Here is a 57,671-nt window from a genome sequence, read left to right as displayed (position 1 = left end):
CCCCTACCAGACACTCATCGTTCCTCAATGTAAGCTAATGCCTGTGGGAACTTTTAAGCATATTATCCGCCTGGCTCGGGAAGGAGCAACGGTGATCTTCCAGGAATTGCCCGAAGATGTGCCGGGCCTCAGCAGTCTTGAAGCGGCACGAAAAGAACTGAGCTCGCTTAAAGCTTCCCTGGAGTTTAGCGCCTGGAACGGTTTAAAACGCTGCCTCGTTGGAAAAGGAGCAATATTGGTGTCGGCCGATGTTAAAAAAGCCTTGCTAAGTAAGGACATCCGGGGAGAAGCGATGACCGAGAAAGGGCTGAATTTTATCCGCCGCAAAGCCGGGAATGATACCTGGTATTTTGTTGCAAACCTTTCCGCCAAATCGGTAACCGGAAGCGTTTCATTTAACCGGGTGGGGAGGCAGGTGCTGATCATGGATCCTATGGATGGAAGTTACGGTGCCGTTGATCCGCAGAAAACCGAAACCACGTCTACTGTAGATCTGCGGCTTCAGCCTGGTGAAACAAGAATTATCCGGATCGGCGCGCCGGCACCTGGTTTTTCGAAATGGCAATACCCCGAAGCAGCAACGAAATCTATGTTGATAACCAATAGCTGGAAATTGAGTTTTACACAAGGTGGCCCGGAACTTCCTGCAGACCAGGTAGTAAAGAACCTCGTTTCGTGGACTGAGTTAAATGATCCGAGGACGATCAACTACTCGGGAAGCGCTGTTTACACCACCACTTTCAATCTCGCGGCCAGGCCCCCGGGGCCGTCTTTACTCGATTTGGGAAAGGTGGCGGAAAGTGCGCACGTATGGATAAACGGAAAGGATGCGGGCTTTGCCTGGAGTATTCCCTTCCGCCTTCGCGTGGAGAAATTCCTTAAGCCGGGCCTAAATACCCTCAGGATCGAGGTAGCTAACCTGATGGCCAATCGCATGCGTTATATGGACCAGCAGGGAATTTCCTGGCGTAACTACAACGAGATCAATTTTGTGAACATCGATTACAAGCCTTTCGACGCTTCCAAATGGAAACCCATGGCGTCGGGCTTGCTTGGACCGGTCAGGTTGGTGTATTAGTTGGTCGCCAGTTTGTCATGATCCTGCCATCAATACGTATATTAGTGCCTAACTTGATAAACCCATGAAGCCTCCCCGTTTTTTCGATTTTATTCACATCGACGAATATTCGGCTACGCCCAAATACCTGCAGCTTACCAACTCGGTGCTCACCGCGATCGAAGCGGGGAAGATCAGCAAGAATGATATGCTTCCTTCTATCAACGAGCTAAGCTATGAACTGGAGATCTCGCGGGATACCGCCGAGAAGGGTTATAAATACCTGAAAAAGATCGGGGTACTGGGTTCGATCCCGGGTAAAGGTTATTACATTATCAGCACCGATTTCAGGCAAACGCTTAGGATCTGCATGTTTTTTAATAAACTGAGCGCACATAAAAAAATCATCTACGATGCCTTCGTATCAGCGCTCGGCGAACATGTTGCCGTGGATTTTTACGTGTATAATAATGACAGTAAGCTATTTAAGAAGATCCTAAATAATAAAATGGAAGGATATTCTCACTATGTGGTGGTACCGCACTTCTACGAAGGAGGAGAAAATGCCTACGAGATCATTAATACCATCCCGCGTGAGAAGCTGGTACTGCTCGATAAAAAAGTAGCCGGCGTAGAGGGGGAACACGCAGCGGTATACGAGAATTTCGAGAAAGATATCTACAGCGCGCTGGAACAGGCGCGCGAACCGCTGAGCAAGTATCATACGATTAAGCTGATCTTCCCCGAGAAAAGTTATTACCCGAAAGAGATTAAAAAAGGGCTGCTGCGTTTCTGCCAGCAATATGCGTTTAACCACAAATTTGTGAACGACGTAGCTACCGAGCCGATCCAGGAAGGCGAGGTCTACATCAATTTAATGGAAGATGACCTGGTGATCCTCATCGAGCGGCTGATCTCCCTGCAGCTCGAACCGGGCAAACAAGTTGGCGTAATTTCTTATAACGAAACTCCGCTGAAGAAGATCATTTTAAACGGCATCACTACCGTATCAACCGATTTTCAGCAAATGGGAACCATTGCGGCTCAGTTGATCCTCGAAAATTCCAGGCGGCAGGTAGAAGTGCCTTTCTACCTTACGCTTCGTTCTTCTTTGTAGCCAGTCGGTTAGTTTCATGTTATGCCATGAAGAAGACGGATCAAGCTGAATTTCTGGGGAGTAGATTTGGCTGTCAGCTATCAGCATTCAGCCCGTAAGTATACCTGATAAGATAAGTAATTGACGTTGAGCTCTTCCTGAGTAGTATTCCAGGTTTGACAGTGTAATCAAGGCTGATTGCTGATAGCTGAAAGCTAATAGCTCCCAAACTTTTAAGCCTGATCCGGATTCCCCATGTGTATTTCTAAAAAGAAACGAGCCCGGATTCCGGGCTCGTTTCGACGTCGTTTTTGACAGGTAGATAGATGTATCTTGTAATCAGGCAACTTGCAATTCGTCGTTATCGGTACGTAACCTTGCAATAAAGTCGTTTTTGCGGCTGTCTATTGTTTTAAGTTCGGCGGTAAGCATATCACGTAATTGCTTATCGAACTTTTCGATCATTTTAATGGCTTTGGGTTTGTAAGATGCTTTCATAGTCTAATGTATTAAGGTTGGTTTTATTCGGTATCTTCAGCATCGCTCAGGTTCGACTTACGTAATTCAGCTTCTTTCTTCTGGCGCTCCAACTGCTCGATGTCTCTCGAATCCGATGCGTTCTCCGGGTTTACAGGGTTATCCCATTGCTGTTCCGGCTGGCTGCTGTCCTGGTCTTTGAGCGGATCGTTGGTAGGGTCGGTCATTCTTATTGCGATTTGTAAATACCAGTCCCAATTTCATACCAATTTTTGCAATACCGTAAACAGAGTTGTTAACAGTGTCATACGGGCTGCAAATGATGTTATTACAGGGTTTATACGCCGCATCCCGGCAAATACCTGTATGCATTGCGCTACAGGTATTGTACCGGCGCCGCTACAGCGTCTTAAAACTGTCGGGTTTCCACAATTTTCAACAGCGTTGAATTTTGTGGATAACCTTGTTTTAGGCCATTTTCACGATGTGGAAATCTTAAAAATACAAACCGGCACATATTCGCTAAATTTGTATCTACAGCTGGCGGCACTACCTGGCCTGTCTGTTCACACTAACGTTTACCAATCATTGAAACTGATCCCTTAACACCTCATGGCCGAAAATACCAACTATAGTGAAGACAGCATCCGGTCCCTCGACTGGAAAGAACACATCCGGCTTCGCCCGGGGATGTACATCGGCAAACTCGGCGACGGCTCGGCATATGATGACGGCATCTACGTGTTATTAAAGGAGATCATCGATAACTCGATCGACGAGTTCGTGATGGGTGCAGGCAGGTCTATAGAGATCAATATGAACGACCTTAAAGTGTCGGTACGTGATTATGGCCGCGGGATCCCGCTCGGCAAAGTGATCGATTGCGTTTCCAAGATCAATACCGGCGGCAAGTATGACAGCAAAGCCTTCCAGAAATCGGTCGGGTTAAACGGGGTAGGTACGAAGGCGGTTAACGCATTATCGTCAAACTTCGTGGTGCAATCCTACCGGGACGGCAGGACGAAGATCGCGGAGTTTGAGAAAGGCGAGATCATTCGCGATGAAAAGGAAAAAGATACGACCCAGCGCAACGGAACGGCGATCAACTTTATTCCTGATGAAACGATTTTCAGGCACTACCGGTTCATTCCCGAATTCGTGGAGAACATGATCTGGAACTATGTGTACCTGAATTCGGGGCTTATCATTCACTTTAATAACCAGAAATATTTCTCCGAGCGGGGGCTGCACGACTTGCTGTTAAAGAAAACCGATCCTGAAACTGTCCGCTACCAGATCATTCATCTTAAGGGAGACGATATCGAGATCGCCATGACGCACGGGCAGCAGTATGGCGAGGAATATTACTCGTTCGTGAATGGTCAGCATACCACCCAGGGCGGCACGCACCAGGCGGCTTTCCGCGAAGCGTTGGTAAAGGTGGTGCGCGAGTTTTATAAGAAAGAGTTTGACGCCTCTGATATCCGCTCTGCCGTGGTGGCCGCCATCGCCATTAAGGTGCAGGAGCCGGTGTTCGAATCTCAGACCAAAACCAAGCTCGGCTCGCAGAATGTGGGGCCGGAAGGCCCGTCTGTACGGACGTTTGTACACGATTTCGTAAAAAAGGCGCTCGACGATCACCTGCATAAAAACCCTGCCACCGCGGAAGCGCTGCTCAAAAGGATCCAGCAATCCGAAAAGGAGCGCAAGGACATTGCCGGGATCAAAAAACTGGCGAACGAAAGGGCTAAGAAAGCGTCGATGCACAACCGCAAGCTGCGTGACTGCAAGATCCATTTCGAAGATACGCATGACCGGCGGCAGGAAACTACTCTCTTCATCACCGAAGGGGACTCCGCCAGCGGATCGATCACCAAATCACGCGATGTGCAAACACAGGCAGTGTTCAGCTTAAAAGGGAAACCCCTCAATTGTTTTGGACTCACTAAAAAGGTCGTGTATGAGAACGAAGAATTTAACCTGCTGCAGCACGCACTTAATATCGAGGACGGGATCGACACGTTGCGGTACAATAATATCGTGATCGCCACCGACGCCGACGTAGACGGTATGCATATCCGCTTACTGCTGATGACGTTTTTCCTGCAGTTTTTCCCCGACCTGGTGAAAGCAGGACACGTTTCTATTCTCCAGACGCCATTGTTTAGGGTAAGGAATAAGAAAGAAACCATTTACTGCTACAGCGAAGAAGAGAAGAGGAACGCCATCAGTAAACTGGGCAGCAAACCGGAGATCACACGTTTCAAAGGACTCGGCGAAATCTCCCCGGAGGAATTCGGCCTGTTTATCGGCAAGGATATACGGCTCGATCCGGTATTCCTGAAGGAATCGAATATCAAAAGCCTGCTTGAATACTATATGGGGAAGAATACACCCGACCGCCAGCAGCATATTATTGGAAACCTGCGGGTGGAGCTGGACGTGATCGAAGGAGAGGAACTGCCACTGGCCGAAGCGGTATAGTACCGTTCACGAAGGCAAGGGACCTGTAGCATACTCAACCTGTCGCTTTTTTCCTTATCTTGTATGCTACAATAAAATAGATGCAGGAAAAAACGATTACCATTGCCTTCTCAGAGTACGCTGATGAAGAAGAGTTAACCGATTCGGACAGGAGCCTTTGTGCGGAAGCGGTGAAGGCACTGGGCACCTCGCACTCGCCTTATTCGAAGTTTCGCGTGGGAACAGCACTGCGCCTCAGGAGCGGAAAGATCATATACGGCAGCAACCAGGAGAACGTGGCATACCCCTCCGGTTTATGTGCAGAACGTGTGGCATTGTTTAGTGCGGGAGTTAATCACCCGGGCGACCCTATAGTCGCCATGGCGATCACCGCGCAGACAGGTAACTTTGAGCTGACACAGCCGGTCACTTCCTGCGGAGCATGCCTGCAGGTAATGGCCGAATATGAAAAGAAACAGGAGGTGCCGATCGAAATTATGTTCTATTGCCTGGAAGGTCCCGTGTGGAAAACAAAGGGCGTAAGGAGCCTGATGCCCTTTATGTTTTACGAAAACCGGTTAGAAAAATAAGCGGATTTATAGTGAAGATAAACTTAGCTAACTCCCTGGAAAACGGTAGAAATGTTAGTGATCTTCCATCCTTTTACCGTTTGAGCCATGGTTACATAATTCACTTTGGTGAATGCATTGTATTTCATGTTCACCTTAACCACTACCTGGTTGGGCAATGATTCGATCACTGAATAGCTTGTTTTGCAATTTTGCTCTACATCGCGGGTAGGTTTTAGCATGTAGATGATGTCTGACTTGCTGTAAGTGCGGATGTCTGTTCCACTTGAGGTGGTCAGTTTTACGTTTTCGTCCAGTATTTCGGCCAGCCCCGTTAATTTCCCCTGGCTAAAAGCATCGATGTAAATCGTAACAGCATATTTCATGCTCATCTTGTCGGTAGCGGTACGGGTTCCATCGGCTTTGGCGCCGAAGGCTGTAGCGGCCATCAGGCAAGCGGCAAATGCGATCGTTAAAGTTTTCATGATATTAATCCCAGGTTAATAGGTCAAAGTTCATTTAAATAGACGCAGGAAAAAAAAATGTGTTACACGATTTAACAAATTGGCTCAAATTTTAACAAAAATTTAACAATTCACACAAGAGGAGGAGGAGTGTTAAAAACTTAAACTAGGGCGTTGCCGCCTTAACCAGTATATTTACCGGTTGCAAAGTTACTAAAAGCCATTCTTTTTAACCAGGTCATTTGTACCTGATTATCAATATCAACGTGCTGAAATGAGCGAAGAACACACAGATATGAACGTGGACGGCCAGCCGGGCGAGCTCCATAATATTATTCCTGTTACCGGACTTTACGAAAATTGGTTCCTCGACTATGCGTCGTATGTAATACTTGACCGTGCGGTGCCCCATATCAACGACGGGTTAAAGCCTGTGCAGCGGCGCATCCTTCATTCATTAAAGGAAATGGACGACGGTCGCTTTAATAAGGCTGCCAACGTGATCGGGAATACGATGAAGTATCACCCGCATGGTGATGCGTCCATCGGCGACGCCATGGTACAGCTCGGACAGAAAGACCTCCTGATCGATAAACAGGGGAACTGGGGCTATCCCGTTACCGGTGATTCCGCCGCTGCGCCACGTTATATCGAAGCCAGGTTATCCAAGTTCGCCAACGAAGTGGTGTTTAACCCTGACACCACCGAATGGCAGCTCAGCTACGATGGCCGTAACAAGGAACCGGTAACGCTTCCGGTAAAGTTTCCGCTGTTGCTGGCGCAGGGGGCCGAAGGCATTGCGGTTGGCCTGGCGACAAAAGTGCTTCCGCATAACTTTAATGAGCTCCTCGATGCCTCGGTAGAGGTGCTGAAAGGAAACCGGCCGAATCTGATGCCGGATTTCCCGACAGGCGGCATTGCCGATTGTTCGGCCTACAATGAGGGCCAGCGCGGCGGGAAGGTCCGCGTACGTGCCAAGATCGTAGAACGGGATAAAAAGACGTTGGTTATCACCGAGATCCCGTTCTCTACTACTACAGGAGGCCTCATCGATAGCGTAATATCGGCCAACGACAAAGGCAAGATCCGTATCCGTAAAATTGAGGATAATACCGCGAAGGATGTTGAGATCATTATTCACCTGACACCCGGTATTTCGCCAGACGTTACTATCGATGCCCTGTACGCGTTTACGGATTGCGAGGTGTCGGTATCCCCGAACACCTGCGTGATCCGCGATAACAAGCCGCGGTTCATGAGCGTGAACGATATCCTGGCGGACAGCACTCATTATACCCGGGACCTGCTGAAGTTAGAGCTGGAAATCAGGCTTAGGGACCTTAAAGAGAAGATCTTTTTTAGTTCCCTGTTGAAAATTTTCATCGGGGAAGGAATGTATAAACATGCTGACTATGAAAGCGCCGGCAATTTCGAAACCGTAGTGGAAGTATTGGGCCGCTTGTTCCAACCCTTTCTCAGCCACTTTTATCGCGAGATACTCCCGGAAGATTATAAAAAACTGATCGATAAGCCCATGAGCAGCATCACCCGCTTCGACGTAAAAAAAGCGGATGAACAAATGAAAGCACTGGAGAACGAGATCAGGGAGATTAACCGCCACCTGAAACACCTTACCGACTATGCGATCGCCTGGTTCCAGCGCCTTCGCGATAAATACGGTAAGGATCGCGACCGGAAAACTGAGCTCCGGGCTTTCGACAAGGTAGAAGCGGCCCAGGTGGCGCTTGCCAATGTGAAATTATATGTAAACAGGATCGACGGGTTTGTGGGTACCGGACTGAAGAAAGACGACTTTGTATGCGATTGTTCCGATCTCGACGAAATCATCGTGTTCCGGGAAGACGGACGCTGCATCGTTACGCGTGTGCAGGATAAGGTCTTCGTTGGAAAAGACATTATCCACGTACAGGTATTTAAAAAGAACGATGAGCGGACGGTTTATAACATGGTTTACCGGGACGGCCAGAGCGGCACCTCTTACATTAAACGGTTTTCGGTGATCGGTGTTACGCGCGACAAAGAATATGACCTGACCAAGGGCACCAGGGGCTCGAAAGCGGTTTATTTCACAGCGAACCCAAATGGCGAGGCGGAAGTGGTGACCATCGCACTTAAGCCGCATTCCAAGCTCAGGAAGCTCACCTTCGATATGGATTTCGCCGAAGTGGCAATCAAGGGACGTAACTCGCAGGGAAACATCGTTACCAAATACCCGGTTAAAAAGATCACGCTAAAGACCAAAGGAATATCCACGCTATCAGGACGTAAGATCTGGTACGACGAGATCCTGCGACGACTGAACGCCGATGGAAGGGGTAAATACCTCGGCGAGTTTGATGGGGATGACAAAATCCTAACGTTTTCCGGCTCCGGTACATATGAGCTTACCACCTTCGATCTCACCAATCACTTCGATGAAAAGATGGTACTCATCGAAAAGTATAACCCGGAAAAAGTGTTCACCGTAATCCACTTTGACGGCAAATCAAAAAACTATTATGTAAAGCGGTTTAAGTTCGAAACCACGGCGCTACGCAAACAAACACGCATTATCAGCGAAGAGCCGGGTTCAAAGCTGGTGGTTATCTCTGGAGAGAAACGCCCGGTAGTGAGCGTTGAACTGGTGCCAGGCAAAAACAAAGTGATGGAAACGACCGAGATCAGTCTCACAGACCTGATCGACGTGAAAGGGATGAAAGCCCAGGGCAACAAGCTTTCGCAACTGGAGGTTAAAAAAGTGGAACTGCTGCCTTCACCGGAAGAACCGGATGACGCGCCCGGATCACCGGAAGAACCGGAGGGACCAGGAGACCCTGGGGAGCCGGATAGCGACGGCCCGGATTCACCTGACGATGATGCGCCGGTTACCCCAACGCCCGCACCGGCAGAAACGCGTGAAACAACGAAACCGCCCAAAAAGGTGGATTTTGAGATCACGAACCCTGACGATATCGAGATTGACGACAAGGGACAGATCAACCTGTTCTGATACCAGGAGAGAGCCGGAATAATAAGAACGTAACGCGCGTCGCTGGTTATTCCGGGTTTGCCTGCCCGAGCAGGTCCAGTACTTGTTGTGACGCGGTTTTCGACGTTACCTTATCGATCACCAGTTTAATGACGCCGTCTTTCCCGATTACGAAGGTTTTACGGGCCGTTCCCATATAAGTACGACCAAACGTGGTTTTCTCTACCCAAAGGCCGTACCGTTCTACGATCTTTCTATCCTTGTCGGCGATCAGCGTAAACGGCAGCTGGTGTTTGGTGATAAAGCGGGTATGTGATTTTTCGTTGTCAGGGCTGATACCGATCACTTCGAAACCTTTTCGCTGCAGCGACTGGTAATTATCGCGGAAATTACAGGCCTCTACCGTGCATGTTGGCGTGTTATCCTGCGGGTAGAAATACAGGATCACTTCCTTTCCGCGGTAATCACTAAGCGAAACCTTATTCCCGTGTTGGTCAGTCGCAGTAAAATCGGGTGCTGGATCACCTTGCTGAGGAGTTGGCATCTTAAATTACCTGTTAAAGTTGGCAGTGAATGTTTTCTCGTTTCCCTTCGCGTCTGTTACCACCAGTTTAAAGATGTGGTTACCCGTGACAGATTCACCAAAAGTATGCCATAAAGTGGCGGTTTTAAGGTCGTATTCCATTAACACCCATTGCCCGTCAATACTTCCATAGAAAGTTTTAATCCCGGATAAGTTATCGGAGATCTTAAAAAAGATCTTTTTAACGCCAGCCAGTGATTTGCCTTCCGTTAACGTCAGCGACCTGATCACCGGCGCCAGCGTATCGATCTTCACATAAAAGCTGCCGAGGTAGCGTGGAGAGGCCTTTATAAACCCGTCCTCAACAACTCCGCCCTGGGAGATTCCCCGGCTGTCTACGATAACCGCCTTATTCTGCCATTCGGCACGAAGGGCAGAATCGGGCTTGATCCAAAGCGTATAGGCATCGTGTACCGGGATTAACCGGGTATGTACCTGGTAGGATTTCGAAAATGCACCAGCCGGTTTTGCGTTTTCGCTGTAATTAAGCTCAACATTGCTATAGAAAATCCCCTTTGGAAATGAGACCCGCATGCCCGGGGCCGCAAAGTCATTGTCCTGGTTATAAACCAATGTTTTCACGCCTTTAAAAGGAGGCGCGGCAAGCGCGGCTTTGGGGTTATTTTTTACTTTGAAGGTCAGTGTACTTGTATTGCCGTATACGTCTTTTATAGTGTAAACCATGTTGTGAATACTGTCGCCGGTTAAGGTGAAACGGCCGCCGTTTACCAGCTTTTTATAAATAGTGAGCGGGTTGCCTGGTTCTACGAAACTTTTCTGGATACTTCGTCCGCTGCTCAGGAGCGCCGGGTAGTCGATATGCGAATTTACCGCCCGGCTATTGCTGAAGGAGAAACGCTCGAGCTCTGAAAAATAGATCACGGTACCATCAAGTGTAAGCTGGATGGAGTAAACGCCATTCTTGTTGCCCCCGGGCACACTTTGGTCGTAGGTCATAATACCGACACCTGCCTCGCCGCCGATATTGATCACAGGCGATTGGTTCAACCGGTAGCTGCCTGCGCCGCCGCTTACCTGGAAATATTGTTTAGGCGTACGCTCGCTAAAAGGCAGGTCATTTAAGCGATACAGGTAAAGACCGGAAATGACAGGCTTTGTGCGGTCATTTGGCCCAATGCCAAATAATGGCGCGTTAATCGTTTCTTCAGTTTTGCTGTCGCGGATCTCGAAATGAAGATGGGGCCCCGCACTTCCGCCCGTATTCCCCGACAGCGCGATCACTTCTCCCTTTTTAACAAAGATCTCGGCAGGGAATAGCGGGAAATCGATATCGAAACTATGGCTCATGAACTGGTTAAAGCGCACACGCGAAGCGATCTTTTCGCTAAACCGTTGTAGGTGCATATAAACGGTGGTGTACCCGTTGCCATGGTTGATGTACACGATGTTGCCGCCGCCGCCTATCTGTACCCGCAGCCTTGAAATGTATCCATCGGCAGCGGCATGTACGGGAAGCCCTTCCTGCTGGTTGGTCCGAAGGTCCAGCCCAGAGTGAAAATGATTACTCCTGATCTCGCCAAACGATCCGGCCAGCGAAATAGGGATGTCCAATGGGGAGCGAAAATCCGTTTGCGGATACGGCCTTTTTGAAGGTGTTTCCTGCGAAAAAGAGGAATAGCAACAGGAAAGTAAAAGAGCAGCGAGGTAGTATTTCTGCATTAGCGAACGTGAAGACTATTTTACGTGGAAATCTAACAGTTTCACATCTTCCAAATAGCCTGCCAAATGGTCCCCGATGGCTACTTTTCCTACGCCGGGAGGAGTTCCGGTAAAAATGAGATCGCCTTTTTTTAGGGTGATATATTGGGAAACGAATGCGATGAGTTGCTCGAAACCAAATAACAGATCGCGGGTATTACCGGTTTGCACGGTGTTGCCGTTAATATCGAGGCGGATCGTTAAGTTATACAGGTCTTCAAAGCCGGTTTTAGGGAGGAACCGGCTTACAGGCGCCGAGTTATCGAAAGATTTGGCCAGCTCCCAGGGAAGGCCTTTTTCTTTGTGCCGGGCCTGGATATCGCGGGCGGTAAAGTCTATGCCCAGCCCGATCTCGTCATAATAGTTACCCGCAAATTTCTCGCTGATGTGTTTTCCTTCTTTACACACTTTTAAGACCAGCTCAATTTCATGATGAACGTCTTTCGAAAACTCAGGGTGATAGAACGGTTGATTATCTTTTAGCACAGCAGTGTCCGGTTTCATGAAAATAACTGGCACGGTTGGCACGGGATTATTTAACTCTTTGGCATGATCAGCATAGTTGCGACCGATGGCGATGATTTTCATAGGCGTAAAAATAGATATTTATGGCTAATAGCCGTTGGCCGATAGCTATTAGCTTGTCAGGCGGCAACGAAAAGATTGTGATGACGCGAAATTTGAAGAATCCCAGGGCTATAGCCGGCAGCTCACCTACAATACCGAGATCCGTTTGATCACGGGTTCGTTACCTACTACAAAGCGGATAAAATAAATACCCGTAGTGAGTTTTGACGAAATGTTAAACGTATTAAGCTGTTCCCCCGCCGACATTTTCTGCGACAGGAGCGTAGCGATCTCATTCCCGAGAAGGTCCATGACCTTGATGGTGACGTTCGCGTCTTTAGCAATGTGGTAAGAAAAATTGATCTGGTCGTCAACCGGGATCGGGAACACCTTCAGGTTGGTAAGGACTTTGTTATCTTTGCTGTCTTTTTCCGGCTGGCCGGCTGCGGTTTTGGGAGTACCCTGGCTACCCGCGATCGGTTTAAGCTCCGCCGGTTTAAAAGGTACAAAGTTGATCTTAACCCCGGTGTTTGAAGGACGGTCTTTCCGGGTATCCGTGATCTTAACCGTGGATTTAGACGCGCGGCGGGTGGTGTCGGGTAAAGTGGTGCTGTTAAAAGCAGACGCGCTGAGGCTTCCTGCGACTATAAATGTCGCCAGGACGAAAACTTTACGGAAAGATGTGAAGTAAAATTTTACCATTCAGCTAGTGTTGAAACAAAATTATAAAATAAAAAACAATAATATTCTTCGTTGAACGTATTATTTAGATTTTAACAGTTTTTAACAATCCCGCTCATTTTAACAATCTCGTCTTGCTCCTGTTTTGAGATCCGGGCAAATTAGATGCCGGAATCTTTTTACCTTCATACGTGAACAAACAATAAATGGTTCCCGTAGTTTCTAAATAATGCCCTGGTGATCAAGGAAAAAACAACATTGTTTAATTGTTTTTCAAGATGTACTTTTGGGCCACATTTTTTCATAGATAAGTGGCAAATCATAAGGATCTTCACAAGTTATCTGCCGGAGGCTTGCTGATCAGTTTAGGCATCATCTACGGTGACATCGGAACCTCCCCGTTATACGTTTTTAAAGCAATTGTTGGAGAAAGGATTATCGATAGTGAGCTGATACTCGGGGGATTGTCCTGTATTTTCTGGACACTGACGCTGCAAACGACCATTAAATATGTTATTATCACCCTAAGGGCTGATAACAAAGGGGAAGGAGGGATCTTTTCCCTTTTTTCGTTAGTAAGGAAGAAAGCAAAGTGGCTGGTGTTCCCGGCGATGATCGGCGGATGTACGCTGCTCGCCGACGGAATGATCACCCCCCCGATCACCGTTTCCGCCGCCATAGAGGGGCTGAGTGCGAAATACGAAGGGCTGCCCACTGTTTATATCGTGGTTGCCATTATTACGGCGCTGTTTATTATTCAGCAGTTTGGTACGTCGCTGGTGGGGAAAGCGTTTGGCCCGCTGATGTTTATCTGGTTCGGCATGATGGCCGTGCTTGGATTCGGCTTTGTGGTACAGTTTCCTGGGATACTGAAGGCAGTAAACCCGTGGTACGCTTACCAGTTGCTGGCGCACACGCCGAGCGCCCTTTTTATACTCGGTGCCGTATTCCTGTGCACCACGGGTGCAGAAGCGCTGTATTCCGACCTGGGCCATTGCGGCCGCTCCAATATCCGCATCAGCTGGATCTTTGTAAAAAGCTGCCTCCTGCTTAATTATTTCGGACAGGGAGTATGGTTGTGGCAGCATATCGGACAAAAGCTCCCGGTCACAGAAAATCCGTTCTACATGATGATGCCGGATTGGTTCCTCATCTTCGGGATCGGGATCGCTACCATCGCCGCCATTATCGCCAGCCAGGCGATGGTGACGGGCTCGTTTACACTGATCTCCGAGGCAGTACGTCTCAACCTCTGGCCTAAGGTGAAGATCAATTATCCTTCCAACCAGAAAGGGCAGCTGTATGTTCCCTCTATTAACTGGATCTTATGGGTAGGGTGCCTTATCGTAGTCGCCTATTTCCAGAAATCTACGAATATGGAAGGTGCTTACGGGTTGGCCATCAACATGACATTCCTTGCAACGACCATCCTGGTATCGGTATATCTCAAACGGAAGAAATTCCCCAACTACCTCATCCTGCTCTTTGTAACTCTTTATGGGCTCATCGAATGCAGTTTCCTGGTAGGTAATATGGCCAAGTTCTTTCATGGAGGCTGGTTCACGCTGGTGCTGGCGGTTGTACTGTTTACGGTAATGTGGGCATGGTCTACCGCAAGGCGGATTAAGAACCGCTATGTTAAGTTTGTCGAAATAGAGGATTATTACCCTATCCTGAATGAGCTGAGTGAAGATACTTCCGTGCCTAAATATTCTTCGCAGCTGGTGTATCTTACCAGCGCCAATTTTAATTCGGAGATAGAATCGAAGATCATGTATTCTATCCTGCAGAAACACCCCAAACGGGCGGATGTATACTGGCTGGTGCACGTTGATGTGATGGACGAACCTTATACCCGCGAGTATAAGGTCGATTCACTGATCCCGGGCAAACTGATCCGTATCGATTTCAGGCTCGGGTTCCGGGTGGAGCAGCGGATCAACCTGCTGTTCAGGATGGTGGTAGAAGAGTTGGTAAAGAACGGGGAAGTGGACATCACAAGCCGGTACACCTCGCTTAATAAGCATAAGATTGTGGGCGATTTTCGTTTCGTAGTGCTTGAAAAAGTGCTGTCGAGGGCAAATAACCTCCGCTTTATCGAGCGCTTTATCATGGATTACTACTTTATCCTCAAAAAGTTCAGTTTATCTGAGGAGCGGAGCTTTGGCCTCGACCTGAGCTTCGTAACCGTAGAACAGGTGCCGCTGATAGTCACCAATACGAGCAATGTAGATATGAAACGGATCACGTAACGTGCATCGCTAATACTATGCTATGCGGGAAACCTTCGTTAAGTAAGCGGGAACCTACCTAACCGCATTTTCGGGCTGATTCAGCTTGCTGTTTTTATAACTGAACAGGAAGTAGATCACCAGCCCGATAATCAGCCAGACAAGGAACCGCAACCAGTTCGAGGCGCTTTCCTGCGCCATCAGGTACAGGCAGCTTAACAGTCCCAGCACCGGGATAAGCGAGAAATTGCGAAGGAAGGTATATACCGCTACTACCAGCGCCACTACGAAGAAGAGGATCATCGGGATCCCGTCTGCATGTAGCAACCCGGTAAAATAGCCGGGGATTTTTACCTGGAGCAGGATGATCGCGCCGGCGAACAGGAGGGGCACGACGTATTTCCCGTTCACGTGGGGGACCTTAAATTTCGATTCGGGTTTGTTTTCCTGGCTGTCCAGCACGAGGATGCCGCCGCAAACGAGCACGAAGGCGAACAAGGTACCGATACTCGTCAGTGCCAGCACTACATTCAGGTTCAGGAATAAAGCCGGTATGGCTACTACCAGGCCGGTAAGGATCGTGGAGAACCACGGTGTCTGGTATTTTGGATGAATGGCAGAAAAGATCTTAGGAAGTAACCCGTCGCGGCTCATGCTCATCCAGATCCGTGGCTGGCCGAGCTGGAAAACGAGCAATACACTGGCCGTTGCAATAATTGCGCTTACCGCGATGATGCCGGCAATCCACGCCATGCCGCGTTCATCGAAAACCGCAGCCAGCGGATCGCCCACGTTCAGCCTGGAAAACGGGATCATTCCCGTGAGCACCAACGCGAGCAATACGTATAATATCGTGCAAATGATCAGCGAATAGATCATCCCCCGGGGCAGGTCGCGCTGTGGGTTCTTACATTCTTCGGCGGTGGTGGAAATGGCATCAAAGCCGATATAAGCGAAGAATACGGCCGAAACCCCTTTCATCACCCCGGTAAATCCATTTGGGTTGAACGGCGACCAGTTCTCCGGCTGCACATAATAACCACCCACTACGATCACCAGGAAGATCACCACCAGCTTAATGATCACCATGATGTTGCTGGCCGACCTCGACTCATTGATCCCGACGAAAACGATGGCGGTGATAATCAATACAATAAGTAATGCCGGCAAGTCCATGATCACATGCAGCCCCATCAGCATAGGCGCATCTGTCCACGCACTAAACTGCGACATCAGCGTGGAACCGACCTCCGACGTTGCCGTGCCGGCGGCTATCAGCTTGCTGGCTTCGGTAAATCCGGCATGTGCCGTGGCATAATCCATGGTAAGCCAATGCGGGATGTGGATATTAGCTTTCTCCATCAGCCCGGTAAAGTAATCGCTCCAGGAAATGGCTACGGCGATGTTTCCAATGGCATATTCCATTAACAGGTCCCAGCCGATGATCCACGCAAAGATTTCGCCGAAAGTTACATAGGAGTAGGTATAAGCGCTGCCGGATACGGGAACGGTAGAGGCAAACTGCGCATAACACAAAGCGGCGAATCCGCAGGCCACCGCCGTAAAGATATAGAGAAAAATAACTGCAGGGCCCCCATCATAGCAGGCTTTCCCGATACTGCTGAAGATCCCTGCACCTATTACCGCCGCTATCCCCATAAAAGTCAGGTCGCGTACGCCGAGCACCCGCTTTAACCCGGAGCCCTCATGTTCGCCCCTGGCTGCTTCTTCCAGTATTTTTGGGATCGATTTCTTCCTGAAAATGTTATTTGCCATCTATTTTATGCGGTAAGAGTTAAGTATTACCAAACATAAAAAATTATTTGTAGTTATCGGTAGCCGGTTCGTTATGGTCTTACCGCTTCCTCTTTCTCATCGCCAACCATATCACCACCGCTAGCAGCACGGCGCCGCCGATGCTGCAGATGATCAGTTTGTTATTGGGTCGCACATCCGCAGGCGTAGCGGGGGCGGAGGTGAACTGGCTTGAAGCCGCCGGGTCGTTGGCGACTTTAATGGCATTAAAGAATTTGTTGCTTTCACCTTCCGATACCTCCTTTTGCAGTGCATTGTAAAAGAACTGGAATGTATAGGTGGCGCAATTCTCATGGAGGATCCTGAATTTCCGGATCTCTTCGCCGGCGCTTCCCTGTAAGGTAAGGGTAAAATCCTTTACATGCAGGTCGCCAAGCAGCGTATCACGTTCCTTGCTTACGGTGCCTTTGGCAGATTTCTGCACCTTGTTAAGGTAGTTGTCGTAGTATTTCAGCAGGTGCTTCTTTTTCTCGATATCTGGCATCTGCCGCGGATTATCGGGCGTTATCACCACCTGGATGTTTCCAAAAAGCGTTTGCGCCGAATAGACCTTCTGGCCAAGCGTATCGTTGCTGGTATGTCCTTTTGGGAGGATCACGCTAACCACGCTGTCTATTTTAACGGTTTCCCAGGTTTGCGCAAGGGCAGGAACCGAAAACCACAAGAATAATACGGGGAGTAATCTTTTTATGTCTCGTTTCATGCATTTACAACTGCGAAGGGGAGGAAAGGTTTCACACAAAGCTCTTTGCGTGGTTTCCAAATCACTCCAGCTTTTCCAATTCTTCCTTTATAAACGCCGCGAGTGCGTGTACATAATCGGCGCTGAAATTAAATTCGATCCCGGCCGTTTCGTAGATCTCCTTAATGGTTTTCGTGTAACCTAGCTTGAGCGCTGCGAGGTACTTTTCTAATCCTTCCTTTGCGTTTTCATGGTAGTTTTTCCATACGGCAATGGCGCCCAACTGGGCGATGCCATATTCGATATAGTAAAACGGAACCTCGAAAATATGAAGCTGTTTCTGCCATAGATTTTCCAGCGGCTCTTCCAGCCCGTCCCAATTGGTAAAGTTGTGGCCAAACGGTTCAAAGATCTGTTTCCAGGCTTCGGTGCGTTGTTCGGTGGTGTGACCGGGGTTGGTATAGATCCAGTGCTGGAACTGGTCGACCACAGCTACCCACGGAAGCGTTTTTAACACGTCGCGCAACTGGTCGCGTTTTGCCCGTTTCAGGTCTTCGGGGTTGGCGAAGAAAACGTTCCATTTATCCATCGAGATCAGCTCCATGCTCATCGAAGCTAATTCAGCCACCTCAGAAGGAAGGTGTTTAAAATCATTCAACTGCAGGTCGGCGGAGATGAACGTATGCACAGCATGCCCACCCTCATGTACCATGGTAGTGAGATCGCGGAAGGTGTTGGCCGAGTTCATAAAAATGAAGGGAGCGCCGGTTTCCGCAAGCGGGTAGTTGTATCCCCCGGGCGCTTTTCCTTTGCGGCTTTCCACGTCGAACAATCCGTTGGCCTGCATGATACGGAGCCTGTCGCCGATGTAAGGATGCAGGCCGCTGAAACATGCGATGGACTTTTCGATGAGCTCCGCGCCGCCGTTAAACGGCTTTAAAGCGGGTTTCCCGGAAGTGTCTGCGTCCATGTCCCAGGGTTTTAGCACGTCCAGTCCCAGGGAACCCCGCCGATGTTCGGCCTGCTCGCGCAGGATCGGTACGATCTCCAGTTCAATGGCCTCATGAAATTTATAGCAATCGTGCGGGGTGTAATCAAAGCGGCCCAATGCCTGGAACATGTAGTCGCGGAAGTTCTCGAAACCGGCGTTCCTCGCCACCTGGTGCCTTAATTTTAGTAAGGTGTTAAAGAGATCGTTTAACTGGTCCTTATCCTTCAGCCGGCGTGCGGTGATGGCCTCCCAGGCTTGCTGACGAACACTCCTGTCGGGGTCTTTAAGGAATACAGACGCCTGCTCGAGCGTATACTCTTTGCCATTGATCTCTACAGACATAGCGCCGGAGATGGCCTGGTATTTTTGCTGCTCCACCTGGATCTCGGTCATCAGCGGAATGTTCTCTTCGCGGAAGAGCTCCAGCGCCTTTTTTATAGAACGGGTATACACGAAATACTTCTCTTTATCCAATTCACCGGTATAAGGGCAGGCGATGAACTTCTTGTTCAGGTCGTTGGTGTAAGGGGCTACCTTCGGCTCAATTTCCGTTGCGAAATAGCGGAAGCTGGTAACCAGCGCCTCATTCGTGGTATCGCAGGTCATGCGGATGTATCTCCATGCGAAATCTTCTTCCAATGCCGCTTCCAGTTCACTGCGGTCTTCCAGCCATTGCTCCAGGCCGGGTAACAAGCGGATCTCGCGGTGTTTTAGCTCTTCGAACAAGGGTTCGAGGCTTTCCCAGGTAATTTCAAGGTCTTCAGGAATATAGTTCCTGGTCTTTTTAACGATCTTCAGCGATTCCATTAGCTAAAATTTGTTCTTAGTGAATACATCCAGCAAAAAGCAGGCAGCGAATATCACCGACGCGATGCCGTTGGTGGTACCGAAAGCCAGCCCCACCCTGCTCAGGTCGTCGGGCTTTACGAGCCGGTGCTGGTAGATCAGCAACCCGATAAAGAATGCGACCCCTATCATGTAAAAAATGCCAAGATTGGTGAAAAATAAAGGCAGCATTACAAATACCACGCATAGCACGTGGAGCAAGGAAGAAACCATCAGCGCTTTTTTGCGGCCCAGCAATACCGGTATGGAATAGAGCTGGTGGGTTTTGTCGAATTCATCATCCTGCAGCGCATAAATGATATCGAACCCGCTTACCCAGCAAATTACCGCCAGCGAAAAAAATACGGGCAGCCGGTTAAATTCCCCGGTCACGGAGAGATAGGCGCCCAGCGGCGCTATGCCCAGCCCTGCACCCAATATAAGGTGGCAAAGCGGGGTAAAACGTTTCGTGTAACTATACCCCAGGACCACCGCCAGCGCTACGGGGGAGAGATAAAAACAAAGCGGGTTAATGAGCCATGTAGTGAGTATGAACAGCACACAATTCACGATGGTGAAAAGCCGCGCGTTGCGGGCGCTTATTCTCCCGGCAGGGATATCGCGTTGTACCGTCCGGGGGTTGCGCGCGTCGATATCCCGGTCAAGGTAGCGGTTAAAGGCCATTGCCGCGTTCCGGGCGAAAACCATGCACAGGATCACGCAAGCCAGGAGACTCCATTTAAACGGGTGACCGGTGGTGGTAACGGCAAGAAAAAAACCGATGATGGCAAACGGCATCGCAAAAATGGTGTGCGCAAAAAGTACGAGGGATAAATATTTCTTCATTAATTCTGGAATCCTTTATTGGTTTCATCGATAAACGCCAGGAGCGTATCGCGCCCCTCTCTGGCTTCGGATGACGTGATAAATTGTTGCGGCATCTCTTCAAAATACTGCAGCATCGCTTTGCGGAAAGCGGCCGCACGCTGGTCGGTTTTTACACGAGACTGTTTATCGGTCTTGGTATACACCACCACGAACGGGATCGAGTTCTCTCCCAGCCAGCAACAAAAGTCGAGATCGGCTTTCTGTGGTTCTAATCGGCTGTCTACCAATACCATTACACATTGCAGGCTCTCCCGGTGACGAAGGTAGTACCGGATAAATTTCTCCCACTCTTCCCGTTTGCTTTTGGAGATCTTGGCGTAGCCGTATCCCGGCAGGTCGACAAGGTACCAGTTTTCATTGATCAGGAAATGGTTGATCAGCTGGGTTTTACCGGGCGTTTGCGATGTCTTTGCCAGGCCCTTACGGTCGGTAAGCATGTTGATCAGCGAAGATTTTCCCACATTCGAGCGACCTATAAACGCATATTCCGGAATGACCGGTGGCGGTAATTTGTCGGAGCGGGTATTACTGGCGATGAAGGTGGCTGACTTGATGATCATTTTTTTTGCAAAAGTAGTGAATACGTTTGACGTAATACGTATTGCAAGGTCCGTGTCGATAATTCATAGCCCGTTGCCCCCTGCACGTACAACGTCTAACCTAAAACCCCTATCTTCGCCCCCATGTCCCAGCAAGTTACTCCTTATAATAAGACGGCCGCAAAAAAAGAACAGGTGGCTGATATGTTTAACAATATTTCCAGGACCTATGATTTTCTGAATCATTTCTTATCACTTGGCATCGATGTGCTCTGGCGGAAAAAGGCGATAAGCGAGCTCAAAAAAGAACAGCCCGCGCTTATCCTGGACGTGGCCACGGGCACCGGTGATTTTGCATTCGAGGCGCTGTCGGCATTAAAGCCGGAAAAGATCACGGGTGTGGATATCTCGCAGGGAATGCTGGACATCGCAGCCGAAAAGATCCGTAAACGAAAGCTCGGCGACAAGTTCGAAGTCAGGCTCGGCGACTCGGAGAAGCTCCTGTTTGACGATAATACCTTTGATGCCGTAACCGTTGCCTATGGCGTACGTAATTTTGAAAACCTTGAAAAGGGGATCGCCGATATGCTGCGTGTGCTGAAGCCAGGTGGAAAAGCGGTGATCCTGGAGTTCTCAAAGCCCCGGGTTTTCCCGGTTAAGCAGCTGTACCACTTCTATTTCCATTTTGTGACCCCCGCAGTTGGCAAACTGTTCTCGAAAGACGCGCGTGCCTACTCCTATCTCCCCGAATCGGTAAAGGCTTTTCCTTCAGGGAAGGACTTTACCGCCGTAATGGATAAAGTTGGTTACCGCAATACCAAAGCGCGTCCGCTGGCGTTTGGTATTTGTTCCATTTATACCGGTATTAAATGATCAGATCCGCATATGTATGCCTGGCCGTCATTGTCCTGCCCTTTGCGGCAGCGGCCCAGAATTGGGACAACGAACAGGATAACCAGTTCGTGCATTTTGGGTTCATGTTCCAATACATCTCTTCAGAATTCAAGATCCAGAAGAAAACATCCTGGCGGGACCCTTACTTCGACGCCGATCTCGGCATGAATGTCACCGATTCCCTTTACAGCATCAGCTCAAAAAGTAAACCGGGCTTTGGCTTAGGCTTTGTAAGCGATTTCAGGCTGGGCGGCAATGCCGACCTTCGTTTTACACCCGGGCTCGCCTTTACAGACCGCATCGTGAATTACGAGTACGCGCCCCGGCTTTCCAACAATACTTTAACGGTCCCGGTCACCGGGAGAGTGGTGCAGGCCACTATGATAGACCTCCCGGTAGGGATCAAGATCAAATCAGACATTCGTCACAACTTCAGGGGATACCTGCTGCTGGGTGCCAAGTATTCCACCAATATCGTTTCCAAGAAAAAGACCGATGATGCGGGTTTCGCCACGGTCGATAAGCTTCTTAAGAACAAGAAGAACTATTTTTCGTACGAAGCGGGCATTGGTTTCGATCTCTACTTCGAGTTCTTCAAAATGTCGCCGGAGCTTAAGTTCTCCCAATCCATGCACAATGTGCTGAAGCCCGACATGCAGCCGTACGCATACCCCCTGAACAGGCTGTTTTTACGGAACCTGCAGTTCAGCCTGTTTTTTGAGTAGGACCCCGCAAGTGGAATTGTGCCCCTGCGTAACCTTCTCCTGTCCGCAGAGATTATTACCTTTGCCCCATGTCAAAACTCGCGCTTATTACAGGGGCCACTTCCGGTATCGGGGAAGCCGCTGCCATTTGGTTCGCAAAAAGCGGCTATGATCTTATCATCACCGGCAGGAGAGCGGACCGCCTTGCCGCACTTTCGGCATCGCTGAAGGCAGCTTACCCCGTGAAAATAAAAACGCTTGTTTTCGATGTGCGCGAACGCGACGCCGTAGAAACCTCTCTGAACAGCCTCGATGCCGGTTGGCAGAAGGTAGACGTGCTGGTGAACAATGCAGGCCTCAGCCAGGGGCTCGAGCCCATTAATGAGGGCAACACAACCGACTGGGAAACCATGATCGATACCAATATTAAGGGACTGCTGTATGTGAGCCGCATCGTATCAAACTGGATGATCGAACATAAAAAGGGCCATATTGTAAACCTCGGCTCGATTGCCGGCAAGCAAACTTACGCTAACGGGAACGTGTACTGCGCCACTAAGCATGCGGTTGATTCCCTGAGCCAGGCAATGCGTATCGACCTGTTGCCGCACCTCATCCGCGTAACGGCCATCCATCCCGGGGCGGTGGAAACAGAATTCTCGGAAGTGCGTTTTAAAGGCGACAAAGAGCGTGCGAAGAAAGTTTACGAGGGCTTTCAGCCATTGGCGGCTGCAGACATCGCGGACGTGATCGGGTACGTGGTGTCCTGTCCGCCGCATGTAAACATCAACGACCTGCTTATTATGCCCACGGCGCAAGCGAACGCGGTGCACACTTTCAGGCAATAATCGCTTATAACAATGATCCGATGACAGGGAATCTCTGTCATTGGCTAAACTAACATAACCAGAATTCAACCATGTCACTACAACAAAAGATCGACCAGGATATCAAGACCGCTATGCTATCCAAAGACGCCGTGAAGCTGCGCGGGCTGCGGGCGATAAAAGCGGCGCTGTTACTCGCGAAAACCGAAAAGGGCGCGGCGGAAGGGCTCACGGAAGACGCGGAAATAAAGGTCTTGCAGCGGCTTGCGAAGCAGCGCAAAGAATCGGCGGAGATCTATAAAACGCAAAACCGCCCCGACCTGTTCGACATAGAGCAGGAAGAATTGTCGGTGATCGGGACTTACCTGCCGATCCAATTGGGACGAGATGAAATTACCGCCATTATTAAGAATATTATTGCGCAAACCGGCGCTGCAGGCATCAAAGATATGGGTAAGGTGATGGGTGCGGCGAATAAAGAGCTGGCCGGGAAGGCCGACGGGAGAGCCATTTCGGAGGCGGTTAAAGAGTTATTATCCTGACATTTCAGGGAAATTCTTTCTTATCCGGTATAAAAACTTAATTTTATTGCCTTATGCAAGCTCATGGAATATAAGTTAATAGAGGAGAACGGCTTTAAGTATATCGATGAGGGCGAAGGAGAAGTGCTCTTGCTTTTGCATGGCTTGATGGGTGCGTTAAGTAATTGGGACCGGGTGATCCAGGAGTTCAGCCCGCGTTACCGTGTAATCGTTCCCATTCTCCCGATCTATGAGCTCCCGTTACTTACCACGGGGGTAAAAAGCCTCGCAAAACATGTTCATAAATTCATTAAATACAAAAAATTAGAGCAGGTAACACTGCTTGGAAATTCACTGGGCGGGCACGTGGCCCTGGTCCATTGCGTGTCTAATCCGGAAGACATCAAGGCGATGATCTTGTCCGGAAGTTCCGGATTGTACGAAAATTCTTTCGGCGGATCATTTCCCAGGCGGGAAAGTTATGATTTTATCAAGGAGAAGGTAGAGATCACTTTTTATAACCCTGCAATCGCAACCAAGGAACTGGTAGACGAGGTATTCGCCACCGTGAACGACCGCAATCGCGTGATCCGGATCCTGGCAATGGCGAAATCGGCCATTCGTCACAATATGGCAAAGGAATTGCATAAGATTACGATACCGGTTTGCCTCATCTGGGGAAAGAACGACAGCATCACCCCGCCGGATGTGGCCACGGAGTTCCACGAATTACTGCCCAATTCGGAACTGAACTGGATAGATGAATGCGGGCATGCCGCCATGATGGAGCAGCCGGAATTGTTTAACCGGTTCGTTGATAAATTTTTAAAACGGGTACTCTTAAAATAAATGGTCGCACGCGAGCTCATATCTGATTCCATACCGCCCCTGAGGACCTCCGATACGGTAAAAAAGGCCCTCGACCGCATGGCCGAGTTTCGTGTGAACCACCTGCCTGTCGTAAATGACGAACAGTTCCTGGGGCTGGTAAGCGAAGATGACCTGATCGGGGTTACCGACTACGGCGAGCCCATCGGCAGCCTGAACCTTTCCCTGTACAACGCTTTTGTTGAAGAAGAACAACATATTTACGATGTGATCCGGCAGGTTTACCTGCTGAAGCTGAGTATGGTGCCGGTGTTGGACCCCTCGAAAAACTATCTCGGCGTGATCTCCATGAACTCGCTGGTAGAATACATGGCTACGCTTACCTCGGTAAAAGAGCCTGGCGGCATTATCGTGCTCGAGATCAGCAACCGCAGTAATTCGCTGGCGCATATGGCGCAGATCGTAGAGTCGAACAATGCGCAGGTCCTGAGCTCGTATATCCGCACGTTCCCGGATTCAACCCGGCTGGAGGTGACCTTAAAGATCAGCAGGACGGACCTGTCTTCAGTAGTCGCGTCCTTCCTCCGGTATGATTACACGATTATTGCCACGTATAACGACATTAAAGGCTACGATGCAACACTCGACAGGTATGATCAGCTGATGAACTACCTAAGCTTATAAATCCACGCATGAAGATTGCAGTTTACGGCAGGGAATTCAACCAATCGGTGCTTCCTTATGTACAGGATGTTTTCGACGCCCTGGCGGAATTTGACGTGGAGGTGATCGTGGCCGAAGCGTTTAACCGGTTCATCTCCGGAAACATCACCTTCCGGAAACCGATCCGGTTTTTTAATGGCTGCGAAGACCTGCGCAGCAACGCCGATATCCTGTTAAGCCTTGGTGGCGACGGGACCATGCTCGACGCGGTAACGCTGATCCGCGACTCGGGAATCCCCGTGATCGGGATCAACTTCGGGCGGCTGGGTTTCCTGGCGAGCATCAATAAAGATGATGTGCGCCGCGCGATCGGAAACCTGGTGAACCAGGAGTTTACGCTCGATCCGCGCGCACTGCTCACGGTAGAGGCAGACCGCGACCTGTTTGATGGCCAGAATTTCGCGCTGAACGACGTAACGATCCACCGCCGCGACAACTCCGCGATGATGATCATTCACGCCTATCTGAACGATGAGTTCCTGAACTCGTACTGGGCCGACGGGCTTATCGTAGCTACGCCGACCGGTTCTACCGCATATTCACTGAGCTGCGGCGGGCCGATCGTGTTCCCCCAGTCGGGAAATTTCGTGGTGACGCCCGTTTCGCCGCATAACCTGAATGTGCGCCCGGTGATCCTGTCAGACTCCAATGTGCTCAGGTTCGAGATCGAAGGACGCAGCTCCAAGTACCTCCTGTCATGCGATTCGCGCACAGAAACCATCAGCAATTCTATCCAGCTAAAGGTATGTAAAGCCGGTTTTCAAATTAATCTGGTGAGGCTGAATAATGAAAGCTACTTATCTACGTTAAGGAAAAAGTTGCTGTGGGGGATCGATACGCGTAATTACTAGTACCTGCCAGGTTATCGGGTGATACGTTCGGCGTTTGACGTTGTACGTTCATATCCCTCTTTCACCGGTGCAGCCAGGCGTTTGAACGTATAACGCCCAAGCCCTTACACACGCCTGAATTGTACTCCAAAAAGAAACAGATTTGAAAAGACTTCACTTCTTCCTCCTCCTGCTTATTTTAACCCCAGGCCGATCCTACTCACAAACCTGGGAGGTCGGTGGCTTTATGGGCGGTTCCGGCTATGCCGGGGATTTGAACCCGGTAAAGTTACACCGGGCAACAGACCTCGCCTTTGGCGGACAGATCAAGCGGAACTTTAACCCGGTATGGGCGTTGAAGCTGAACATCATGCACGGCACGGTCAGGGCGAATGATGCCGCTTCCGACGATCCGCAGAACCGCCAGCGTAACCTGAGCTTTTTTTCGCCGGTTACCGAGTTCGGCCTGCAGCTGGAATTTAACTTCTTTAAGTACGTGCCCTCGCTCAGTTCCAAACTGTACACCCCTTACCTGTTTACCGGCGTGGGACAGGTGACCTTTAACCCGAAAACAAAATACGACGGCAACACCTACCAGTTAAGCCTTTACGGGACGGAAGGGCAGAACGTAAACGACACTTACCGCAAGGCTGCTGTATCCGTGCCTTACGGGGCCGGTGTTAAATATAACGTAGCAGGTAAATGGAGCCTGATCGGCGAGATAGGCTACCGTACGGCTTTCACCGATTACCTCGATGACGTAAGCGGGCGGTACCCGGATAAATCCCTGCTGATCAATGCCACCGCCGTGGCCCTTTCTGATCGCTCAGGAGAGCAAACCGGCGTGTATACCGGCGTTTACGGCACGCAGCGCGGCGATTTTCGTAAACGCGATACCTATATGTTTATGGGGATTAGTCTTACGTATACGATCATTCCCAATAAATGCCCGGTGGTTGATTGATTGGCTGCCGAAAGCTGGCGGCAAACTGCGATCATTATTCCCTACTAATATTCAGGTTAAATCTTACCTTTGCCGGTTGAAATCAAAGTCTCCCGCTTTGGTGCCGAAGAACGATGAGTTTACTTGAACAAATAGATAAAGCGAGATTGCCAAAACACGTGGCGGTGATCATGGACGGAAATGGCCGCTGGGCGAAGGAAAAAGGCAAATTTCGCATTTTTGGGCATCAGAACGGCGTAAAAGCGGTGCGCGATACCGTGGAAGGGGCCGTGGAGATCGGTATCCCTTACCTGACGCTATATGCCTTTTCTACCGAGAACTGGAACCGCCCGAAACTGGAAGTGACGGCCTTAATGGAGCTCCTGGTGTCGACCATCAATAAGGAGACCCGCACACTAATGGAGAACGATGTGCGTTTAAATGCTATCGGCGACCTTAAATCACTGCCACCCAAATGTTACCGGGAGCTGGAAGAAGCGATCGCTAAAACAAGCAACAATAAAACATGTACGCTTACCCTCGCCCTGAGCTACAGCTCGAGGTGGGAAATTACGCAGGCGGCAACCAAATTGGCCAGGCAGGTGAAGGAAGGAACGATACAACCCGAAGATATCAACGAGCAGCTCTTTGCTTCGCAGCTTACCACGGCGGATATGCCCGATCCCGAGCTCATGATCCGCACCAGCGGCGAACACCGGGTCAGTAACTACCTCCTGTGGCAGCTCGCTTATGCCGAGCTGTATTTTACCTCAAAACTCTGGCCCGACTTCCGGCGTACCGACCTGCAGGAAGCCATTATCGATTTCCAAAAACGCGAACGCCGCTTTGGCCTGACCAGCGAGCAGGTTCAATGAATTTTAATGTTTAACACTTTTTAACAACTGTATAAGTTAATTTAGCACGATAAATAAACTCGATGAATAGATTTTTTATAACATTATTCCTGCTCATTTCCAGCCTGTTCAGCATGGCGCAGATGCGGCCGCAGTCCGGTGGAATGCGCCCGAGGCAGACGCAGGGTGATGATCCAACTTACCTTAATCCCAAAGAATATATCATTGGCGCAGTAAACTTCGTAGGTATACAGTTCCTCGATAAAAATATCCTTCTCCAGATCACTAAACTGAACGTGGGCGACCGGGTAATGGTGCCCGGCGAGGCTACTTCCAACGCGATTAAAAATCTTTGGGCCCAGGGATTATTCGACGACGTGCAGCTGGCGATCGGGGCGATCCGCGCAGACTCTATTTTCTTTGATGTGATCGTTACCGAAAGACCAAGGCTCACCAGGATCAATGTGCTTGGCTTAAGCAAAGGAAAAACAAACGAGGTGCGTGATAAGCTGAACGATAAAGTCGGGAAGATCGTTAACGAGAACTTATTAAATACGGTACAGAATATTATCGTCAAGCATTTCAATGATAAAGGTTATTTAAACACTACTGTAGATATTAAACAGGTAAAAGATACCACCCAGGCCAACAATATTATCCTGGATGTAACGGTCGACCGGAAGAACCGGGTCAAGGTGCAGAACCTTACCTTCGAAGGGAATAAAGAGGTGAAAACTGCGGCGCTGCGCAAATACATGAAGAAGACCAAGCAGCGTGCGTTTTACAAGATCTTCGGCTCCGGCAAATTTAACCGCGAGAAATACGAGGAAGATAAAGAGCGCCTGATCGCAAAAATGCAGGACAAAGGCTATCGCGATGCAGAGATCCTTAATGATACGGTAAAGCGCCACGACGACAAAACGGTAGATATCCATATTAAGCTTCATGAAGGTCCCAAGTATTACTTTGGCGACATTAAGTGGGCTGGTAACGCAAAGTACGCCGACAGTGTCCTTCAACGGATCCTCGGAATTAAAAAGGGTGAAGTTTTCAGCGAAGAGAAACTCGAAAAGAAACTAAGAAGCAGCCCCAGCGGTCAGGATGTATCGTCGCTCTACCTGAATGACGGCTACCTGACCTTCAGCGTCGACCCGGTACAGACCCGCATCATAGGAGATACCATCGACCTCGAGATCAGGATGTACGAAGGACCGAAATACACCATTAACCGCGTGGTGGTAAAAGGCAACGAGATCACCAACGACAAGGTGATCATGCGTGAGATCCGTACCAAACCGGGACAATATTTTAATAAGGAACTGGTTGTACGTACGCAGCGCGAGATCGTTTCGCTGGGTAATTTCGATGAGCAAAAAATGGACATCAAGCCGATGCCGAATAACGACGGGACGGTAGATATCCAGTATACCGTAGCTGAAAAGCCTTCCGACCAGATCGAGCTTTCCGGCGGTTTCGGCGGCGGCCGTATTATCGGTACCCTGGGGCTTACGTTTAACAACTTCTCTGCCAGGAACCTGTTTAACCTCAAGGAATGGAAACCGCTTCCTAAAGGCGACGGGCAGAAACTGAGCATTCGCGGTCAAACGAACGGTAAATCATACCAGTCATACAGTTTCTCTTTTTCCGAGCCATGGCTCGGCGGAAAGAAACCGGTTTACTTCGGCATCAGCGCGTTCACCTCGTTAAGCTCTAACAGCGATTACGCCGATTACTACGGTTATACCGATGATCAGCTGTACCGCATCCGCCTGAACGGGATCACGTTTAGCCTGGGCCAGCGTTTGAAATGGCCAGACGACCTGTTCCAGTTAACATACGCGGTTAACCTGCAGCAGTATAAATTGAAAAATTACCCGGGCTTCCTGTTCTCTAACGGAACATCTTACAATTTTAACCTTTCGCAGGAGATCAGCAGGAATTCGGTGGATGCGCCGATCTACCCCACCTCGGGATCGAACATCAAATTTACCATACAGGCTACGCCTCCTTACTCGTTGCTGAACAACACCAACTACGCAACAGCTTCCGATAAGGAGAAATATCGCTTTACCGAATACCATAAATGGAAATTCGAGTCGCAATGGTTCGTAGGTATCGCCGGTCCGCCATCGCGTAAGCTGGTGCTGAAGGCGCAGGCACAGTTCGGTTTCCTGGGGATCTATAACAAGGCGGTCGGCCAGTCGGCATTCGAGCGCTTTAAACTGGGCGGCGACGGTATGCAGGGATTCGACTTCCTGCAGGGATCTGAGGTGATCGCCATGCGCGGTTACAGCAACAACTCGGTGATCCCCGTAGGCTCCAACGTGGGTATCGCGCAGGCCTCTGGCAGCCCGATCTTTAACAAGTACATGCTGGAGCTTCGCTACCCGATCACGGTAAGCCAATCGGCAACCATGTTCGTGCTGGCATTTGCCGAAGGCGGCAATACCTGGAACAAGTTCAAAGATTTTACGCCATTCAACGTACGTCGTACCGCGGGTGTGGGAGCAAGGGTTTTTCTTCCTATATTTGGCCTATTGGGTATCGACTATGGCATTCCCTTCGACAAGATCCGTGGGGTGCAGGATAACGGCCAGCAGCGTCTTACCTTCAGTATCGCTCAACAAATGGGAGGATTTTAATGATGAAGAAATTTCTTTTAACCATCGCATTTATCTTTGGGATCATGGCAGGGTCGTTTGCACAGCGCTTTGCATATGTTGATACCGAATACATTCTGAAACACATCCCGGAATACAATTCCGCGAAAAAGCAGATGGATGCGCTGTCTGCACAATGGCAAAAAGACGTAGATGCCCGTTTTGCCGAGATCGAGAAGCTTTACAAGGCTTACCAGGCGGACCAGGTATTGCTTTCGGACGAGATGCGCAAGCGCCGCGAGAACGAGATCATCGACAAAGAAAAAGCTGCCAAGGATTTTCAAAGCATGAAATTCGGTTACCAGGGCGACCTGTATAAAGAAAATAATAAGCTGATCAAACCGATCCAGGATAAAGTAGCCGTAGCCGTACGGGCGGTAGCCGAAAACCGGCAGCTGGATATGGTGATCGATAAAAATAGTGAGGTTACCCTGTTATATATCAGTCCGCGCCTGGACGTAAGCAATGATGTGATCACCAGGCTCGGGTATAAACCGGGTACCTTCATAGAAAGTAAGTAAGCAAAACAATACAAATAAACAATTCAAACAGTACATGAAAAATTTAATCAAAGTAGGAGTAGTGGCGGCAGGGTTATTCTTAGGAATAAATAAGGGGAATGCTCAGCAAAAATTTGCACACATTAATTCGGCGGAGCTTCTCGCGGCGATGCCCGAAATAAAAACCGCGGATGCAAATTACCAGACATTTTACAAGCAGAAACAAACTCAGCTTGAAACGATGGACGGCGAAAGGGTGAAAAAAGTAACCACCTACCAGGAAAAAGCAAAAACAAGGAGCCAGGCTAACGCAGAATCGATCGACAAAGAGCTTGCTACATTGGCTAACGAGATCCAGGACCTGGAAAAAAGGATACAGGACGCTTCGACCAAAGCCGATGAAGAGCTGAAGAAAAAACGCGAAGAACTTTATCAGCCGGTTTATGATAAGGCACAGGACGCGATCAAAGCGGTAGCGAAAGAAAAAGGGTTCGCTTATGTTTTCGATACCCAGCAGCAGTCGCTGCTTTATTTTGACGGCGGCGAGGACATTATCGCATCTGTTAAAACGAAACTTGGCATTGCAGCAACTCCTTCAACTGCTACGGTGCCTTCTGCAAAGAAACCGTAATCGCAGCGTTAACGATTTTTACGGCGGCCCCATCTACGGGCCGCCTTTTTTATTAACTGACGGTCTTTTGGTGAGGAGCCTGCTGAAGCGTCCTTCTTCGGCAAGCTCAGGATGACACCAGCGGCTTCGTGGTATAAACACGTCGCTGTCGGGAACCTGCCGAAGCGTCCTCCTTCGGCAAGCTCAGGATGACACCAGCGGCTTCGTGGTATAAACACGTCGCTGTCGGGAGCTGCCGAAGCCCCTCGCAATAAATTTGATCACAATTGGAAATCATCATAACAGATAGATTAATTTTAATCATTTTCGTGCTGATTGATTAAGTTTGCGCACTTGGAACATTGAACTTCTACCTGACATATCTGCTGGTTGCCACGCTGCTTTTTGCTTTTACTGCTATTTTCGCATTGGTAGCACTATATGCAGAACGCAAAGTTTCTGCATTTATCCAGGACCGGCTCGGACCCATGGAAACAGGGAAATTCGGGTTGCTGCAGCCTTTTGCCGATATTTTGAAGATGCTTCATAAGGAGTTTATCATTCCATCCGCGGCGGATAAGGTGCTTTTTACATTGGCGCCCATTATTATCTATGTGGCCGTTTATATGGGTTTTGCTACGCTGCCATGGGCGCCGGGAGTAGTTCCCGTCTCCCTGAACCTGGGCGTGTTTTACATATTTGCGATCCTTTCTGTGGAGACTGTAGGCATATTAATGGCCGGATGGGGCTCCAACAATAAATATGCATTACTCGGTTCGATGCGCTCGGTGGCGCAGATCGTGTCGTACGAGATCCCGGCCGGCGTGTCGGTGATCGCCGCGGTAATGATCTCCCAAAGCCTTGACCTGCAGGAAGTATCGGCAGAACAAGGCATATTGGCCGCGCATCCCATTAAGTTCCTGGGCATCTGGACGGTAAATCATACCGGTGGGATCCTGGCATGGAACATCTTCCAGGCGCCGCACCTTATCGTGGCATTCGTGATCTATTTTATCGCCTCGCTAGCCGAGTGTAACCGTGCACCTTTCGATATCCCGGAAGCGGAATCGGAGCTGGTCGCCGGTTTTCACGTCGAGTACTCGGGGATCCGCTTTGCGTTCTTCTTCCTGGCTGAATATTCGATGATGTTCCTGGTGAGCATGATCGCCGCATTACTTTTTCTCGGCGGATGGAACACACCCCTGCCAAATATCGGCCCGGCCCGGCTTGCCGACTGGACGACCGGAACGGCCTGGGGGATTTGCTGGATCGTAATGAAAGCCATCATATTGGTAGGGACCCAGATATGGATCCGCTGGACACTTCCGCGGTTACGCGTAGATCAATTAATGAACCTGTGCTGGAAAATATTAACGCCCGTGGCTTTTGCCTGTATGCTGATCTCGGGGATCTGGAGGCTGGCCGTGATGTGAAGCGCGATAGGAGCTAACGGCCATCAGCCAACAGCTCTGCGCGCGATGTAGTTGAATAAAAAATGGTAGGAAAGATATTCGCTGGTTTTCGTACTTCCTGGAAAGGGCTCTCCCTTACCCTCAGGCATTTATTTGCCGCTGGCGAGAGCCGGAAGGTAGTAGGCATTAAGAGCGCCAATTACTTCGATCAAAAGAACGGGATCGCCACCATACAATACCCGCACCAGAAATTGCCGGTGCCCGAGGTGGGCAGGTACCAGCTGGATGTAGAAATGGACGATTGCATTGTTTGCGACCTCTGCGCCAAAATATGCCCGGTTGACTGTATCGAGATCGAAAGCATCAAAGCAACAGAAGCGATCGGCCAGACTTCCGACGGAACAACCAAACGGCTGTACGCCGCTAAGTTCGATATCGACATGGCTAAATGTATGTATTGCGGGTTGTGCACGGTAGTTTGTCCAACGGAATGCATCGTAATGACCGACCAGTACGATAAAACCGTAACCAATATGAACGACCTCATTTACCAGTTTTCGGACATGACGGCAGAAGAAGCCCACGAAAAACGGGAAGCGCTGGAGAAGCAGCAGGCAGAACGCCAGGCCGCGAAGGCTGCGGCGCTAAAAAAAGGACAGGCATGAACCCGGGAGAGCTGATCTGTTACATACTGGCCGGTGTTGTGGTTATTTCTGCCCTGGTGGTGGTGCTGACCGCTAACCTGGTAAGATCTGTGTTCCTGTTCTTTGTAACGCTGTTTGCATTGGCCGGGTTGTACGTTTTTTCGCTCGCCGATTTCGTGGCGGTAACCCAGGTGATCGTTTACGTTGGCGGTGTGCTGGTGCTGATGTTGTTTGCGTTTATGCTTTCGAATAAAGAGCTGTTAAACAGCCTGCGCCAACCTGCGGCTGCTAAATTATCTATGCTTACCAATATTCCCGCGGGGATCGTAGCGGCAGGCGTATTCACGGTATTAGCAATAAGTACTAAGGGCCTGCAACTGGCCGCACCGTCTGGTATGTCGTTGTTCCCGGCTGGTATGCTCAACGCCGGCGACAATACCATCCACCTGCTGGGCGTCCGGCTGATGACCAATTACCTGCTTCCATTCGAGCTGGCATCCGTTTTCCTGTTAATGGCACTTATTGGCGCTGCTCATCTTGCAAGGAAAGGAAAGGAAAGCACATGATACCATTGGAACATTACCTGTTGATCAGCGCAGCGCTGTTCTGCATCGGGTTGTATGCCGTGTTTACCCGGCGAAACGCCATCCAGGTGCTTATCGGTATCGAGTTTATGATCAACGCAGCGGTGATTAATTTCGTCGCTTTCAGCAAATACGATAAAGCAAAGCTTGGCGGACAGGTTTTTGCGCTTTTTGCCATCGTACTTGCAGCAGCAGGCGTGGCCGTGGCGCTGGCGATCATATTGAACGTGTATAAATATTATAAAACGATCGATCCTGGAAAGATCGACGAATTAAGAGATTAGGGTGGGACTCGCAACGCTAAACCTGGATGGTACAGTTATGCTTGCGTGCGGGGCGGCGGTTATCCCGTTGCTCGGCGCGATAGCGACCTACACTTTCTCTAAACGTAACAGGGGAAGCGGCATTGCTATCGCCGGCAGCGTACTGACCTTTGTCCTCTCCGCGCTTGTTTTTTATACCACCTGGGACCACACGGCAATTCACCGGCAAATAAGTTGGTTCACTATCGGCGACCTCACTTTTACCGCAGGGGTGTTGCTCAATAACCTGTCGGTGCTTATGTTATTCCTTATATCGGGAATTTCCCTGCTGGTACACATTTACTCTGCGGCATATATGAAGCTCGATCCCCGCTTACCGGTGTATTGGACCTGCCTGGGCTTGTTTTGCTTTTCGATGATGGCGCTGGTTGTGGCCGATAGTCTCCTGCTCATTTACCTGTTCTGGGAGTTGGTGGGCTTTTCATCATACCTGCTTATCGGTTTCTGGAACACCCGTCAGGCGGCCGTGCTTGCCAATAAAAAAGCGTTCATCATCAACCGGATCGGCGACATCGGTTTCCTGGCCGGTATTATGGTCCTGTTCAGCCAGTACCATACGCTCGACCTGGTAACTCTTTTTAGTGATCATGGCCTGGTGGCTTCATCGCCGCGTATCGGCGGGGTATGGGTAGGCGCTACGGGACAGCTTTCGCAAGCGTGGCTTACCATTGCCGGTGCCGTGTTCTTTTTCGGTGCCATGGCCAAATCGGCTCAATTCCCGTTGCACACCTGGCTTCCGGATGCCATGGAGGGACCAACGCCGGTTTCGTCACTGATCCACGCAGCCACGATGGTAGCTGCCGGCGTTTTCCTGCTGGTGCGGGTGTTCCCGTTGTTTGATCAAACGGTGCTGCTGCTGATCGCGTCGATCGGCACGTTTACGGCGTTTATGGCCGCCACTATCGCGTTGGCGCAGCACGATATTAAAAAGATACTGGCCTGGTCGACCATTTCGCAGCTTGGCTATATGATAGCCGCCATAGGAATGGGATCGCCCGAAAGTGCTATGTTCCACCTGGCGACGCATGCGTTCTTTAAGTGCCTGTTGTTTTTATCGGCCGGTGCGGTGATCCATGAGCTGCAGCACCATTACGCTAAAAGCGGCGATACCACCGATCCGCAGGATATTCGCAACATGGGAGGGCTCCGGAAAAAGATGCCGGTTACGTTTATCGTCATGACAATCGCGGCGCTGGCCCTGGCAGGTTTTCCCGGTACATCCGGTTTCCTCTCAAAAGATGCGGTGCTCGTGAGTGCTTTCGGATGGGGCGCGGCGGAGCAAAATGTGTTTTCGGTGATCCCTTACCTGCTGTTCGTTACCAGTTTGCTTACGGCATTTTATGTGGCGCGGCTCATCTTTAAGGTGTTTTTTGGACCTGCCGGGCAGGAGGAACTTCACGAGGCGCCCGCGCCGATGCGCTGGCCGATGATCGTCCTCGCCCTATGTTGCCTTTTTCCGCTGTTTTCGGTCAACCCGGTTTCGTTTGAAAGCGCGTGGATCATGGCAGGCTTTTACTTAAACGCTGTGGAAGCAGGGGCCTATCATACCTATGTACCGGTGCTGGTAAGCCTTGGCGGGACCGCGGCGGTTTTTTTCGCGTGGTTTTGCTATGGAAGAAACCGCAGCGGGAATATCTTTACCGATAAAGGGATGCTCTACCGGTTTGCCCTGAATGGTTGGTACTTCGATAAATTATACCTGGCGGTTTTTGTAAAGCCCGTCGTGCTGTTGTCGCGTATCCTGTTCGGTTTCGATAAAAAAGTGGTGGATGGCCTGGTAAATGCCGTCGGCAGCCTGGGTTTGTCGCTGTCGGCTGTGTCGCGCTGGACAGACCGCTACCTCGTTGACGCCGCCGTGAACGGGCTGGGAAGTATCTCGAAAACGATCGGCAACTTTACCCGGAACTTTCAAAACGGTAGGGTACAGTATTACCTGCTGGCCACGGTAGCCGGTGTGCTCTTATTTTTTATGTTTACGTATTTTTTGTAAGATGATATGAATCTGCTTTCCGTACTGGTCTTTTCACCGCTTGTTGCCGGATTGATCGTGCTGGTGCTCCCGGCATCCCTGCAATCCAGGTATAAGTACGTGGCATTGGCGGCGACCATTTTACAGGTGCTGCTCAGTGTGCTGGTATGGGTGCGGTTTAACCCCTCGCTGGGCGGGGTGAACAACGAGCACACGCTCCAGTTTGCAGAGAAACTCTCCTGGATACAGCTAAATGTTGGCGGCGACAGCCGTTTGCAGATCGACTATTTCCTTGCGATCGACGGCCTCTCGATGCCCTTCCTCTTGCTTACGTCGCTGGTGATGTTTGTCGCCGTGCTCTCTTCCTGGGAGATAACAACCAATCTTAAAGGTTATTTTGCGCTTTTCATGCTGCTGGATACGGCTGTGATGGGCGTGTTCACCGCGATGGATTTCTTTCTCTTCTACCTGTTTTACGAGCTGATGCTGCTCCCGATCTATTTCCTTATCGGGATGTGGGGCGGTGTAAAACGGGAATATGCAGCCATCAAGTTTTTCCTGTATACCCTGTTTGGATCGGTGTTTATGCTGCTTATCATGGTGGGTTTGTACTTTTCGGTGCAAGACCCGCTTACCGGCGATCATACCTTTAACATGGTGCATATGATGAACCCGGCAAACTATGTGGATGGGTCGCTATTCGCTAAGTTTTCCGGTCAGTTGCTGCTCGGGATCCCGGCGCGGTCGCTGGCATTTATCGTTCTTTTTGTTGCATTTGCCATTAAGGTGCCTATCGTTCCGTTACACACATGGCTGCCCGATGCGCACGTTGAAGCGCCTACACCCGTTTCCATCGTACTTGCCGGTATCCTGCTTAAAGTGGGCGGCTACGGCGTCATCAGGATCTGCTACAGTATTTTTCCCGAAGCCGCGCTGGGATATGCGTGGTGGATCGGGCTGATCGGGGTAGTGTCTATCATTTACGGGGCTTTAAATGCGCTGGCGCAGCGCGACCTGAAACGTTTGGTGGCTTATTCCTCCGTTTCCCACATGGGTTTTGTGCTGCTCGGCATCGCTTCGGTAACCGCGGAGGGGATCAGCGGCGCAATGATGCAAATGATCAGCCATGGATTCTTGTCCGTGATGTTGTTCTTCCTCGTCGGCGTGATCTATACCCGGGTACACGACCGCGAGATCGCCAATTTCCGGGGACTCTCGCAACTGATGCCGCAGTATACGTTCTTCATCATGGTGGCATTCTTCGCGTCACTGGGCCTGCCGGGATTCTCGGCGTTCATCGCGGAGGCGTTCAGCCTCACCGGTGCGTTTAAGTCAGCAGGCGTAAACGGGCTTATCCCGCGCTGGATGGCACTGGGTGGTTCCGTAGGGATCCTGTTAAGCGCGGCCTACCTGTTATGGACATTACAGCGAATGTTTTTCGGGCAGCTGCGACTATCGGGCGGCGAGCCCTGGCGTTTGTTGCTCACAGATGTAACGATCCGCGAAAAGATCGCCCTTGTTCCGCTCGCGGCGATGGCGTTGTTACTGGGAATCCTGCCCGGTGTGGTATTCACACAGATCAACACTTCTGTGCTCGACCTGGTCAAACTGGTAAACCCTTAACCGCATGGATCAGCAATTCCCGGATATAACAGGAACGTTCAGTGCGGTTACCGGCGGCATCCGCTACCTCATGCCAGAGATCGCACTTGTAGCTGCCTTCTTGCTTGGCGTTATTATCGACCTATTTTTCTCCCGCCGGTTCCGCCATGCGGTGCTTATTTGCGCTGCCGCCGGGCTGGGCGCCGCAGCCTGGTTAACGCTTGCTGCGGGCGACGACCTTCCTGCCGATCCGCTTTTTTACGGGATGATCTTCTCTTCGGTGTTCAGCAACGTGTTTAAACTGGTGTTTTATGGCGTTGCATTGCTGTTCCTGGTGCTCTGCTTTTTTAACCGGCAGCTGCAGCAGCATGCAAAAGGTACCGGCGACCTGTATAATATTCTACTCGTAGTGGTGCTGGGGATGAGCTTTATGTCAATGTCCATTAACCTCCTGATGGTATACCTGTCGGTAGAAATGGTGTCTGTAGGCTCCTACCTCATGGTGGGCTACATCTCCGGGAATAGCAGGCAGGCAGAAGCCTCCATAAAATATGCCCTGTTCGGCGGCGCATGTTCGGCCATCATGCTCTACGGAATTTCATTGATCTACGCTTTTACCGGCACGCTCGACCTGGGAGAAATAATGGTGCGCGGTCTCGAAAATGTCCCGTCGTTAAGCTCCGCAACCGCCATTACACTGGTATTGGCAGGGATCGGCTTTAAGTTATCTTTTGTGCCCGTCCATTTCTGGAGCCCCGATGTGTACGAAGGAGCCCCAACGCCGGTTACCGCTTTCCTGTCAACCGGCCCTAAGATTGCCGGTTTCGCCCTCTTGCTTATCTTCCTGATGACCTTTTTCGTAGCCGCCGAAGGACATCGCTTTTTCGACTTTAAGAACACCATTTCAGTCATTGCCATTATGACCATGGTCGTGGGGAATTTCTCTGCGGTCTGGCAGGATAATATCAAGCGGATGCTGGCCTATTCGTCCATCGGCCATACCGGCTTCATCCTGATGGGATTTGTATCGCTGGACCACGGCGGTTTTCGCGCCATGTTCTTTTATGTGATCGTGTATGCGTTAATGAATATGGCGGCTTTTATGCTGGCCGATTACGTAGAGCAGCGCGCAAATGCCGTTACGGCAACGGGTTACGCCGGGCTGGGCAAGAGGTTCCCGCTGGCGTTCACTATCTTCGTGGTAGTGCTTATTTCCCTCACCGGTATTCCCCCAACAGGCGGGTTTATTGGTAAGTTGCTGATATTTAGCTCCGTGTGGGGGCAGTACAGGGCCACGCATGCACTCTTGCCCCTGGCTATGCTCATTACGGGCGCAGTTACTACCGTGATCTCGCTTTTCTATTACCTGAAGATCCCGCTAAATGCCTGGTTGAGGAGCGGCGATACCGCGGTGACGATCACTACGAAAAACGGCCTGTTGGTGTATACCGCTTTCGCCATCATGCTTATTTTACTCGCAGTTGGCATTTTTCCCCAGCTCATCACTGCATACCTCCCGGGATAACTGTTGCGAAAAGCTTAAAAAGTGTATTTTTAAGAGCCGATGAAACCTAAGCAGCAGGATTTCCATTTTCGTCCCCTCATTCTCGAGGCTCCCATGCCCGCCGCGTTGTATACGGGACAGGAGATGACCATCGCCCTCGCAAACGAGGCCATGCTTAATTTATGGGGAAAAACCGGGGAAGTGATCGGGAAAAAACTAAGCGAAGTACTTCCTGGCCCCGACGGGCAACCGTTCCCGGAGCGCCTGCAGCGGGTATATGCCAGTGGCGAAACGTATTTCGTAGAAGAGGAGCGTGTAGACCTGCCGGTAAACGGCGTGATCCAACCTTGTTATTTCAATTTTTCTTATAAGCCCGTGAGGGACCCTGCCGGTAACGTCTACGGTATTCTCAATATCGCGGTGGACGTTACCTCGAGTGTGCGGGCAAAAGAGCTGCTGATCAAGGCCGAGGAGCGGATCCATTTTGCGTTGCTGGCGGCCGAGCTTGGTACCTGGGACATGGACCCGGTGAACGGCCAAGTGACCTGGGATGACCGCTGCAGGCAGCTTTACGGTTTTCCGCCGGACCGGCAGGTCACTTATGCGGAGATACGAACCTGTATCCACCCCGACGATCTTTCTTTAGTAACACAGGCGGTGGATAGCGCGCTTAATCCCGCTTCCGACGGCAATTATGACATTAAATTTCGTACCGGCGTGCCGGGATCAAAAGAACACCGCTGGATCCATAATAAAGGCAAGGCCTATTTCAGGGATGGAAAAGCTTATCGCTTTTCGGGTACCACCCGCGATATCAGCGAGGAAGTATACAAGGACCAGGAAAAGAAGAAACTGCTTGCCCTGGTAGAAAATAGCGCAGAGCTGATGTCTATCCTCGAGCTCGATGGGCGCAATTCGTACCTCAATAAGGCCGGAATGGACCTGCTGGGCTTCAAAGACCCTGCCGAAGTGATCCAAACGCCCGTTACCGCACTTCATGCCCCCGAACATTTCGGGCAGGTAGAGAATGAAGTGGTACCCACAACGCTCAATACCGGCCGATGGTCGGGAAAAATGCTGTTAAAGCACCTGCAAACCGGGGAGGTCTTCCCGGTATATAACAGCACTGTTCGTATAGACGACCCGGTTACCGGCGAAGCAGTGGCCGTAGGGGCTATCATGCGCGACCTGCGCCCCGAGATGGCCGCTGTTGCGGAACAGCAGAAACTGATCTCCCTGATAGAGAACAGCCCTGACTACATGGCGGTTACCAACTATGATGGCAAGCTGATCTACCTGAACAAGGCCGGCAGGGAACTGGTAGGCATCGGGCATGACGAAGATACCTCCCGGATTAAGGCCCGCGATTTTTATGATCCGCGCAACCTCGAGTGGATGAGCGGCGTGGTAATGCCTGAGCTGCTAAACGAGGGGAAATGGAGCGGCACCATTCATGTGCGGCATTTTAAAACGGGCGAGATCATTCCCTGTCACGCCGATTTTGTGATCATCCATGATAAGCTCACCGGCGAGCCCATCGGCCGCGGCGCCACCATACGTGATCTGCGCCCGGAGCTCTCTTCCCGCGAGGAACAACGAAAACTGCTCTTCCTCGTAGATAATAGTTCTGACTTCATAAGCCTCTCTGACCTGGATGGCAGCGTTACTTATGTAAACAAAGCCGGTCAGCGGATGCTCGGCGCGACGGATCCAAGAGAGATCATGCGCATAAATACCGAGTACGTAATGCCCGATGAGCTGGAGAAAGTGCAGGTATCTATAAACAGGGAGCTGACCGAAAAAGGCCGGTGGACAGGCGAGATCGCGTACCGGCACTTTGTTACCGGCGAGTCGATCCCGGTACACGCCACTACCATGTTCGTGTACGATCCAGGAACGGGGAAACCGCAGGGCCGCGCCACCATTGCCCGCGATCTTCGCAAAGAAAATGCGGCAAAGAACGAACTTCGGGAGAGTGCCGAGAAACTCACCAGCATACTCGAAGGTCTTCCGCAGATCGCCTATACCACTACGCCGGAGGGAAGGGTAGACTATTTCTCGCAAAAATGGTACGACTTCACCGGGTTGCCGCGTATGGGTGTGGGCACACTGAATACAGGCCTTTTTATCGCGGCAGCCGACCGCGAAATGGCCGACAAGGTATGGATGGACGATGTAGCGGCACGCAGGCCGCATCGCATGGAGCTGCGGTTAAAACGGCACGACGGCGTGTTCAGGTGGCATTTATCTGCTGCGCTGCCAGTCTATAATGTACAGGGTGAGATCGTTTCGTGGGCCGGAACACTTACCGATATCCACGAGCAGAAGGAGACGCAGCGGCAAAAGGACGACTTCCTGGGCATTGCCAGTCACGAACTGAAAACACCCGTTACCAGCATCAAGGCATATACCCAGGTGCTCGAACAGATGTTGCGCAGGAGCGGCGATTCCCGCAAAGCGGATATGGTGCTAAAAATGGACCAGCAGCTGAATCGCCTTACCAACCTGATCTCCGACCTGCTGGACGTAACCAAGATCCACACCGGCAAGCTGCAGTTTAACAATGATGCCTTCGATTTTAACGAAATGGTGAGCGAAATCATGGAAGATATGCAGCGTACCACCACCAGGCATGTCGTTATAGGCCGCCTTGCGGGTACGGTGATGCTGTATGGTGATAAGTTCCGCCTGGGCCAGGTAGTTACCAACCTGGTGAGCAATGCCATTAAATATGCGCCTGCCGGCGGCGAGATCATTGTAAGCAGTCGTGTTTCCGATGGCGGGATCACCCTCAGCGTAAAGGATTTTGGCATCGGGATCTCCGGAGATAAGAAAGAGCGCGTATTTGAGCAGTTCTATCGCGTAAGCGGCGACAAACAACAAACGTTTCCCGGGCTTGGACTCGGTCTCTACATTTCCCGCGAGATCATTGCCCGGGCAGGAGGCCGCATCTGGGTGGAGTCGGAACAGGGAGAAGGATCGACGTTCAGCTTTTCGCTCCCGTTGACGGTTGTTAGCTAATTTAATTGTCACGTTTTCAACATACTCGCTTTTTGCTAATTTAATCCTTAGCTTTGCATACTCATTACCCATCAGTCTATGAGTGATCAAATTAAACACGAGTGCGGCATCGCCCTCATCCGTTTGTTAAAACCCCTCTCTTACTATCAGCAGAAATATGGAACGGCCTTATACGGCCTGAACAAGCTGTACCTGCTTATGGAAAAACAACACAACCGGGGGCAGGACGGAGCAGGGATAGCCACCATAAAACTGGATGTAAAGCCGGGAAACCGCTATATAAGCCGTCACCGGGCGATGGGTGCCAAAGCCGTTTCGGAGATCTTCGAGTATGTGCAGAAGAAATTTGCAGATGTACAGGCGGTTAGTCCTGAGCTGATGGCAGATACCGAATGGCTCAAAGAGAACATAAGCTTTACGGGTGAAGTGCTCATGGGTCACCTGCGTTACGGTACCCATGGAAAGAACAGCATCGAGAACTGCCATCCTTTCCTGCGCCAGAATAACTGGATGGCGCGTAACCTCGTTATCGCGGGGAATTTTAACATGACCAACGTAGATGAACTGCTCGAACAGCTCTACGAGCTTGGTCAGCATCCAAAGGAGAAATCAGACACGGTAACCGTCCTGGAAAAGATCGGGCACTTTTTAGATGCCGAAAACCAGGAACTGTTCGACCAGTTTAAAAAAGAAGGGTACTCGAATGCGGAGATCACCCATAAGATAGCCGATAACATGGATGTGCGCGAGATCCTTCGCCGGTCGGCAAAAACCTGGGATGGTGGTTATACCATCAGCGGGATTTTCGGGCATGGCGATGCGTTCGTAATGCGCGACCCGGTAGGGATCCGCCCGGCGTTTTATTACGTGGATGACGAAATTGTGGTGGTAACCTCTGAGCGGCCGGCTATCCAGACGGCTTTTAATATTCCTTTTGAGCTGATCCAGGAAATAAAGCCGGGTCATGCGCTCATCGTGAAAAAGAATGGCCACGTTTCCGAACAGGAATTTCACAAACCTTCGCCAAAACAGCTTTCGTGCTCGTTTGAGCGGATCTATTTTTCGCGCGGAAGCGATGCCGCCATTTATCGCGAGCGTAAACAGCTGGGCAGGCTGCTGTGCCCGCAGATCCTGGAAGCGGTGAAGCACGATTTCAAAAACACGGTGTTTTCTTATATTCCCAATACTGCCGAAACCGCGTTCTACGGGATGGTGGAAGGACTCCACAAGCATATAAAGGATCTCCAGAAAAAAACGCTTCTGAACAGGGATGAAAAGGTGTCAGACCAGGAGCTTGAGGAAATGCTGAACATGGCGCCGCGTGTGGAGAAGATCGCCATTAAAGATGCCAAGCTGCGGACGTTCATTACACAGGATGCCGACCGCTCGGATATGGTGGCCCATGTATACGATACCACTTACGGCCTCATCAAACGCAAAGAAGATACCCTGGTGGTACTGGATGACTCCATCGTTCGCGGAACTACCCTGAAACAAAGTATTTTACGCATTCTCGACCGCCTGGGCCCGAAAAAGATCGTAGTGGTTTCTTCCGCTCCGCAGATCCGTTACCCGGACTGTTACGGGATCGACATGTCGCGCATGGGCGATTTTGTCGCCTTCGAGGCGGCCGTTTCGCTGCTCCGCGAACGCGACATGGAAGGCGTGATCTTCCAGACCTACGAAAGCTGTAAAGCTGCACAGCGGCTGGCAAAAGGACAGGCGCATAACTATGTTCAGAATATTTACGCACCGTTTACCGACCAGGAGATCTCTGATAAGATCGCAAAGATCATTACCCCCAAAGATATCAATGCCAAAGTAGAGGTGATCTTCCAGACCCTCGATAACCTGCATGTGGCCTGCCCCGATCACCTCGGCGACTGGTACTTCTCGGGCAACTACCCGACCCCCGGAGGTAATAAAGTAGTGAACAAGGCATTCATGAACTGGATGGAAGGGAAGAACCAGCGGGCGTATGTGTAATAGGGATCGGTTTCGGTAGGGCGCTAACGGAACTGACCATTCACAACTGATCATTGGCAACTTACAATAGCGAGTGCGTAAATACCAGGTTATACACCAGTTTCAGCGCAAAAACCAGCATTAACATTCCGGCGATCCTGTTCAGGATGGTAAGGGTGCGTTCCTTTATCCGGTAACGCAGTTTGCTTGCGTAATAAGCTTTTATCGCATCCATGCTAAACTGGGTGACCAGGATCGAGGCATATACGGGCAGCATATCCTCCGGCCTGATCCTCCCGGAAACAGCCGAAACGATGCCGCCCGTAACAGTTACCCAATACAGGAGAATGCCGGGATTGAAGATGCACATCAGGAACCCCTTGACGAAGTAGCCCGTGTAATGGCGTTTGGTGATGATTGTATCGTAGGAGATCCTGATCTTTTTCAGGAGGTAATAAATACCGATAGCTATAAGCACCGTCGCCCCGGTAAGCCCGATGGGGAGCCGAAAACGGCTTTCGAGCCTGAGGAACGAGGTGCCGTAAATACTGATGCTGACATAGATCAGGTCGCACATCACCACACCTGCCGCCAGGCAGAGACCTGCATAGAATCCCCGTTCGATACTCGTTTTAATCAATGCAAAAAAAACCGGGCCCGTTGCAAAGGAAAGTACGATGCCAAGTCCGACACCGGTTATGATTGATTCGATCATGATTGTTTAGCGACCTTTCGAATGTTGCGAATATGCGAATAACAATAGAAAAAACAATGTATTGTTTACTTATACGCGTTGTAGCGTAATTGTAGTGTTGCGCCAGGCGTGCTAAAACGAAATTATTAATAAAAATCCTTATGTTAGTCGAACCGATTAACCAACATAAAAATGAGTCAACCATCCAAGTACAATCCTTCTGCACTTTACACTTTAATCAGTGTTTTCTTTTTCTGGGGCTTCGTTGCGGCGAGTAACGACATCCTGATCCCCGTTTTTAAAGAGAAACTTACGCTGTCGCAGGTGCAGTCGCAAATGATCTCCTTTGCCTTTTACGTGGCATATACCGTAGGTTCCCTGATCTACTATTTTGTGTCGAAAGCCAGCGGCGGCGACATCCTGAACCGCATCGGTTACAAAAATGGCATTGCACTTGGGTTGGTGATTTCCGCTTTGGGTACACTGTTATTTTACCCGGCCGCCGAAACCGCTTCATTTACCTTAATGATCTCCGGCCTGTTTATCGTAGGTCTCGGCTTTTCGCTGCAGCAAACGGCCGCCAACCCCCTGGCTATCGTGCTGGGCGATCCTAAAACCGGGGCACAACGGTTAAGCCTTGCGGGCGGCGTGAACAACTTCGGTACCACCATCGGGCCGATCCTGGTCACTATCGCTATTTTCGGTAGTGTTGCCGCGGGAGGCTCAGGTGTAGCCAGCATCTCGGCGGTAAAAACGCCCTACCTCATCTTAGGGGTGCTGTTTATCATCGTAGCTATTATTTTTAAGTTTTCCTCTTTACCGAATAAGATCGAATTAGAGCCGGAAGAAAACTCCATCAGCTCGCCAACAGACACCTCCACCGTTGCTTACCCGGCGGGAAGCAAGAAGTCGGCGTTAGGCTATAGCCAGCTGGTACTTGGCATGGTGGCTATTTTCGTGTATGTAGGTGTCGAGGTGTCGACCGCCAGCAACCTGCCTGAGTTTATGCTGCAGAAACTGCAGATGCCGACCTCAGGTATTGCTCCATACATTTCGTTATACTGGGCAAGTTTGATGATTGGCCGCTGGACCGCTTCGATCGGTGCGTTCAACCTGGCCGGCAGTACCAAAAAGATCCTGAATTTCCTGATGCCTTATATCGCTTTTGGCGTGTTCCTGCTGGTGAACAAGCTGGCGAGCCATGACCTTACACCTTTTTACGTATATGCGTTCGTGATCTTAGTGTTGATCGTAGGCGATATGCTGAGCAAGGGAAACCCGGCCCGCCAGCTGCTTATTTATTCTTCGTTTGGGATGGCCGCGTTAATTATCGGTATGTTATCGGGCGGCATGATCAGCGTATATGCATTCATTAGCGTGGGGCTGTTCTGCTCTACGTTGTGGCCATGTATTTATACGCTGGCTATCGCCGGACTGGGCAAACATACCAATGAAGGGTCGAGTTTTCTCATCATGATGATCATGGGCGGCGGCTTCATCAGCCTTTTGCAGGGGTATCTTTCCGCCGATGGCCTGCTGGGCATCCAGTGGAGCTACCTGGTAGGCGTGGCATGTTTTGCTTACCTGGCGTTTTATGCCCTGAAAGCTTCGGCGATCCTTAAAAAGCAAGGGATAGATTACGATACTGAAACCGTTGCGGGGCATTGATGACAGCAAACAGACCAAGTTTCGACCTGATATTTATGAACCTGGCGACGGATCTCGCCAAGCGCTCACATTGCGTAAAAGCACATGTGGGCGCTGTGCTTACCAAGGATACGCGCATTATCTCCATCGGTTATAACGGTCCGCCGGCCGGAACTCATAACTGCGACGAGGAGTGGCCGGAGACCGGGTGTCCGCGCGACGACCGTAATAGCTGTTCGCTGGCACTGCACGCGGAGGCAAACGCGATACTGTACGCAGTAAAAAACCTGACAGACCTGACCGGCGCCACGCTTTATCTTACCTTGTCGCCTTGTCTTGCATGTGCAAAGCTGATTTTTTCTTCCGGGATCTCCCGGGTTTTCTTTAAGAATTCCTATGCTGAGTTTAAGGGCTGGCCGGGCGATGAAGGCGTTGATTTCCTGAACAGGTTCGGTGTTCCTACGACAAAATTTTTAATTGAAGATTGATATGAAGAGTGTTTGGATGATGCTGGCGCTATGCGCCTGTTTATTTTCGGCAACGGCCCAGCTAGCTCCGGGCAGCCAGGGCGCCCTGCCCGCAAATATGTTTTTTAAGAAGCTGCCCAACGGGCTGGAAGTCATCGTGATCGAGGACAGCAGTGTGCCCCTGGCCACCATCGAGATTGCCGCTAAGAACGGATCATACACCGAATCGCCGCAATACAACGGCCTGAGCCATTTGTATGAGCACATGTTCTTTAAAGCCAATAAAGATTACCCGAGCCAGGAAGCTTTCCTGAACCGCGTCGGCGAGCTGGGAATCTCCTTTAACGGGCAAACTACCGAAGAACGTGTTAATTACTACTTTACGCTTCCTAAATTCAACCTGGCCGGCGGACTGGACTTTATGAACTCCGCCATCAGGTACCCGTTGTTCGATGCCGAAGAGATGAAACGTGAAAACATCGTGGTCGACGGGGAGTTCCAGCGAAACGAGTCGAACCCGTATTTCCCGCTCATCGATGAGATGAATCACCGCCTTTGGGGCGATTTATACAGCCGCAAGAACGTGATCGGCGACCATAACATTATCCGTACCGCCACGCCGGCGAAGATGGACACCATCAAAAACAAGTACTATTGGCCTAACAACTCGCTCCTCACCGTGGCTGGCGATGTAAAACACGACGATGTGTTTAAACAAGTAGAAGCTACCTTCGGCGATTGGAAGCCATCGGGCTTCGATCCGTTTGTGAAATGGCCGGTTCCCGAATTTAAGCCGCTGACCAAATCGGATTATTTTATCACCGAGTCGCCCAATGTGAACGTACCCATCGTAATGTACTACTGGCACGGGCCGGATACCCGGAAAGATATCCCTGCGACCTATGCGGCGGACGTGTTTTCGTTCATTCTTAACCAGAACTCCTCCAAGTTCAGCCGTGCGCTGGTGGATGCGGGACTGGCCCTGGAAGTGAACATCGGCTACTTCACGCAAAAGCATACCGGCCCCATCTCGTTAACGGTGGTGCCAGATCCTTCTAAAACCAAGGAATGCCTGGCAGAAGTAAAGCACCAATTGGCTTTATTCGATTCGCCGGATTATGTAACCGACGAGCAGATCGAAGCTGCAAAACGCACGCTCGATATCTACTCGGTGAGAGAACAGGAGGTAACCTCCGATTTTGTGCACACCGTATCATTCTGGTGGTGCTCGGCCACACCGGGGTACCTGAACACTTACCAGGATAACCTCCGGAAAGTTACCCGCACCGATCTGCAGCAATACGTGCGTAAGTACATTAAAGACAAACCATTTTGTGCGGGCATGCTGGTAAGCCCGCAACTGAAGAACACCATTAAACCCGAATTATTTTTTAAGCCCTAAACAGCAGCAACATGAGAAGGATTGTTTTTAGTATAGTATTAGCTGTTTTTGTAACGGCCGGTTATGCCCAGACCGCCGCCTCGTCATTCGATGTGGGCGGCATCAAGGTGATCTATAAGCCAACCGTAAAGCAAATTGTGAGTGTCGACTTATACTTTCGAGGCGGGCTAAATAATTACCCGGCCGCCCAGGCGGGAATCGAAAACCTCACCCTGGCGGCAACCGCCGAATGTGGTACCAAAAAGTACACGAAAAACGCATTTAAAGATAAAGAAGACGCTTATGGGATCTCCGTGAGCGGCTCTTCCGGTTATGACTTCGGGGTGATCTCGCTCAATTGTATTTCTAAATACTTTAACGAGGGATGGGACCTCTTCGCAGAAGCGGTGGTACACCCGACATTTGATGAGCGCGAGCTCGGTTTACTGAAAACGAAGCTGATCACCGGTCTTTCGCAAAGCGAATCGGATCCCGACACGCGCATCGAACAAATGGCGATGCAGAACACGTTTGCGGGTACCATCTACGGCCTGCAGCCTTCGGGAACGGAGGCCACCATTTCAAAGTTCCACCAGGCTGAGCTAGCAAAATATTATACTGCGTTGCTTAATAAGAACAGGATGTTCATCGTAGTGGCCGGTAAAATCTCTAAAGAGGAGATCACCGCAAAGATCAAAGCGGCTTTTTCGGCCATACCGGCAAAGCCGTACGTGGCGCCGGCATACAAAGTGCCGGTAATTGCCGGCAACAAAGTATTCCCGGAAGACCGCATCCTGGCCACCAATTACATCCAGGGCGTAATGAACGCACCATCGATGTCGTCGCCGGATTACGCAGGTTTCCGTCTCGCTTTCAGTGCATTCGATAATCACTTGTTCTCAGAAATCCGTACCAAAAGGAATTTATCTTACGCGCCGTCCGCCGGGGTAAAAGTACTTAAAATGCCTTTCTCCACGGTTTACGTGAGCACCACCGATCCTGCGGCAGCGGTAGAAGTAATGGTGAACGAGCTGAACGAATTGCGGGCTGAGGGATTTTCGGAAGAGGATTTCCTTGGCGCCAAAAGCGGTTTTATCACCACTAATTACATGAAGCAGGAGAGCACCGCGGCCATCGCAGCCAGCCTGGGCCTTGCCGAGATCATGGGTGGATGGAAACTCGCCGAAGAGCTGCCGGAAAAGCTGAACAATACCACGCTCGAGCAAATGAACGCGGCTTTCCGTAAGTACACGGCGGGGATTGTATGGAATTACCTGGGGCTTAAGAAGCAGGCCGACGCCGCGTCGGGCATGTTTGCGATGCCGATAAAGTGATCCTACTTAATCCAGCCGCCCGCTTTCATCCAGTTTTCTACCCTTTCGATCCAGAGATCACTGGTCGTTTTATTATACAAGCCGAATCCATGTCCGCCTTTGGGGTAGAGGTGCAGCTCGGCCGGTACGCCGTTCCTGAGCAGGCTTTCGTAAAAACGGATGCTGTTGGCTACCTTAACGGTTTTATCGTCGCCGGCGTGGAAGAGCAGGGTAGGAGGCGTTCTTTTCGTTACCTGCAGGTCATTTGAGTATAATGTCACCAGCTCCGCAGGTGGAGAGGTACCCAGTAAATTGGTCCTCGACCCCTGGTGCATGAGGCTGTCTGTAAGGTTGATCACGGGATAGCCCAAGATCATGAAATCAGGGCGCAGACTGATGCCTTCTTTGTTGTCGATCACTGCTTTGTTGAAATGCGTTCCTGCGGTAGAAGCCAGGTGGCCGCCGGCAGAAAAGCCGATGATACCCACCCGGGCCGTGTCTACACCCCATTCTTTCGCCCGCTGGCGGACAATTTTAATGGCAGTTTGTGCATCCTGCAGGGGACCGATCGTTTTATCTTTCATGGAGATATCGCTAGGCATCCGGTATTTAAGGATAAAAGCGGCTACCCCCATTTTATTGAATGCTTCGGCGATGCTGGTACCTTCGTTGGTGTACGAAACAATGCTGTAACCGCCGCCGGGACAGATCACTATGGCTGCGCCGGATGCCTTGCCGGCAGGCGGCAGCCAGATCTCGAGCGAGGGTTTGGAGATCTGTCCGTAGCGGATGGAGCCATTAGTAACGGTTTTGGTTTCCTCCCCGGCGTTTCCGGTGGAGTTCGGTACGCCGTTTGGATACAGCGGGATCACGTTTTGAGCGTTCACTTTAAGCATACCAAGCATGATGATACAAACAACCAAGGTCTTTTTCATAAAGAAAGTGTTTTATTCCTGAGAAAATGATCGGCAATTACCAGGGCGGCCATTGCCTCCACGATCGCCACTGCGCGCGGCACCACACAGGGATCATGCCTGCCTTTTCCTTTGATCTCCGTATCGTTGCCTGACTTATCAATGGTCGGCTGGCTTTGCATAATGGTAGCTACCGGTTTAAATGCCACTTTAAAGGTAATGTCCATACCGTTGGAGATCCCGCCCTGTATGCCGCCCGAGTAGTTCGTTTGTGTTTTTACGCCATTCTCTCCCGGGGAAGGTACGAATAAATCGTTATGATCTGAACCATTCATCTCGGATCCTTTGAAGCCAGATCCATACTCGAAGCCATGCACCGCGTTAATGCTTAGCATCGCTTTGCCCAGGTCGGCATGCAGCTTATCGAATACCGGGTCGCCAAGACCGGGCGGGCAGTTGCGCACCAGGCAGGAGATCCTTCCGCCGACAGTATCGCCCGCTTTGCGCACCTCGTCGATGTACGTGGTCATGGTGGCTGCCATTTCGGGATCGGCGCAGCGTACCAGGTTTTGCTCGCGGATTGCGGTGGCTGTGTCGATGTTGGTTACGTCGGTTTCCGGGGCTTCTAAGCTCCCTACTCCCGAAACATGTGCAAATACCTCGATCCCCTGCTGTTTCAGCAATAACTTAGCGACGGCTCCGGCAGCAACACGGGCTGCGGTTTCGCGTGCCGAAGAACGGCCTCCGCCCCGGTGATCGCGGATGCCGTATTTGGCCTGGTACGTATAATCTGCGTGTGAGGGCCTGAACGAGTCTTTGTTGTGATCGTAATCTTTAGACCGCTGGTCGGCATTTGGGATCAGCAGCATTATGGGTGTACCGGTAGATCGTCCTTCAAAAACACCTGAAAGGATCCGGAACTCATCGCTTTCCTGCCGCTGCGTGGTAATGCGCGACTGGCCCGGTTTCCGTTTGTCGAGCTCGCCCTGGATAAAAGCTTCGTCGACGGCTAACCGCGGCGGGCATCCATCAATGATCACCCCGATCGCTTCGCCATGCGATTCGCCAAAAGTTGTTATGCGGAACAGTTGTCCGAAGGAATTTCCTGCCATGTAACTTATTTATAGTAGTTAATATGATTAGCTGGATCAAAATGCAGGCGGCCGGAAATTCGCTTTTGATACAACTTCATGCCTGTTCAGTACTGATAATCCCGATCTGCGCCAGGTGTGTCCAAAAATCGGGGTACGACTTTTCAACAACAAGATAGTCTTCGATCTCTACCTCTTTAATCACCAGTGCCAGCGGCGCGAACGCCATCGCCATGCGGTGGTCTTCGTAGGTGCTGATGCGGATCTTTTCCGGGAAAAAGCGTTCCGAGCTGTCGAGGTGATAGGTGGTACCGTCTGCGGTAAACTTTACCCCGAACTTGGCAAGTTCGTTTTGCAGCGCCTGGATCCTGTCGGTTTCCTTTATTTTAAGGGTCTCGAGCCCGGTGAACGAGGCGTTGTGGCCGAGGGCCGCGCAGCACACGATCACGGTTTGTGCCAGGTCAGGGCAATCTTTCAGGTCGAACAGTTTAGGAACAAATGTTTTGGGCTCTTTTTTAATCTCGAGGCCATTTCCCACGAAAGTGGAGGTGACGCCGAAGTTGGCCATGATCTCCGCAATGCGGCTGTCGCCCTGCAGGCTATATTTCCTGAGGTTGGGCAGGCTGATAGCAGAAGTTTCCGCCAATGCGGCCATGGCGTACCAGTAAGAAGCTGCGCTCCAGTCGGGCTCTACGGTTAATGTAGTAATGATAAACGGCTGCCGGGGGATGACGATCCGGTCGCCGTTCCATTCATGACTGATCCCTACCTGTGAAAGCATCGAAAGCGTCATCTCTACGTAGGGGCGCGAGGTAAGCTCTCCTTCGATCTCGAGCTCAAGCCCCTGCGGAAGCACCGGCGCCACCAGCAGCAGCGCCGTGATGTATTGCGAGCTGATATCGCCCTTAATACTTACCACGCGGGTTTGCTGCCGGAACCCGGGATGCGTATTTACCGGTGGGAAGCCATCTGCTTCGGCATAGGTGATACTGGCGCCCAGGGTGCGTAACGCATCTACGAGGAGACCGATCGGGCGTTGTTTCATGCGGGCGGTGCCTGTAATGATGGCCTCGATGCCTTTTACCGCGGCAAATGCGGTGAGGAAACGCATGGCGGTTCCCGCCGGGCCGACATCTACGATCGTGATCGGCGTTTCGGCCACCAGCGAGCGGAGTATCTTGTTCAGCGTAACGGTATCTGCGGCTTCTGAAAGGTTTTCCACCTTCACGCCGCCGTCGCTCAGCGCCTCGAGGACCAGGGCGCGGTTGCTTTCGCTTTTTGAACCGGTAAGCCGGATCTCCGCATGGATATCCCGCTTACCGGCAGAGAGCACCAGGTTACCGCCGCTCATTTATTCTACTACCGATTTAGCGTTCATGATCTCGGTTTGCTTACGGATCGATTCGCTGTGCATCAGCTCCAGGAGCTTGGCGGCAAAGTTCACATCCAGTTTCAGGGCGCGTGCAAAAGCGCTGCGTTTGTGCATGATCTCGTCCCAGCGGTTCACCTGGAGAATGGTGATGTCATTATCGCGTTTGTATTCACCGATCTTTTCTACTACCGACATCCTTTCGGCAATTTTCTGGATGATCTGGTCGTCGAGCTTGTCGATCTGCTTTCTCAGTTCATCGAGCTTGTCTGACAATGCGCGGGTAGCAGGCTCGGTATGACGAAGCGTAAGATTATCGATAATGTCTGAAAGGGCGGAAGGGGTTACCTGCTGCTTGGCGTCGGTCCAGGCGATGGTTGGATCGAGGTGCGACTCGATCATCAGGCCCTGCATGTCGAGGTCGAGCGCTTTCTGTGATACGTATGGAATGATTTCCCGGTTACCGCAGATGTGGCTCGGATCGTTAATAATGGGCAGTTCGGGGCAGAGCGTTTTTAGCTGGATGGCAAGCTCCCACATCGGTTCGTTGCGGAAAGCGGTCTTTTCAAACGAGCTGAACCCGCGGTGAATAGCCGCCAGCCGCGTAATGCCTGCCTGGTTGATACGTTCCAATGCACCGATCCATAAAGAAAGGTCGGGATTTACCGGGTTTTTTACCATTACCGGGATGTCTACGCCACGCAGCGCATCGGCAATCTCCTGCACGGTGAACGGGTTTACCGTAGAGCGGGCGCCTACCCATAAAATGTCGACGCCTGCCGCCAGCGCTTCCTCTACGTGCCTGGCATTGGCCACTTCCACAGCGGTGGGCAGACCTGTTTCCTGCTTCGCACGGTTAAGCCATTGCAGGCCCACGCTGCCGATGCCTTCAAATTCTCCCGGACGCGTACGCGGTTTCCAGATGCCTGCACGCAGGGCGGAGATTTTGCCGGTTTTTGCCAATAAATGAGCAGTGGTTACTAACTGGTCTTCAGTTTCGGCACTGCAGGGTCCCGCAATGATCAGCGGTTTGTTCTCTTCTGCCGGCTTCAGCCAGGTAGAGAGGGGTTGGATATTGAGATTGAGTTTCATATCGGGGGGGCTTGGGTGTGAGTTGTCAGTTATCAGTTGTCAGTTGTCAGTTTTCAGTTTTGTTGGGGGGAGGAAGCTATCAGCCGTCAGCTATCAGCCGTCAGCTTCTTTCTAGGCCTCTTCATTTTTCCTGTATTCGCCCATGTTTGTAAAATTAACGGCGTAACGGAGTACTTTATGCAGGGCCGTTTCATACTGACGGCGTTCCTGCCATTCTACGTCCACGTAAAAGTTGTATTCGTTGCGTTTACCTAAAACGGGCATGGATTGGATCTTACTCAGGTTAATGTTCTCTTCCGAAAAAATGTTCAGGATCCTTGCGAGGGAACCGATCTCGTTACCTACCTGGAAGCTCAGGGAGGCTTTATCCGGGTTTTCCACGATCGCCTCGGCATTCCCGGGATCGGAAAGTACCAGGAAGCGGGTGAAGTTCTTCTTATTGGATTCGATCCGGCGTTCGAGGATCTCCAGGTCGTAGAGTTTGGCGGCAAGGATATTTGCGATGGCCACGGTATCTGTCAGCTGTTCCTCCCTGATGCGTTTGGCGCAGGCGGCGGTATCGTTCCGTTCTCTTACCTGCAGTTGCGGGTAGGCGTCGAAGAAATCGTCGCACTGACGGATCGCGATCGGGTGTGATTCTACGTATTTAACATCTTCGAATTTCACGCCCGGTAGCGCCAGCAGGTGCAGCTGGATAGGGAGGTAAACTTCGCCGATAATGGTGAAGTGAAAGTCGCGCAGCAACGCATAATTGGGGAGGATACTGCCGGCAATGGAATTTTCGATCGCCATCACGGTGTAGTCACACTGCTTGTTCTTCAGCGCTTCGCAGGTTTCGCGGAACGAGTTGCATTCAACAGTCTGGATGTCTTCTCCAAAAAAGCTGAAAGCCGCCTGCTCGTGAAACGATGCCCTGATCCCCTGTATTGCTACCTTTTTCTTCATCCCTTAGTGGTAAAAAAAAAGTCCCGGCTTTAAACCGGGACCTCTTTTTGTAAGCTTATTATGTTACATATTAGTCCCGGCCCTTACTGTTGTAGTAAAAGTAACCAAAGAAATATGCGTAGTTGAATTTCATTTTTATCGAGGCCAAATATACGGATGGAAATGGAAGATGCAAGAAAAAATAGAGTTTTTTTAGCTATCAACCGGCGGCTGTCAGCTTTCAGCTTTTTATCACCGCTTAGCTTCGCTAAAATTTAGCTTAGTTAGCAGGTAAAGCACCAAACAGGAGCTGATGGCTTACGGCTGACCGCTATCTCAACTCCCTGTAAAACTCCAGCGCATCTACGATCTCCCGTTCCGAAACATACAGGTTGTAGGCACAATTCCCGATAGCGGAAAGGAGGGCGAAGCCGATCTTGCCATTGGTGTTCTTTTTATCGTTGAGCATGATGGCGATGAGTTCCGGGTAAGCGGTGGCTTCGATGGGATAGTAGGGATAAATGCGAAGCAGGCCGGCGATAATGGTATTGAGCTCTTCGCCGGTTAATTGGTGGTGTATGTGCGACAGGTAGCTTTCGCAGATCATGCCAAAACCAATGGCCTCGCCATGCAGTAAGGGTGAGTTACCGGGCAGCATAGAGTAGCTTTCGATGGCATGGCCGATGGTATGCCCGAAGTTGAGGATCTTGCGGAGCCCCTTCTCAAACGGATCGGTGGTTACCACCTCGTTCTTGATCTCCACGGAACGGTAAATAAGCGCGGTATCAACAGGCCGATAAGCGGCTTCGATGGCTTTTTCAAAATACGCTTTATCGCGGATAAGGCCGTGTTTGATCACTTCGGCAAAGCCGGAAATTACCTGCCTGCGGTCCAGCGTGCCCAGCAGCGCGGTAGAAATAAACACCGCTTTGGGTTGGGTAAACGTGCCGATGATGTTCTTTACCCCGCCAAAATCAACGCCTGTTTTACCGCCAACAGACGCATCTACCTGCGATAGCAAGGTGGTAGGAACCTGTACGAAATCGATGCCGCGTTTAAACGTCGAAGCTGCAAAGCCGCCCATGTCAGTAACCACGCCGCCGCCCACGTTGATAACGAGGCTGTTACGGTCGGCGCCGAAATCCAGGAGCATCTGCCAGATACCGATACAAAAGTCGATGTTTTTGTTTTCTTCGCCGGGGTCTACCTCTATCACGTCGTATTGCTGCAGGTCGGGGAGTTCGGCCAGCACTGCCGGGAGGCATTTCTCGTACGTGTTACGGTCGGCAATAAAAAAAACCCTGGAATAGCTACCTTCCGCCAGGAACGTCTTTAATTCCCCAAAATGGTCGTCGAAATAAACGGAGTACCCGTTACTTTTGATTGGCTGCATTTAAATAACAATGATCTGCTTTTTGTGAAATGTGATCACATCGCCGCGCCTCACTTTTAAGCGTTTGCGATAATCGATGGTGCCGTTGTACAGCACGTGCCCGTCGTTTACTACGGCCTGCGCCTCACCGCCGGTAAGTACCAGGTTGGTTGCTTTTAACAACTGGATCAGCGGGATGAACTCGCCTTCGAGTTTAAATTCGATCATGGGCGCAAATATAGTTATCAGTTGCCAGTTATCAGCAGCCGGTTCCCGCACGGCCTCATAACGGAGCTGGCTCCCTGGTAACCGCCGCTGACAGCTCACAACTGATCACTCACAACTCACAACTGATTACTATCTTTGCCCGATGCCGAGTAATTCACCTACCGACCCTCAACCGCTCTCGTTCGACAACACCGAAATCGCCTTTCGCGGCAAGAATAACAAGGACCTGAGCCGCGCTTATTGGCTTTTTAAAGTGATCAGCAGCAATTTCCTGACACGGATCGGGCCGCCGGTCACCAACTTCGCCATGAAAACCGGGCTGCCTATCAAGGGACTGATAAAGGCTACTATTTTTCGCCAGTTCTGCGGAGGTGAAACCATCGGCGAATGCGAACAGACTATCCGGCAGCTTGCCTCGGGGAAGGTAGGCACCATCCTGGATTATTCGGTTGAAGGCGAGGAAAAAGAGAGCGTGTTTACGCTTACCGCGGAGGAGATCATTAAAACCATCCGCCGTGCCACCGGCGATCCGAGTGTGCCCATTACCGTGTTTAAGATCACTGGTGTGGGCAGGTTTGGCCTGCTTGCGAAGCTCGACGCCGGGAACGAGCTTACCAATGCCGAG

52 protein-coding genes (2 of these 52 cut by a window edge) are annotated in these 57,671 nt (G+C 50.7%); 32 read left to right on the top strand and 20 right to left on the bottom strand.

Going from position 1 to position 57,671, the window contains the following annotated elements; all coding sequences use genetic code 11:
* A protein-coding gene (locus tag GS398_RS21080) for a glycosyl hydrolase (RefSeq protein ID WP_160908821.1) crosses the window boundary here: on the top strand, positions 1–1,078 show its 3' end. It extends 1,673 nt beyond the left edge of the window; the window shows 1,078 of its 2,751 coding nt (coding positions 1,674–2,751); its start codon lies off the left edge, out of view; it ends in the stop codon at positions 1,076–1,078.
* A 64-nt stretch (positions 1,079–1,142) separates the two neighbouring features.
* On the top strand, positions 1,143–2,174 hold the full coding sequence (locus GS398_RS21075) for a GntR family transcriptional regulator (RefSeq protein ID WP_160908820.1): 1,032 nt from the start codon (positions 1,143–1,145) through the stop codon (positions 2,172–2,174).
* Positions 2,175–2,492: 318 nt separating this feature from the next.
* Here GS398_RS21075 and GS398_RS21070 read toward each other — a convergent pair whose 3' ends face one another.
* Together GS398_RS21070 and GS398_RS21065 are read right to left on the bottom strand one after the other, a co-directional pair.
* A complete protein-coding gene (locus GS398_RS21070) occupies positions 2,493–2,651 on the bottom strand; it encodes a hypothetical protein (RefSeq protein ID WP_160908819.1) in 159 nt (52 codons plus the stop codon).
* Positions 2,652–2,674: 23 nt separating this feature from the next.
* The gene (locus tag GS398_RS21065; protein ID WP_160908818.1) at positions 2,675–2,857 is read right to left on the bottom strand and encodes a hypothetical protein; all 183 of its coding nucleotides are present in this window, start codon (positions 2,855–2,857) and stop codon (positions 2,675–2,677) included.
* A gap of 385 nt (positions 2,858–3,242) precedes the next feature.
* On the opposite strand from GS398_RS21065, the gene GS398_RS21060 reads away from it, so the two are divergent.
* On the top strand, positions 3,243–5,114 hold the full coding sequence (locus tag GS398_RS21060; RefSeq protein WP_160908817.1) for a DNA topoisomerase IV subunit B: 1,872 nt from the start codon (positions 3,243–3,245) through the stop codon (positions 5,112–5,114).
* An 80-nt stretch (positions 5,115–5,194) separates the two neighbouring features.
* Positions 5,195–5,683 carry a cytidine deaminase gene (locus GS398_RS21055; protein ID WP_160908816.1) on the top strand — a complete coding sequence of 163 codons (489 nt, stop codon included), beginning with the start codon at positions 5,195–5,197 and terminating at the stop codon, positions 5,681–5,683.
* A gap of 23 nt (positions 5,684–5,706) precedes the next feature.
* On the opposite strand, the gene GS398_RS21050 is transcribed toward GS398_RS21055, so the two are convergent.
* A complete protein-coding gene (locus GS398_RS21050; protein ID WP_160908815.1) occupies positions 5,707–6,147 on the bottom strand; it encodes a hypothetical protein in 441 nt (146 codons plus the stop codon).
* 253 nt (positions 6,148–6,400) lie between these two features.
* Between GS398_RS21050 and GS398_RS21045 the strand changes: the two genes are divergently transcribed.
* A complete protein-coding gene (locus GS398_RS21045) occupies positions 6,401–9,136 on the top strand; it encodes a DNA gyrase/topoisomerase IV subunit A (protein WP_160908814.1) in 2,736 nt (911 codons plus the stop codon).
* 46 nt (positions 9,137–9,182) lie between these two features.
* On the opposite strand, the gene bcp is transcribed toward GS398_RS21045, so the two are convergent.
* The 4 genes from bcp to GS398_RS21020 all read right to left on the bottom strand — a co-directional run bounded on the left by bcp (position 9,183) and on the right by GS398_RS21020 (position 12,686).
* Positions 9,183–9,659, bottom strand: a complete 477-nt coding sequence (bcp, locus tag GS398_RS21040; protein WP_160908813.1) for a thioredoxin-dependent thiol peroxidase — start codon at positions 9,657–9,659, stop codon at positions 9,183–9,185.
* A gap of 6 nt (positions 9,660–9,665) precedes the next feature.
* Positions 9,666–11,270: a M23 family metallopeptidase gene (locus GS398_RS21035; RefSeq protein ID WP_237488273.1), complete on the bottom strand. Its 1,605-nt coding sequence runs from the start codon at positions 11,268–11,270 to the stop codon at positions 9,666–9,668.
* A 123-nt stretch (positions 11,271–11,393) separates the two neighbouring features.
* Positions 11,394–12,005, bottom strand: coding sequence for a fumarylacetoacetate hydrolase family protein (locus tag GS398_RS21030; protein ID WP_160908811.1), 612 nt, complete (start codon positions 12,003–12,005; stop codon positions 11,394–11,396).
* 126 nt (positions 12,006–12,131) lie between these two features.
* A complete protein-coding gene (locus tag GS398_RS21020) occupies positions 12,132–12,686 on the bottom strand; it encodes a T9SS type A sorting domain-containing protein (protein ID WP_160908809.1) in 555 nt (184 codons plus the stop codon).
* Positions 12,687–12,976: 290 nt separating this feature from the next.
* Here GS398_RS21020 and GS398_RS21015 point away from each other — a divergent pair, with 290 nt between their 5' ends.
* Complete coding sequence (locus GS398_RS21015) at positions 12,977–14,917, top strand: KUP/HAK/KT family potassium transporter (protein ID WP_160908808.1); 1,941 nt, start codon at positions 12,977–12,979, stop codon at positions 14,915–14,917.
* A gap of 54 nt (positions 14,918–14,971) precedes the next feature.
* On the opposite strand, the gene GS398_RS21010 is transcribed toward GS398_RS21015, so the two are convergent.
* The 5 genes from GS398_RS21010 to yihA form a co-directional block, all read right to left on the bottom strand.
* Complete coding sequence (locus GS398_RS21010) at positions 14,972–16,672, bottom strand: amino acid permease (protein WP_160908807.1); 1,701 nt, start codon at positions 16,670–16,672, stop codon at positions 14,972–14,974.
* 79 nt (positions 16,673–16,751) lie between these two features.
* Positions 16,752–17,414 (bottom strand): hypothetical protein, encoded by a 663-nt coding sequence (locus tag GS398_RS21005; RefSeq protein WP_160908806.1) that lies wholly within the window; start codon positions 17,412–17,414, stop codon positions 16,752–16,754.
* A 61-nt stretch (positions 17,415–17,475) separates the two neighbouring features.
* Positions 17,476–19,191, bottom strand: coding sequence for a M3 family oligoendopeptidase (locus GS398_RS21000; RefSeq protein WP_160908805.1), 1,716 nt, complete (start codon positions 19,189–19,191; stop codon positions 17,476–17,478).
* Positions 19,192–19,194: 3 nt separating this feature from the next.
* A complete protein-coding gene (locus GS398_RS20995) occupies positions 19,195–20,055 on the bottom strand; it encodes a UbiA-like polyprenyltransferase (RefSeq protein ID WP_160908804.1) in 861 nt (286 codons plus the stop codon).
* Positions 20,055–20,657, bottom strand: a complete 603-nt coding sequence (gene yihA, locus GS398_RS20990; protein WP_160908803.1) for a ribosome biogenesis GTP-binding protein YihA/YsxC — start codon at positions 20,655–20,657, stop codon at positions 20,055–20,057. Before yihA ends, GS398_RS20995 begins: the two co-directional genes overlap by 1 nt.
* 123 nt (positions 20,658–20,780) lie before the next feature.
* Between yihA and ubiE the strand changes: the two genes are divergently transcribed.
* The 21 genes from ubiE to GS398_RS20885 all read left to right on the top strand — a co-directional run bounded on the left by ubiE (position 20,781) and on the right by GS398_RS20885 (position 44,575).
* Positions 20,781–21,509 (top strand): bifunctional demethylmenaquinone methyltransferase/2-methoxy-6-polyprenyl-1,4-benzoquinol methylase UbiE, encoded by a 729-nt coding sequence (gene ubiE, locus GS398_RS20985; protein WP_160908802.1) that lies wholly within the window; start codon positions 20,781–20,783, stop codon positions 21,507–21,509.
* Positions 21,506–22,255 carry a type IX secretion/gliding motility protein PorT/SprT gene (gene porT, locus GS398_RS20980; protein WP_160908801.1) on the top strand — a complete coding sequence of 250 codons (750 nt, stop codon included), beginning with the start codon at positions 21,506–21,508 and terminating at the stop codon, positions 22,253–22,255. Before ubiE ends, porT begins: the two co-directional genes overlap by 4 nt.
* Before the next feature lie 68 nt (positions 22,256–22,323).
* Positions 22,324–23,082, top strand: coding sequence for an SDR family NAD(P)-dependent oxidoreductase (locus GS398_RS20975; protein ID WP_160908800.1), 759 nt, complete (start codon positions 22,324–22,326; stop codon positions 23,080–23,082).
* A 71-nt stretch (positions 23,083–23,153) separates the two neighbouring features.
* Complete coding sequence (locus GS398_RS20970) at positions 23,154–23,603, top strand: GatB/YqeY domain-containing protein (RefSeq protein ID WP_160908799.1); 450 nt, start codon at positions 23,154–23,156, stop codon at positions 23,601–23,603.
* A 63-nt stretch (positions 23,604–23,666) separates the two neighbouring features.
* Positions 23,667–24,431: an alpha/beta fold hydrolase gene (locus tag GS398_RS20965; protein WP_160908798.1), complete on the top strand. Its 765-nt coding sequence runs from the start codon at positions 23,667–23,669 to the stop codon at positions 24,429–24,431.
* On the top strand, positions 24,432–25,094 hold the full coding sequence (locus GS398_RS20960; RefSeq protein ID WP_160908797.1) for a CBS domain-containing protein: 663 nt from the start codon (positions 24,432–24,434) through the stop codon (positions 25,092–25,094).
* An 8-nt stretch (positions 25,095–25,102) separates the two neighbouring features.
* Positions 25,103–25,984, top strand: a complete 882-nt coding sequence (locus GS398_RS20955) for an NAD kinase (RefSeq protein WP_160908796.1) — start codon at positions 25,103–25,105, stop codon at positions 25,982–25,984.
* A gap of 142 nt (positions 25,985–26,126) precedes the next feature.
* Positions 26,127–26,927, top strand: coding sequence for a type IX secretion system protein PorG (gene porG / locus GS398_RS20950; RefSeq protein WP_160908795.1), 801 nt, complete (start codon positions 26,127–26,129; stop codon positions 26,925–26,927).
* Between the two features lie 113 nt (positions 26,928–27,040).
* A complete protein-coding gene (gene uppS, locus GS398_RS20945; RefSeq protein WP_160908794.1) occupies positions 27,041–27,781 on the top strand; it encodes an undecaprenyl pyrophosphate synthase in 741 nt (246 codons plus the stop codon).
* Between the two features lie 62 nt (positions 27,782–27,843).
* Positions 27,844–30,402 carry an outer membrane protein assembly factor BamA gene (gene bamA / locus GS398_RS20940; RefSeq protein WP_160908793.1) on the top strand — a complete coding sequence of 853 codons (2,559 nt, stop codon included), beginning with the start codon at positions 27,844–27,846 and terminating at the stop codon, positions 30,400–30,402.
* 2 nt (positions 30,403–30,404) lie between these two features.
* Positions 30,405–30,941: an OmpH/Skp family outer membrane protein gene (locus GS398_RS20935; RefSeq protein ID WP_160908888.1), complete on the top strand. Its 537-nt coding sequence runs from the start codon at positions 30,405–30,407 to the stop codon at positions 30,939–30,941.
* Between the two features lie 34 nt (positions 30,942–30,975).
* Positions 30,976–31,551: an OmpH/Skp family outer membrane protein gene (locus GS398_RS20930; RefSeq protein WP_160908792.1), complete on the top strand. Its 576-nt coding sequence runs from the start codon at positions 30,976–30,978 to the stop codon at positions 31,549–31,551.
* 341 nt (positions 31,552–31,892) lie between these two features.
* Entirely contained in the window at positions 31,893–32,963 is a 1,071-nt protein-coding gene (nuoH, locus tag GS398_RS20925) for an NADH-quinone oxidoreductase subunit NuoH (protein ID WP_160908791.1), read from the top strand.
* A gap of 62 nt (positions 32,964–33,025) precedes the next feature.
* Positions 33,026–33,607 (top strand): NuoI/complex I 23 kDa subunit family protein, encoded by a 582-nt coding sequence (locus GS398_RS20920; protein WP_160908790.1) that lies wholly within the window; start codon positions 33,026–33,028, stop codon positions 33,605–33,607.
* Positions 33,604–34,152, top strand: coding sequence for an NADH-quinone oxidoreductase subunit J family protein (locus GS398_RS20915; RefSeq protein WP_160908789.1), 549 nt, complete (start codon positions 33,604–33,606; stop codon positions 34,150–34,152). The genes GS398_RS20920 and GS398_RS20915 overlap by 4 nt, the downstream gene beginning before the upstream one ends.
* Entirely contained in the window at positions 34,149–34,454 is a 306-nt protein-coding gene (gene nuoK, locus GS398_RS20910; RefSeq protein WP_160908788.1) for an NADH-quinone oxidoreductase subunit NuoK, read from the top strand. Before GS398_RS20915 ends, nuoK begins: the two co-directional genes overlap by 4 nt.
* Positions 34,455–34,491: 37 nt before the next feature.
* Complete coding sequence (gene nuoL / locus GS398_RS20905) at positions 34,492–36,483, top strand: NADH-quinone oxidoreductase subunit L (RefSeq protein ID WP_160908787.1); 1,992 nt, start codon at positions 34,492–34,494, stop codon at positions 36,481–36,483.
* A 6-nt stretch (positions 36,484–36,489) separates the two neighbouring features.
* Positions 36,490–38,085 carry a complex I subunit 4 family protein gene (locus GS398_RS20900; protein ID WP_160908786.1) on the top strand — a complete coding sequence of 532 codons (1,596 nt, stop codon included), beginning with the start codon at positions 36,490–36,492 and terminating at the stop codon, positions 38,083–38,085.
* A gap of 4 nt (positions 38,086–38,089) precedes the next feature.
* Positions 38,090–39,589, top strand: a complete 1,500-nt coding sequence (locus GS398_RS20895) for an NADH-quinone oxidoreductase subunit N (protein ID WP_160908785.1) — start codon at positions 38,090–38,092, stop codon at positions 39,587–39,589.
* A gap of 39 nt (positions 39,590–39,628) precedes the next feature.
* On the top strand, positions 39,629–42,589 hold the full coding sequence (locus GS398_RS20890; RefSeq protein ID WP_160908784.1) for a PAS domain S-box protein: 2,961 nt from the start codon (positions 39,629–39,631) through the stop codon (positions 42,587–42,589).
* Between the two features lie 78 nt (positions 42,590–42,667).
* Entirely contained in the window at positions 42,668–44,575 is a 1,908-nt protein-coding gene (locus GS398_RS20885) for an amidophosphoribosyltransferase (protein ID WP_160908783.1), read from the top strand.
* 61 nt (positions 44,576–44,636) lie between these two features.
* Here the strand turns inward: GS398_RS20885 and GS398_RS20880 are convergent, their stop codons facing one another.
* Positions 44,637–45,269 (bottom strand): LysE family translocator, encoded by a 633-nt coding sequence (locus GS398_RS20880; protein ID WP_160908782.1) that lies wholly within the window; start codon positions 45,267–45,269, stop codon positions 44,637–44,639.
* 171 nt (positions 45,270–45,440) lie between these two features.
* Between GS398_RS20880 and GS398_RS20875 the strand changes: the two genes are divergently transcribed.
* The 4 genes from GS398_RS20875 to GS398_RS20860 are packed head-to-tail and all read left to right on the top strand — an operon-like array spanning position 45,441 to position 50,077.
* Positions 45,441–46,916 carry an MFS transporter gene (locus tag GS398_RS20875; RefSeq protein WP_160908781.1) on the top strand — a complete coding sequence of 492 codons (1,476 nt, stop codon included), beginning with the start codon at positions 45,441–45,443 and terminating at the stop codon, positions 46,914–46,916.
* Complete coding sequence (locus tag GS398_RS20870) at positions 46,916–47,383, top strand: deoxycytidylate deaminase (RefSeq protein WP_160908780.1); 468 nt, start codon at positions 46,916–46,918, stop codon at positions 47,381–47,383. The genes GS398_RS20875 and GS398_RS20870 overlap by 1 nt, the downstream gene beginning before the upstream one ends.
* Position 47,384: 1 nt before the next feature.
* The gene (locus GS398_RS20865; RefSeq protein ID WP_237488272.1) at positions 47,385–48,764 is read left to right on the top strand and encodes a M16 family metallopeptidase; all 1,380 of its coding nucleotides are present in this window, start codon (positions 47,385–47,387) and stop codon (positions 48,762–48,764) included.
* Between the two features lie 11 nt (positions 48,765–48,775).
* Positions 48,776–50,077 carry a M16 family metallopeptidase gene (locus GS398_RS20860; RefSeq protein WP_160908779.1) on the top strand — a complete coding sequence of 434 codons (1,302 nt, stop codon included), beginning with the start codon at positions 48,776–48,778 and terminating at the stop codon, positions 50,075–50,077.
* Positions 50,078–50,079: 2 nt separating this feature from the next.
* Here the strand turns inward: GS398_RS20860 and GS398_RS20855 are convergent, their stop codons facing one another.
* The 7 genes from GS398_RS20855 to GS398_RS20825 form a co-directional block, all read right to left on the bottom strand.
* The gene (locus GS398_RS20855) at positions 50,080–50,991 is read right to left on the bottom strand and encodes an alpha/beta hydrolase (RefSeq protein WP_160908778.1); all 912 of its coding nucleotides are present in this window, start codon (positions 50,989–50,991) and stop codon (positions 50,080–50,082) included.
* Entirely contained in the window at positions 50,988–52,082 is a 1,095-nt protein-coding gene (gene aroC, locus GS398_RS20850; RefSeq protein ID WP_160908777.1) for a chorismate synthase, read from the bottom strand. The genes GS398_RS20855 and aroC overlap by 4 nt, the downstream gene beginning before the upstream one ends.
* 76 nt (positions 52,083–52,158) lie before the next feature.
* Entirely contained in the window at positions 52,159–53,412 is a 1,254-nt protein-coding gene (aroA, locus tag GS398_RS20845) for a 3-phosphoshikimate 1-carboxyvinyltransferase (protein WP_160908776.1), read from the bottom strand.
* Complete coding sequence (locus GS398_RS20840; protein ID WP_160908775.1) at positions 53,413–54,522, bottom strand: chorismate mutase; 1,110 nt, start codon at positions 54,520–54,522, stop codon at positions 53,413–53,415.
* Between the two features lie 111 nt (positions 54,523–54,633).
* Entirely contained in the window at positions 54,634–55,467 is an 834-nt protein-coding gene (locus GS398_RS20835) for a prephenate dehydratase (protein ID WP_160908774.1), read from the bottom strand.
* 310 nt (positions 55,468–55,777) lie between these two features.
* Complete coding sequence (gene aroB / locus GS398_RS20830) at positions 55,778–56,839, bottom strand: 3-dehydroquinate synthase (protein WP_160908773.1); 1,062 nt, start codon at positions 56,837–56,839, stop codon at positions 55,778–55,780.
* The gene (locus tag GS398_RS20825; RefSeq protein WP_160908772.1) at positions 56,840–57,046 is read right to left on the bottom strand and encodes an RNA-binding S4 domain-containing protein; all 207 of its coding nucleotides are present in this window, start codon (positions 57,044–57,046) and stop codon (positions 56,840–56,842) included.
* 142 nt (positions 57,047–57,188) lie between these two features.
* Between GS398_RS20825 and GS398_RS20820 the strand changes: the two genes are divergently transcribed.
* Positions 57,189–57,671, top strand: the start of a protein-coding gene (locus GS398_RS20820) for a proline dehydrogenase family protein (protein ID WP_160908771.1). The gene runs 711 nt beyond the window's last position; 483 of the gene's 1,194 nt are visible here — the first part of the coding sequence; the start codon lies at positions 57,189–57,191; its stop codon lies off the right edge, out of view.

The organism is Hufsiella ginkgonis (genome assembly GCF_009834915.1).
In the GTDB taxonomy this organism is placed as follows: Bacteria; Bacteroidota; Bacteroidia; order Sphingobacteriales; family Sphingobacteriaceae; genus Hufsiella; species Hufsiella ginkgonis.
The sequence above is the reverse complement of the archived record's forward strand: the minus strand, read 5'-3'. Positions and strand labels throughout refer to the sequence as shown.

What these genes read in the sequence shown, in the direction of transcription:
- GS398_RS21075 (WP_160908820.1), top strand. Translation starts at nt 1,143, where the DNA reads ATGAAGCCTCCCCGTTTTTTCGATTTTATTCACATCGACGAATATTCG.
- GS398_RS21070 (WP_160908819.1), bottom strand. Translation starts at nt 2,651, where the DNA reads ATGAAAGCATCTTACAAACCCAAAGCCATTAAAATGATCGAAAAGTTC.
- GS398_RS21065 (WP_160908818.1), bottom strand. Translation starts at nt 2,857, where the DNA reads ATGACCGACCCTACCAACGATCCGCTCAAAGACCAGGACAGCAGCCAG.
- GS398_RS21060 (WP_160908817.1), top strand. Translation starts at nt 3,243, where the DNA reads ATGGCCGAAAATACCAACTATAGTGAAGACAGCATCCGGTCCCTCGAC.
- GS398_RS21055 (WP_160908816.1), top strand. Translation starts at nt 5,195, where the DNA reads ATGCAGGAAAAAACGATTACCATTGCCTTCTCAGAGTACGCTGATGAA.
- GS398_RS21050 (WP_160908815.1), bottom strand. Translation starts at nt 6,147, where the DNA reads ATGAAAACTTTAACGATCGCATTTGCCGCTTGCCTGATGGCCGCTACA.
- GS398_RS21045 (WP_160908814.1), top strand. Translation starts at nt 6,401, where the DNA reads ATGAGCGAAGAACACACAGATATGAACGTGGACGGCCAGCCGGGCGAG.
- bcp (WP_160908813.1), bottom strand. Translation starts at nt 9,659, where the DNA reads ATGCCAACTCCTCAGCAAGGTGATCCAGCACCCGATTTTACTGCGACT.
- GS398_RS21030 (WP_160908811.1), bottom strand. Translation starts at nt 12,005, where the DNA reads ATGAAAATCATCGCCATCGGTCGCAACTATGCTGATCATGCCAAAGAG.
- GS398_RS21020 (WP_160908809.1), bottom strand. Translation starts at nt 12,686, where the DNA reads ATGGTAAAATTTTACTTCACATCTTTCCGTAAAGTTTTCGTCCTGGCG.
- GS398_RS21010 (WP_160908807.1), bottom strand. Translation starts at nt 16,672, where the DNA reads ATGGCAAATAACATTTTCAGGAAGAAATCGATCCCAAAAATACTGGAA.
- GS398_RS21005 (WP_160908806.1), bottom strand. Translation starts at nt 17,414, where the DNA reads ATGAAACGAGACATAAAAAGATTACTCCCCGTATTATTCTTGTGGTTT.
- GS398_RS21000 (WP_160908805.1), bottom strand. Translation starts at nt 19,191, where the DNA reads ATGGAATCGCTGAAGATCGTTAAAAAGACCAGGAACTATATTCCTGAA.
- GS398_RS20995 (WP_160908804.1), bottom strand. Translation starts at nt 20,055, where the DNA reads ATGAAGAAATATTTATCCCTCGTACTTTTTGCGCACACCATTTTTGCG.
- yihA (WP_160908803.1), bottom strand. Translation starts at nt 20,657, where the DNA reads ATGATCATCAAGTCAGCCACCTTCATCGCCAGTAATACCCGCTCCGAC.
- ubiE (WP_160908802.1), top strand. Translation starts at nt 20,781, where the DNA reads ATGTCCCAGCAAGTTACTCCTTATAATAAGACGGCCGCAAAAAAAGAA.
- porT (WP_160908801.1), top strand. Translation starts at nt 21,506, where the DNA reads ATGATCAGATCCGCATATGTATGCCTGGCCGTCATTGTCCTGCCCTTT.
- GS398_RS20975 (WP_160908800.1), top strand. Translation starts at nt 22,324, where the DNA reads ATGTCAAAACTCGCGCTTATTACAGGGGCCACTTCCGGTATCGGGGAA.
- GS398_RS20970 (WP_160908799.1), top strand. Translation starts at nt 23,154, where the DNA reads ATGTCACTACAACAAAAGATCGACCAGGATATCAAGACCGCTATGCTA.
- GS398_RS20965 (WP_160908798.1), top strand. Translation starts at nt 23,667, where the DNA reads ATGGAATATAAGTTAATAGAGGAGAACGGCTTTAAGTATATCGATGAG.
- GS398_RS20960 (WP_160908797.1), top strand. Translation starts at nt 24,432, where the DNA reads ATGGTCGCACGCGAGCTCATATCTGATTCCATACCGCCCCTGAGGACC.
- GS398_RS20955 (WP_160908796.1), top strand. Translation starts at nt 25,103, where the DNA reads ATGAAGATTGCAGTTTACGGCAGGGAATTCAACCAATCGGTGCTTCCT.
- uppS (WP_160908794.1), top strand. Translation starts at nt 27,041, where the DNA reads ATGAGTTTACTTGAACAAATAGATAAAGCGAGATTGCCAAAACACGTG.
- bamA (WP_160908793.1), top strand. Translation starts at nt 27,844, where the DNA reads ATGAATAGATTTTTTATAACATTATTCCTGCTCATTTCCAGCCTGTTC.
- GS398_RS20935 (WP_160908888.1), top strand. Translation starts at nt 30,405, where the DNA reads ATGAAGAAATTTCTTTTAACCATCGCATTTATCTTTGGGATCATGGCA.
- GS398_RS20930 (WP_160908792.1), top strand. Translation starts at nt 30,976, where the DNA reads ATGAAAAATTTAATCAAAGTAGGAGTAGTGGCGGCAGGGTTATTCTTA.
- GS398_RS20920 (WP_160908790.1), top strand. Translation starts at nt 33,026, where the DNA reads ATGGTAGGAAAGATATTCGCTGGTTTTCGTACTTCCTGGAAAGGGCTC.
- GS398_RS20915 (WP_160908789.1), top strand. Translation starts at nt 33,604, where the DNA reads ATGAACCCGGGAGAGCTGATCTGTTACATACTGGCCGGTGTTGTGGTT.
- nuoK (WP_160908788.1), top strand. Translation starts at nt 34,149, where the DNA reads ATGATACCATTGGAACATTACCTGTTGATCAGCGCAGCGCTGTTCTGC.
- nuoL (WP_160908787.1), top strand. Translation starts at nt 34,492, where the DNA reads ATGCTTGCGTGCGGGGCGGCGGTTATCCCGTTGCTCGGCGCGATAGCG.
- GS398_RS20900 (WP_160908786.1), top strand. Translation starts at nt 36,490, where the DNA reads ATGAATCTGCTTTCCGTACTGGTCTTTTCACCGCTTGTTGCCGGATTG.
- GS398_RS20895 (WP_160908785.1), top strand. Translation starts at nt 38,090, where the DNA reads ATGGATCAGCAATTCCCGGATATAACAGGAACGTTCAGTGCGGTTACC.
- GS398_RS20890 (WP_160908784.1), top strand. Translation starts at nt 39,629, where the DNA reads ATGAAACCTAAGCAGCAGGATTTCCATTTTCGTCCCCTCATTCTCGAG.
- GS398_RS20885 (WP_160908783.1), top strand. Translation starts at nt 42,668, where the DNA reads ATGAGTGATCAAATTAAACACGAGTGCGGCATCGCCCTCATCCGTTTG.
- GS398_RS20880 (WP_160908782.1), bottom strand. Translation starts at nt 45,269, where the DNA reads ATGATCGAATCAATCATAACCGGTGTCGGACTTGGCATCGTACTTTCC.
- GS398_RS20875 (WP_160908781.1), top strand. Translation starts at nt 45,441, where the DNA reads ATGAGTCAACCATCCAAGTACAATCCTTCTGCACTTTACACTTTAATC.
- GS398_RS20870 (WP_160908780.1), top strand. Translation starts at nt 46,916, where the DNA reads ATGACAGCAAACAGACCAAGTTTCGACCTGATATTTATGAACCTGGCG.
- GS398_RS20865 (WP_237488272.1), top strand. Translation starts at nt 47,385, where the DNA reads ATGAAGAGTGTTTGGATGATGCTGGCGCTATGCGCCTGTTTATTTTCG.
- GS398_RS20860 (WP_160908779.1), top strand. Translation starts at nt 48,776, where the DNA reads ATGAGAAGGATTGTTTTTAGTATAGTATTAGCTGTTTTTGTAACGGCC.
- GS398_RS20855 (WP_160908778.1), bottom strand. Translation starts at nt 50,991, where the DNA reads ATGAAAAAGACCTTGGTTGTTTGTATCATCATGCTTGGTATGCTTAAA.
- aroC (WP_160908777.1), bottom strand. Translation starts at nt 52,082, where the DNA reads ATGGCAGGAAATTCCTTCGGACAACTGTTCCGCATAACAACTTTTGGC.
- aroA (WP_160908776.1), bottom strand. Translation starts at nt 53,412, where the DNA reads ATGAGCGGCGGTAACCTGGTGCTCTCTGCCGGTAAGCGGGATATCCAT.
- GS398_RS20840 (WP_160908775.1), bottom strand. Translation starts at nt 54,522, where the DNA reads ATGAAACTCAATCTCAATATCCAACCCCTCTCTACCTGGCTGAAGCCG.
- GS398_RS20835 (WP_160908774.1), bottom strand. Translation starts at nt 55,467, where the DNA reads ATGAAGAAAAAGGTAGCAATACAGGGGATCAGGGCATCGTTTCACGAG.
- aroB (WP_160908773.1), bottom strand. Translation starts at nt 56,839, where the DNA reads ATGCAGCCAATCAAAAGTAACGGGTACTCCGTTTATTTCGACGACCAT.
- GS398_RS20825 (WP_160908772.1), bottom strand. Translation starts at nt 57,046, where the DNA reads ATGATCGAATTTAAACTCGAAGGCGAGTTCATCCCGCTGATCCAGTTG.